Source organism: Streptomyces sp. JK94, assembly GCF_053613315.1.
In genome coordinates this window covers 1-56,542 of the sequence record NZ_JBSICH010000011.1, presented here as the reverse complement: position 1 = coordinate 56,542, position 56,542 = coordinate 1, and the positions used below count along the sequence as shown (strand labels likewise).

Sequence of the window (56,542 nt, the reverse complement as noted above, 5' to 3'; positions counted from 1 at the left end):
TGCGGCCAGTGGGCCCGCAGCGTCCGCACCGTCTCCGCGATCGCCGGACGACGGGCCGCGCCCTCGCGCCACAGCGCGTACAGCCGCCGTACGGGCATCGGGTCGAGCGGCACCTCCACCACACCCGCGGGCAGCGGACCGCGCCCCAGCCGGGGGATCAGGGCGATGCCCAGCCCGGCCGCGACCAGGGCCACCAGCGTCGGGTTCTCGTCGGCCTGGTGGACGATGTCCGGCTCGTGACCGGCGCCGCGCAGGGTCCGCAGCAGCCAGGTGTGGCAGACCCGCCCGGGCGGCTGGCAGATCCACCGCTCCCCGCCCAGTTCCGCACGCCGTACGCCCGCCCGCCCCGCGAAGCGGTGCCCCTCCGGCACGAGCAGGTCGCACAGGTCCTCCCCGACGGCCGCCTGCTCCACCCCGGCCGGGGCGGGCAGCGGGGCGATGTCCCAGTCGTGCGCCACGACCAGGTCGACGGCGCCCTTCGCCACCAGGTCCACGGACAGATGCGGGTCCACCTCCGTCAGCCGTGTGTCCAGCGCCGGATGCCGTTTCGCCAGGTCCGCCAGTACGGCCGGCATCAGGCCGCGCGCCGCCGACGGGAACGCGGCCACGGTCAGCCGCCCCGACGGGACTCCGCGACGCTCCTCCAGCCGGGTCTCCGCCCGCTCGACGAGCGCCAGCAACTCACGTGCCGCGGCGGCCAGCTGCCACGCCTCGTCGGTGAGGCGCACCCCGCGCCCCTCCCGCTCCAGCAGCACGGTCCGGGTCTCCCGCTCCAGCTTGGCGATCTGCTGGGACACGGCGGACGGCGTGAAGCCGAGCGCGGCGGCGGCCGCGCCGACGGTGCCGTGCACGGAGACGGCGTGCAGGGCACGCAGTCGCTGGAGATCGAGCATGAGGCGGCTCCCGGCTCCCGGCTCGCAAGAACGCTTAGCAGTGCTTCACCCCATGATGCAGTAATCATCGCTGGTGCTACACGGTCCGCCCCACGATCCTCGACACATGCGACCTTCCCACCTCCTCCTCGCCGTGCTCGTCGCCGCCGTCTGGGGCGTCAACTTCACGGTCATCGAGACAGGCCTCGGCCACTTCCCGCCGCTGCTCTTCTCGGCGCTGCGCTTCCTGGCGGCGGCGCTGCCCGCGGTCTTCTTCGTCGGCCGCCCGAAGGTGGCGTGGAAGTGGATCGTGGCGGTGGGACTGGTGCTGGGGGTCGCGAAGTTCGGCCTGGTCTTCCAGGGCATGGACGCGGGCATGCCGGCCGGTCTGTCGTCCCTCGTCCTGCAGGTCCAGGCGGTGTTCACGGCGGTGCTCGCGGCGGCGGTCCTGGGCGAACGGCCCGCCGGCGTGCGGGCGCTGGGCATGGCGCTGGCCGTCGCCGGTATCGGCGTGGCGGCGGTCGACGAGGGTGCCTCCGGCCCGCTGGGCGCCTTCATGATGGTCGTCGGCGCCGCTGCGGCCTGGGGCGTGTCCAACGTCCTGACCCGCAAGGCCTCGCCGCCCGACGCGCTGAACTTCATGGTGTGGGTGTCCACCGTCCCGGTGCTCCCGCTGCTGGCCCTCTCCCTCCTGGCGGAGGGCCCGTCGCAGGACCTCGCGGCCCTGCGCGGTCTGGACTGGCAGGGCACCGGCACGATCCTCTTCGTCGCATGGGTCTCGACCGTCTTCGGCTTCGGCGCCTGGGGCTGGCTGCTGCACCGTCACCCCGCCTCGTCGGTCGCCCCGTTCTCCCTCCTGGTCCCCGTCTTCGGCATGTCCTCGGCGGCCGTCTTCCTCGGCGAGTCGGTGACCCCGCTGCGCTGGTGCGCGGCGGCGCTGCTGGTGGGCGGGGTGGCCCTGGCGACGCTCACCCCGCCCGCCTCCCGGCGCTCCCGCGTCCTCGTGCCGGACACGGAGGCGGTGGCCCGGCCGGGAGCGGCGGCCGGTCCGGGAGCGGCGGCCGGTCCGGGAGCGGCGGCCGGTCCGGAAACGGCGGCCGGCCCCGAAACGGCGGCCGGTCCGGAAACGGCTGGACGGTCCTGCGCCCCGGCGGAGGAATCCGTCCGATGACGTTCACACTGGTGGGTCCGGCCTTCGAAGGAACCCTGGTCCGGCTGGAACCCCTCGGCCCGCACCACGCGGCCGACCTCGCGGCGGCGGCCGAGGAGGGCCGGCTGCGGGACTCCGCGATCTACTCGGTGACGGCGGCGGAGTGGCCCGCGTGCCGGGAGCGGCTGGAACGCAGGGTGCGGTCCGCGGCGCCCGTCCTCACGCCGCGTCGCTGAGCAGCCGGGCGAGGTGCTCGCGGCCCCCGTCCAGCAGGTCGGGCAACGGGGCGGCCGATTCGTACCACCGCTTCTCGTACTCCCAGCACAGCCAGCCGTCCCAGCCGTGGCGGGAGAGGACGTCCACGACCTCGGTGAGCGGCAGCACGCCGGTGCCCAGCGGGAGCGGGGTGGTGTCGTCGGCGGAGGCGATGTCCTTGACCTGGACGTACCCGAGGTGCGGGGCGAGGGCCAGGTAGCTCTCCGAGGGCTGCTCGCCGCCGAGCCAGGTGTGCATCACGTCCCACAGCACGCCGACCTGGCGGTGCCCGACCAGCCCCAAAACGCGCATCGCGTCGGCGCCGGTGCGGTGCGAGTCGTGGGTCTCCAGCAGGATGCGTACGCCCAGGTCGGTCGCGTACTCGGCGGCCGTGCCCAGCCGCCGCGCGGCCGTCGCGTCGGCGTCGTCGGGGCTCTGCTCGGTGCCGCCGCCGGGGAAGACCCGGACGTACGGGGCGCCCAGGTCGCGGGCGAGTTCGAGCAGCCCGCGGATCTCGGCGAGGACGGCGTCGTCGGCACCGGGCGCGGCGACGCGCGCGTAGCCCGCCAGGCCCAGCAGTTCGACACCGGCCGTCTTGAACCGGGCGGCCACCGCGGCCCGTTCGTCGGGGGTCAGACCCGGATGCACCGGTTCTTCCGGGTGGGCGCGCAATTCGACACCGTGGTAGCCGTGCGCGGTGGCGAGCCCCAGTACGTCGCTCAGGGGCAGGCCGGGGACACCGAGGGTGGAGAACGCCAGCTTCATGAACCCGGAGCGTACCCGGCACCGCCGCGCCCACTCCTCGTCACCGCCCGGTGTCGCCTCCCCCCTTCCCACAGGCCACCGCCCCGGCCCGCCGCCCGTCCGAGCCCGCCGGCCGCCCACCCGCCCACCCGCGCACCCGGCCCGTCCGGCGTTCGGGCCCGAGACCCGTCGGGCCGGAGCGGGGCGCGGGAGCGACGACCCCCGGTGGCCCCGCCCCTCCGGACGGGTCACGCGGGGAACCGACGGCTCTCACCCCCGGGGAATCCCGGAGGACCCCCGCACCATCAACTCCCCCCGCACCGTAGCGATCCCCCCGGCCGGCGGCTCCTCCCGCCCCATCGCGATGCGCCCCGCCCGGGCCCCCGCCTCCGCGAGCGGCAGCCGGACCGTCGTCAGCGCGGGCACCGCGTCGATGCTGAACGGCAGGTCGTCGAACCCGGCCACCGACACGTCCTGCGGAATCCGCAGCCCGGAGTCCCGCAGCGCCGCGCACGCCCCCAGCGCGACGGAGTCGTTCGCCGCGACGACCGCCGTCAGGGACGGGTCCCTCCGCAGGAGTTCGAGCGTCGCCTCGTAGCCGGACTGCCGGTCGTAGCGGCCGTGGACCGTCCATCGGGGGTCCTCCCCGATGCCGTGCGCGGCGAGCGCGGCGCGGTGCCCCTCCAGCCGGTGCCGGGTCGTGGTCCGCTCCTCGGGGCCCGCGATGTAGCCGAGCCGCCGGTGCCCGATCCCGATCAGGTGCTCGGTCAGCTCCCGCCCGCCCCCGCGGTTGTCGAAGGTCAGCGCGATCGCCCCGGTCCGCGGTGCCGGCGGACGCCCGCACAGCACCACCCGCGTCCCCGCCTCCGTCAGCCTGCCCAGCTTCGCCGCCACGGCCGTCTGGTGCGCCGCGTCCTCCATCGCCCCGCCGGTCAGCACGACGGCCGCCGCCCGCTGCCGTTGCAGCAGCGTGAGATAGGTCAGTTCGCGCTCCGGGGTGCCGCCGGTGTTGCAGACCACGGCGAGTCTCTCGCCGCCCGCCCGGCCGCCCGGTCCCCCGATCTCGGACTGGATCGCACCGGCCATGATGCCGAAGAAGGGGTCCGCGATGTCGTTGACCAGGATGCCCACCAGATCGGACGTGGCCGCCGCCAGCGCGCTCGCGGGCCCGTTGAGCACGTAGTCCAGCTCGTCGACCGCCTTCAGCACCCGTTCCCGGGTGGAGGCGGCCACGGGGTAGTTCCCGTTCAGCACGCGCGACACCGTCGCGGGGGAGACCTGGGCGCGGGCCGCCACGTCCGCCAGGGTCACCGTCATGTCCTCGTCCTCCGCCTCACCCGTGTGCCGTACGCCGGCTCCGCCGTCCCGGGTGACCTTACGACCACCCCCCGCCGTTGTTCGCCCCCTCGAACAACTCTCCCGGACCCCGGTCTTGTCCGGACCGCCGCCCACAGGCTAGCTTCGTCGGGCATAGAAAGCGCTTGCTGTACTTTCACATCGCTCACTCGAAGGGAATGACGTGACACGCAAGACGGTGCGTATCGCCATGAACGGTGTGACCGGGCGGATGGGCTATCGCCAGCATCTCGTCCGCTCGATCCTCGCCCTCCGCGAACAGGGCGGCCTCGACCTCGGTGACGGCACCGTGCTGTGGCCGGAGCCGATCCTGGTCGGCCGCCGTGAGCACGCGCTCAGGGCGCTGGCCGAGCGGCACGGCCTGGAGCACGTGTCGACGGACGTGGACGCGGTCCTCGCCGACCCGTCCGTGGACGTCTACTTCGACGCCCAGGTCACCTCGGCCCGCGAGGAGGCGATCAGGAAGGCGATCGCCGCGGGCAAGCACGTCTACACGGAGAAGCCGACGGCCACCGGCCTCGACGGTGCCCTGGAACTCGCCCGCCTGGCGAACGCCGCCGGCGTCAAGCACGGCGTCGTGCAGGACAAGCTCTTCCTGCCGGGCCTGCTGAAGCTCAAGCGCCTCATCGACGGCGGTTTCTTCGGCCGCATCCTGTCCGTGCGCGGCGAGTTCGGCTACTGGGTCTTCGAGGGCGACTGGCAGGACGCCCAGCGCCCCTCGTGGAACTACCGTGCCGAGGACGGCGGCGGCATCGTCGTCGACATGTTCCCGCACTGGGAGTACGTGCTCCACGAGCTGTTCGGCCGTGTGAAGTCCGTCCAGGCCCTGACCGCCACCCACGTCCCGCAGCGCTGGGACGAGAACGGCAAGCCCTACGACGCCACCGCCGACGACGCCGCGTACGGCGTCTTCGAGCTCGACGGCGGCGCGATCGCCCAGATCAACTCCTCCTGGACGGTCCGCGTCAACCGCGACGAACTCGTCGAGTTCCAGGTCGACGGCACGGAGGGCTCCGCCGTGGCGGGCCTGCGCAACTGCCGCGTCCAGCACCGCTCCGCCACCCCGAAGCCGGTCTGGAACCCGGACATCCCCGCCACCGAGGCCTTCCGCGACCAGTGGCAGGAGGTGCCGGACAACGGCGACTTCGACAACGGCTTCAAGGCCCAGTGGGAGCTGTTCCTCAAGCACGTCTACGCCGGCGCCCCCTACCACTGGGACCTGCTGGCCGGCGCCCGCGGCGTGCAGCTCGCCGAGCTGGGCCTGCGCTCCTCGGCCGAGGGCCGCCGCCTCGACGTACCGGAGATCGCGCTGTGACCCTGCACCTGCCCGACGCGAACGGCACCCTGCGCGCCTACGAGCCCCGCACGGAGCCCCTGACCGTCTCGGGGGGAAGCGCTTTCACCTCCCGTACGGTCTTCTCCGCGGCGCACGTCGTCGCCGACCCGTACGCGGACACCACACCCGACGGACCGGCGGCCGTCGACTGGGACGCCACCCTCGCCTTCCGCCGTCACCTGTGGTCCCACGGGCTGGGCGTGGCCGAGGCGATGGACACCGCCCAGCGCGGCATGGGCCTGGAGTGGGCCGGCGCGGCGGAGCTGATCCGCCGGTCCGCCGCCGAGGCGAGGGCGACCGGCGGGCGGATCGCCTGCGGCGTCGGCACCGACCAGATCTCCGGGGGCACCCTCGCCGAGGTCCGGGCCGCCTACGAGGAACAGCTCGCGGTCGTCGAGGAGTCGGGCGCCCAGGCCATCCTGATGGCCTCCCGCGCGCTGGCCGCGACGGCGCGGGGACCCGAGGACTACCTGGAGGTCTACGGCCATCTCCTGCGCCAGGCCGCCGAGCCGGTGATCCTGCACTGGCTCGGCCCGATGTTCGACCCGGCCCTGGAGGGCTACTGGGGCTCACCCGACCTCGACGCGGCGACGGACACCTTCCTGGAGGTCATCGCCGCCCACCCCGACAAGGTCGACGGCGTCAAGGTGTCCCTGCTCGACGCCGGGCGCGAGGTCGGACTGCGCCGCAGGCTCCCGCAGGGCGTGCGCTGCTACACCGGGGACGACTTCCACTACCCCGAGCTGATCGCCGGCGACGAGCAGGGCTTCAGCCACGCCCTGCTCGGCATCTTCGACCCGCTGGGCCCGCTGGCCGCCGAGGCGGTCCGCGTGCTGGACACCGGGGACACGGAGGGCTTCCGCGCCGTCCTCGACCCCACCGTCGAACTCTCCCGCCACCTCTTCCAGACCCCCACCCGCTACTACAAGACGGGCGTGGTCCTCCTCGCCTGGCTCGCGGGCCACCAGAGCCACTTCACGATGGTCGGCGGCCTCCAGTCGGCCCGCTCCCTGCCGCACCTGGCCCGCGCCTACGAACTCGCCGACGGCCTGGGCCTGTTCCCGGACCCGGAACTGGCGGAGGAACGCATGAGGAACCTGCTCGCGCTGTACGGGGTGAACCGGTGACCAAGCCCGACCTGACGCGTTTCAGCATCAACCAGATGACGGTCAGACAGCTCTCCCTGCCCGAGCTGACCGCGACCTGCCGCGACCTGGGCGTCGGCAACGTCGGCCTGTGGCGCGAGCCCGTCCAGGCGTACGGCGTCGAGGCGGCGGCGAAACTGGTCCGCGACGCGGGACTGACCGTCACCACCCTGTGCCGGGGCGGCTTCCTCACCGCCATCGACCCGGACGAGCGCGCCCGTGCCCTGGCCGACAACCGGCGCGCGGTCGACGAGGCGGCCACCCTCGGCACCGGCACACTGGTCCTGGTCTCGGGCGGCCTCCCGGCCGGCAGCAAGGACCTGGGCGCGGCCCGCGAACGCATCGCGGACGCGCTGGCGGAACTGGCCCCGTACGCCGAGCGGCACGGCGTCCGTCTCGCCATCGAACCGCTGCACCCCATGTTCGCCTCGGACCGCTGCGTGGTCTCCACCCTCACCCAGGCCCTGGACATCGCCGAACGCTTCCCCGCCCACCAGGTCGGCGTCACGGTCGACACGTACCACATCTGGTGGGACGACCGGGCGCCCGCCCAGATCGCCCGGGCCGGCGCGGCGGGCCGCATCCACACCTTCCAGCTCGCCGACTGGACGACCCCTCTGCCCGAGGGCGTCCTCAACGGCCGCGGCCAGATCGGCGACGGCGCGATCGACATGCGCGAGTGGAAGGCCCACGTGGAGGCGGCCGGCTACACGGGCCCCATCGAGGTCGAACTGTTCAACGAGACCCTGTGGGCCCGCGACGGCCGCGAGGTCCTGGCGGAAACAGCGACGCGCTTCACGGAGCACACGGCGTAGTCCCCCCACGAGGGGCCCCTCGGAAGACGCACCCGCACCCGGCCTCCGGGACCAGCCTCCCGCCGGCACCGCACGGCGCCGGCGGGGCGCCGGCGGGCGACGACGGGACGGTCGGCGTGGTCGGCGTGGTCGGCGCGGTCGGTGTCGGTCGGTGTCGGTGGGAAAGATCTTGGGGTGGGGGTGCAACCATTCCGTCGCCCGGCGGGTCGTAGTGGGCATCAGGACGCCTGCGGGGGGAGATCCGGGGGGATCGCGGGAGGCCTGAGGGGGAGGGAAGCCGAGAGGGCCCGGTGGGTGACCGGGCCCTCGAAGCATGTGCGGGGCGGGGCGGGGCGTCCTAGAAGAAGACCCCGCATCGCAGCAGCACGTTCGCGTACGGCCGGGCCTCGCCGGTGCGGACCACCAGACGGGCCCGCGCCGACCGTTCCTTCAGGCGTTCGTGCGGGACCAGTGCCAGAGCGGGGCAGCGGTCGTCCAGCAGTGCCGCGGCCCGCGGGTTGGCCTCCCGTACCTCCGTCGCCGCGGTCGCGCCCTCGATCACCAGCTCGGCCAGCAGGCCGTCCACCACCTCCGCGAAGGACGGCACCCCGGCGCGGAAGGCCAGGTCCACGACGTGCGGGCCGTCCGGGATCGGCATGCCCGCGTCGCACACCAGGACCTCGTCCCCGTGGCCGAGCCCGGCCAGGGCACCGGACAGGTGGCGGTTGAGTATCCCGGCCTTCTTCACAGCGCCTCGACCTCCGCCGCCGTCGGGTACGACGCCTGCGCCCCCGCCTTCGTGACGGCCGCCGCGCCCACCCGGGCCGCGTACGCCGCCGCCCCGGCGAGCGACTCACCCGTGCCGAGCCGCCAGGCCAGTGCCGCGGTGAACGCGTCGCCCGCGCCCGTGGTGTCCACGGCGTCGACCTCCACGGACGGGACGCGGCAGACGCCCTCGGCCGTCGACGCCACCAGCGCCCCCCGCGCGCCCAGGGTCACGACCACCGAACGCGGGCCCTTGGCCAGCAGGATCCGCGCCCAGTCCTCGGGGCGTTCGCCGACGCACGCGTCGCCGAGGATCACCCTCGCCTCGTGCTCGTTGACGATCAGCGGGTCGCAGGCGGCCAGCACCTCCGGCGGCAGCGGGCGCGGCGGTGACGGGTTCAGCACGAACCGGCCGCCCGGCGCGAGGCACCGGACCACCTCCACCACCGTCTCCAGCGGGATTTCCAACTGCGCGGAGACCACACGGGAGGCGTGGAAGAGGCTGGCGGCGGCGCGGACGTCCCCCGGTGCCAGCCGGCCGTTCGCACCCGGCGAGACCACGATGCTGTTGTCGCCCGACGGGTCGACGGTGATCAGCGCGACGCCGGTCGGCGCCCCGCCCACCAGCATGCCGACCGTGTCGACACCGGCCGTCCGCTGGGAGTCCAGCAGCAGCCGGCCGTGGGAGTCGTCACCGACCCGGGCCAGCAGTGCCGTGCGGGCGCCCAGCCGGGCGGCGGCGACCGCCTGGTTGGCGCCCTTGCCGCCCGGGTGGACGGCCAGGTCGGAGCCGAGCACCGTCTCGCCGGCACCCGGCCGCCGCTCGACGCCGATCACGAGGTCGGCGTTGGCCGACCCCACGACCAGGAGGTCGTAGTCGTACATGAATCGCTCCCCGATCCGAGTGAATCCCCGTACCCGTGCGTCCCGGGTGAGGAGGGCGGGCGGTCGCCGGGACCGCCCGTCCGCGCACACTCCCGTGCGCCTGTCCGCCCGTGTCAGCCCTCGAAGCCGGCCACGTTCTCCTTGGTGACCACCTTCACCGGCACCTTCACCATCTTCTCCACCTTCTCGTCGTCGGCGGCGCGCAACGCGTTCTCCACGGCGATCCTGCCCAGTTCCCTGGGCTGCTGCGCCACGGACGCGTACAGCGAGCCGTCCCGCACGGCCTGCAGCCCGTCCGGAGTGCCGTCGAACCCGACGACCTGCACCGACTTCCCGGCCCTGGAACCCAGCGCCTTGATCGCGCCGAGCGCCATCTCGTCGTTCTCCGCGAAGACGCCGTCGATGCCGGGGTGCGCCTGGAGCAGGTTGGTCATCACGTCCAGGCCCTTGGTGCGGTCGAAGTCCGCGGGCTGCTTGGCGACCACCTCGATGCCCGGGTACTCCTTCAGTCCGGCCGCGAAGCCCGCCCCGCGCTCCCGGCTGGCGGAGGTGCCGGCCTGGCCCTGGAGGATGACGACGGTGCCCTTGCCGCCGAGCTTCTCGGCGAGGGCCCTGGCGCCCAGTTCACCGCCCTCGACGTTGTCGGAGGCGACCAGTGCGGACGTCGTCGCGTCGTTGACGCCGCGGTCCACGGCGATGACGGGGATGCCGTCCTTGTTCGCCGAACGCACCGAGGGGCCCGCGGCGTCGGAGTCCACCGGGTTGACGATGATCGAGGACAGGCCCTCGCTGGTGAAGTTCTGCAACTGGTTGGCCTGCTGAGAGGCGTCGTTCTGCGCGTCCGTGACCGTCAGGTCCACGCCCAGCTTCTCCGCCCGCTCCTCGGCGCCCGCCCGGATCTGCACGAAGAACGGGTTGTTGAGCGTCGACAGGGAAAGGCCGACCTTCCGCGTCCTCCCGTCCGACGAGCCGCCGTGCAGCAGCGAGGTCGCGCCGACCACGGCCACCGCGACGACGGCGGCGATCACGTACGTCAGTGCCTGCCGGCCCCTGCCGCCCCCGCCGGCCCCGGCCGCCGGTGCGGTCGCCCCCGCCTTGCGGCGCAGGGTGTCCAGCAGCACCGCCAGCGCGATGACGACGCCGATGACGACCTGCTGCCAGAACGCGGAGACGGACAGCAGGTTGAGGCCGTTGCGCAGCACCGCGAGGATCAGCGCGCCGATCAGCGTGCCCGACGCCTTGCCGGTGCCTCCCGCGAGCGAGGCCCCGCCGATGACGACGGCGGCGATGGCGTCCAGTTCGTAGCCCTGCGCGGCCTGCGGCTGCGCGGAGGAGAGCCGGGAGGCGAGCACGATGCCCGCGGCGGCGGCGAACAGCCCGGAGAAGGCGTAGATGGCGAGCTTCTGCCGCTTCACCCGCAGCCCGGACAGCCGCGCGGCCTCCTCGTTGCCGCCGATGGCGTACATGGAGCGGCCGATGTAGGTGCGCCCGAGGACGAACGCCGTGACCAGCCCCATCAGGACCATCACGAGCACCGGCACCGGCAGCCAGCCGCCGAGCGTGTCGCCCAGGTGGGAGACCGAGTCCGGGAAGGCGATCGGCGAACCCTGCGAGACGACCAGCGACAGACCGCGCCCGACCGACAGCATGGCGAGCGTCGCGATGAACGGCGGCAGCTTCCCGTACGAGATGAGGAAACCGTTCACCAGGCCGCAGGCGATGCCCGTCGCGACGGCCAGCACCACCGCGAGCGCGACCGGCATCCCGGCCTCGGTGGCGCTCCAGGCCAGCACGGTGGCCGACAGCGCGGCGACCGAGCCGACCGACAGGTCGATGCCCGCGGAGACGATGACGAAGGTGACGCCGAAGGCGAGGATCGCGGTGACGGCCGCCTGGACCCCGACGTTCAGCAGGTTGTCGGCGGTCAGGAAGTCCCCGGACAGCACCGACATGGCGATGACGAGGACGATCAGCGCGGTCAGCGCGCCGTTCTCCAGCAGCAGGCGGCGCCCACCGCCCGTGGCGCCCTGCGCGCCCGGCTTGCTCTTGAGCGTGTCAGTGGCCACCGGAGGCCTCCGTTCCGTTCTGGTGGGGGGTGTTGCCCGGGGTGCCGCCGTGGGGGGTGCTGACGGCGAGCGCCATCACGGCGTCCTGGGTGGCGTGCTCGGCGGTGAGTTCGCCCGCCACGCGGCCCTGCGCCATGACCACCACCCGGTCGCTCATGCCGAGCACCTCGGGCAGGTCGCTGGAGATCATGAGCACGGCGGCACCGGCCGCCGTCAGTTCGTTGATCAGCTGGTAGATCTCGACCTTGGCGCCGACGTCGATGCCGCGCGTCGGTTCGTCGAGGATCAGCACCTTGGTGTTGGCCAGCAGCCACTTGCCGATGACGACCTTCTGCTGGTTGCCGCCGGACAGGGTGCGCACGTGCTGGCCGAGCCCGGCCATCCGCACCCCGAGCTGCCCGGCGACGCGTTCCGCCGCAGCGTGCTGCCCCTTGAGGTCGACGAGCCCCGCGCGGGAGGCGGACCGGAGGGTGACCAGCCCGAGGTTCTCCTCGACGGAGGCGTCCAGCACCAGCCCCTGGCCCTTGCGGTCCTCGGGCACGAGCCCGATGCCGGCCGCCATGGCGGCGTTCACGTCGTGCCGCCGCAGGGGGGTGCCCGAGACGTGCACGGTCCCGGCGTCGTACGGGTCGGCGCCGAACACGGCCCGCACGACCTCCGTCCGCCCGGCGCCGACGAGGCCGGCGATGCCGACGACCTCGCCGGCGCGCACCTCGAAGCCGACGTCGTGGAAGACGCCGTCCCGGGTCAGCCCCTCGACCTTGAGCAACGCCTCGCCCGCGGCGGCGCGTTCGCGCGGGTACTGCTGCTCGATCGACCGCCCGACCATGAGCCGGACCAGCTCGTCCTCGGGTGTGGAGGCGGGCACCCGGCCGACGCTGCGGCCGTCCCGGATCACGGTGACCCGGTCGCCGAGGGCGGCGATCTCCTCCAGGTGATGGGTGATGAAGACGATGCCGACACCGTCCTCCCGCAGCCGCCGCACGATCGCGAACAGCTTCTCGACCTCCTCGGAGGTCAGTACGGCGGTCGGCTCGTCCATGATGAGCACGCGCGCGTCGAGGCTGAGCGCCTTGGCGATCTCGACCATCTGGAGCCGGGCGATCCCGAGTTCACGCACCCGCGTGCGCGGCGACACGTTCAGGCCGACCCGCTTCAGCAGCACCTCGGCGTCCGCGTCCATCTTCCTGCGGTCGATCATCCCGAGGCGGCGGGGCTGCCGCCCGAGGAAGATGTTCTCGGCGACCGACAGATCGGGAACCAGGTTGAACTCCTGGTGGATGGTGGCGATCCCGAGCCGCTCGGAGTCCTGCGCCCCGTGGACGCGGACCTCCTCGCCGTCGGCCAGGATGCGCCCGGCGTCGGGTGTGCAGGCGCCGGAGAGCATCTTGATGAGGGTGCTCTTGCCGGCGCCGTTCTCACCGAGCAGTACGTGGACCTCGCCCCGGCGCAGGTCGAAGTCGACGCTGTCGAGCGCGACCACGCCGGGGAAGGTCTTGCGGATGCCCTCGACGCGCAGCACCTCGTCCGGACTGCGGCTGCTCACGGCGTACTCCTTCGTACGGGGGACGGGGACGGGGTGTGCCGGGGGGCCGGCTCACCGCAGGAGCGGCGCACGACCAGCCGGGCCGGGAGGGTGACGGACTCGCCGGGGCGGCCCTCGATGCGGTCGACCAGCGCGCGGACGGCGGCCCGCCCGAGGTCGCCCGTGGGCTGGGCGATCGCGGTGACGGGCGGATCGGTGTGCACGAACCAGCGGATGTCGTCGAACGCGGCGAGCGCGATGTCCTCGGGAACCCGCAGGCCGCGCGCGCGTACGGCGTCCAGCGCGCCGAGCGCCATCAGGTTGTCGGCGGCGAAGACGACCTCGGGCGGCTCGGGCAGGTCGAGGAAGCTTTCGGTGACCCGGCGTCCGCTGTCGGCCTGGAAGTCGCCCTGCCCGATGTGGTCGTCGGGGAGGGGCAGCCCGTACGCGCCGAGTGCCTCGCGGAAGGCGTCGACGCGCTCGCGTCCGGTCGTGGTGGCGGCGGGCCCGGCGATGATGGCGAGCCGCCGGTGCCCGAGGGCGTGCAGGTGCGCCACGAGGTCCCGTACGGCCGCGCGCCCGTCCGACCTGACGACGGGCACGTCCACGCCCGGGATCCACCGGTCGACGAAGACCATGGGCGTCCCGGCCCGCGCGGCGTCCAGCATCCGCGGCGAGCCGCCGTCGGTGGGGGAGACGAGGAGCCCGTCGATACGGCGGTCCAGCAGTGTCGTGACGTGGTGGTCCTGCAGGTCGGGCCGCTCGTCGGCGTTGCCGATGATGACGCTGTAGCCGAGCGCGCGGGCCTCCTCCTCGACGGAGCGGGCCAGTTCGGTGAAGTACGGGTTCAGCACGTCGCTGATGACCAGCCCGAGGGTGCGGGTCTGGTGGGTGCGCAGCGACCGGGCGACGGCGTTCGGCCGGTAGCCGAGCCTCTCCACGGCGGCCAGCACCCGCGTGCGCGCGTCCGCGCTGACGGACGGGTGGCCGTTGAGCGCGCGCGAGACCGTCGCGACGGACACGCCCGCCTCGGCGGCGACGTCCTTGATGCCCAGTGTCGCCATCGCCTTTCCACCTCCTTGTGGAATCGATTACACGGAGGATTGGAATCGATTCCACGGGGAGATGGCAAGAGGGGGAGCGGGGGCCGCAACCCAATCGTGACCGGGGGTGCGCGCCCGTCCCGGCCGGCCGGGACGGGCGTACGGCCGGCCGGTCCCGGGTCGCCGTACCCGGGGCCGGGCCGGAGGTGACTGAGGGCCGGGCGGAAGCGGCTGCCGGCCGGCTCAGTGGTCGAGCGTGGCCTTGAGCGTTCCCGCCTGGTGGGAGCCGCCCGGCTGGTGTGTGATCACGGCGAGCCGGTTGGCCGCGTTGATCATGGCGACCAGGCAGACCATCGCGGCGATCTGGTCGTCGTCGTAGTGCTCGCGCACTTGGGCCCAGGTCTCGTCGGACACGCCCCGGTGGGCGTCGGCGAGCCGGGTGCCCTCCTCGGTGAGGGCCAGCGCCGCCTGCTCGGCCTCGGTGAAAACGGTGGACTCGCGCCAGGCGGCGACCAGGTGGAGCCGCAGCGCGCTCTCGCCGGCGGCCTCGGCCTCCTTGGTATGCATGTCGATGCAGTGGCCGCAACCGTTGATCTGGCTGGCGCGCAGCGACATCAGCTCCTGCGTGGCGTGCGGCAGCGACGACTGCTGGAGCACCTGGGCGGTGCCCGCGAACCGCTTGACGAACCTGCCGCCGATCGCGTTCTCGAACAGGTCGAATCGGGAGTCCATGATCTCGTCCTCACTCGTGAAGTCGTACTGCCGGATGACCGGACTGCCGGATGGCCGTACTGCCGGACATGAGATGCCGGCGGCCCGGCCCCTGTGTCGGGGTGCCGGTGTGACGAGAGCCACCGTGGACGGGTGTCACGGAACGGCGGTGGCCGGTGTCCTGTGCGCGTGACACGGTGGGAAGCGGACGAGCGGGAGCAGCCGGTGATGAGCGAGCACGGCGGGTACGAGGGAGCCGACACGACCGGGCGGCTCGACGAAGGCGGCGGCGGGCGCCCGGGAGCCGGACACGGGAGGGTCGTGGACGCCGACGCCGACGCCGACGCCGACGGTGGCGGTGGCGCCGACGCCGACGGTGGCGGTGGCGGTGGCGGACGCACGGACCCCGCCACGGAGGCCTTCGTCGCGCACCGCAACCTGCTCTTCACGGTCGCGTACGAGATGCTCGGTTCGGCCGCCGACGCGGAGGACGTCCTCCAGGAGACCTGGCTGCGATGGTCGGGCGTCGACCTCGAAACGGTGCGCGACCGGCGCGCGTACCTGGTGCGGGTCACCACGCGGCAGGCGCTGGGCCGGCTGCGCACGCTCGGCCGCCGCAAGGAGTCCTACGTCGGTGCCTGGTTGCCCGAGCCGCTGCTCACCACTCCCGACGTGGCCGAGGACGTCGAGCTGGCCGACAGCGTCTCGATGGCGATGATGCTGGTCCTGGAGACGCTCGCGCCGACCGAGCGGGCGGTGTTCGTGCTGCGCGAGGTCTTCGGCCTCGGGTACGACGAGATTGCCGACGCCGTCGGCAAGAGCCAGGCCGCGGTCCGTCAGACCGCACACCGGGCACGTGGGCACGTCGCGGCGCGCCGACCGCGCGGGGTCGTCTCCCCTGCCGAGACCCGGGACGCGCTCACCGCGTTCCGGCGGGCCGCCGTGACGGGCGATCTGCAGGGCCTGCTCGACGTCCTCGCGCCGGACGTGGTTCTCGTGGGCGACGGCGGCGGCATCAAGCGGGCCGCGCTGCGGCCCGTCACGGGGGCCGGGAAGGTGGCCCGCCTCGTGGTCACCGGACTGGGCCGGCAGACGGCGGCGGCCTCGGTGGAACCGGTCCAGGTCAACGGCTACCCGGCGCTGATCCTCCGGCTCGACGGCCGGCTCGACACCGTGCTGGCGGTGCGCTTCGACGACGGCCTCATCACCGGGCTCTACGCCGTGCGCAACCCCGAGAAGCTGTCGCACATGGGGCGGGTGACCACCCTGCGCCGGTGAGGTCCCGGCCTGGCCTGGCCCGGTTCGGCCCGCCACGGCCCGCCACGGCCCGGTTCGGCCCGCCACGGCCCGGCTCGGCCCGGTTCGGCCCGGTCCGGCCCCCCACGGCCTGGCCCGGTTCGGCCCGGCTCGGCCCGGCTCGGCCTGGCCCGGCCTGGCCCAGCTCGGCCCGGCTGGACTGGCCCGCCACGGCCTTGCCCGGCCCGCCACGGCCTTGCCCGGCCCGCCACGGCCTTGCCCGGCCCGCCACGGCCTGGCCCGGCCCCCCACGGCCTGGCCCGGCTCGGCCCGGCTCGGCCCGGCTCGGCCTGGCCCGGCTCGGCCCGGCTCGGCCTGGCCCGGCCTGGCCCAGCTCGGCCCGGCTGGACTGGCCCGCCACGGCCTTGCCCGGCCCGCCACGGCCTGGCCCGGCTTGGCTCGGCTCCGCTCGGCCCGGCTCGGCCTGACCAGGCCTGGCCCGGCCGGGGTCCGGGAGCGGGGCGCCGTTTGCTCGGTGGCGTCGTGAGGACGGAGACGAGCGCGGACGTGCTGGACCAGCCCGCGGGCGGTACTGGCGGGCTCGGAGCCGGCGTCGATGGTGGTGGGGGCGGTCAGGGCGTGCCGGGGTTGTTTTGGTGAGGTGCGGGGGTGGTGGGGGTGGGGTCGGCTCCCATCGATTCGCTACCGTCGTGGCCCTCCAGGGCGGAGACTCGTTCCATGGCGGACATGGGGGCGTTCCGGGATGCGGTCACCGCGTGGGCGGCGGGTGGCCCCGGCCGTCCCGCGCGCGAGCTGGTGACGCGACTGCCGGTCCGTACCGCCGTCCTCCTGGAGGGGCCGAGCGACTCGGCGGCGGTGGACGCGCTGGCCGCGCGGCATGGCCGGGACCTCGCGGCGGAGGGGATCTGCGTCCTTCCGATGGGCGGCGCGATGAGCGTCGGGCGCTTCGCCTCCCTCCTCGGACCGTCCGGCCTGGACCTCCGCCTCACCGGACTCTGCGACGAGCGGGAGCAGGGCTACTACGTCCGCGCGTGGGAACGGGCGAATGCGGCACCGGACGGCCTCTTCGTCTGCGCGGCCGACCTGGAGGACGAACTCATCCGCGCGCTGGGGGTGGACCGGGTGAAGGAACTCGTCGAAGCGGAGGGAGATCTGCGCCCCCTCCGTTCCTTCCTGTGCCAACCCGCCCAGCAGGGCCGCCCCACTCAGCAGCAGTTGCGCCGGTTCTTCGGCACCAAGAAGGGCCGGAAGATCCACTACGGCCGCGTCCTCGTCGAAGCCCTGGACCCCGCTCGCATCCCACCCCCTCTCACAGGCCTGTTCGCGAGGCTCTGACCGCGCGGTGTCCTGTATGTCCAACCGTGAGCGGATGGGCTTGGGTTGTACTTGGTCCGCTCATATGGGCGGGTGGTTAACAGGTGGTCGGTGGGTGTCCTCGTGTTGTCGGGGTGTGTGGTGTCTGGGGTGTGGTCATGCGGCGGTCGGTTCGCACCACACGTACGTGCCCCGGTCGCCGTGTCCGGCCAGCGGGTGCCATCCCCACGTGTCGGCGCAGGCCCGTACCAGTGCCGGTCCCTGCCCCGTCGGGCCCGCCGCGCTCCGCGTCCGCTGGTCGCCGCCGGACACGTTGCGGATCGGGGCGTGGGACGCCGACCCCGAACCGCCGGAGCCGCCGACCGTGTCCGGGAGGGGGAAGGAGCCGGAGCGGAAGCGCACCGCCCCGTCCTGCCATGGCGGCTGCGGCAAGACGCCGGACCCGCGTTCAACTCTCCCCCACTCTGAAACGGAGTCCCGCATGCCTGAAACCGATCCGTGGGAGTACTCCCTGCACATCCTCAACGAACGTGCCGGGCCTGCTTCAGACAGAGGCATACTCGCGTGCCGTCTTCTCCTCCAGGCTGCCGGAACTGACGGCCGAGGAAACGGAGTTACGCATCCGTCACCGCAAGGGGCGCCAGAGGTTCACCATCCCCTACGAAGCGGTGATCCACGAGGCGGCCCTCCGGATCAGGGTCGGCGATCGTGCCACCTCAAGGGCCCAGCTCGTGCGGCTTCTGGAGCTTTCGGAGGCGGATCACGTCACCGTGCGCGTCATCCCCTTCGACCTGGACGGCTTCGCCAGGGCCTCCAGCACGATGACGTACGTGGGCGGCCCCTGCCCAAGCTGGACACCGTGGTGCGCGACGCGCTGCACGGCTCGGCCTTCATCGACTCCGAGGCTCAGCTCAACACCTATCGAACGAGCTTTCTTAAGGTGGAGGCCGCGTCACTCGACCCCGATCGGTCGCGTGACTTCATCCACAGCCTGGCGAAGGAGTTGTAGGTCCCCATGGGCAACTGGCGGAAGTCGTCCTATGCGGGCCCGGGCGACGGCAACGAGTGCGTGGAGATCGCGACCACGACCACGCGTGTCGCCGTCCGCGACAGCAAGGCCCCCACCCGAGCCGTCCTCACCTTCCCGCCGGAGGCCTTCGCCCCCTTCCTCGAAGCACTCAAGGCACACCGGTAACCCCGTACGGGCTGTCACACCCCACCGGTACCGTCGGACCATGCCCAACCAGCCCGAGGCCGCTCCCGGTGAACGGCGACTCGCCACCCTCGAAGGCGTCCTGGAGCGCATCACGTACGCCAACGAGGAGAACGGCTACACGGTCGCCCGTGTCGACACCGGCAGAGGCGCCGGCGACCTGCTGACGGTCGTCGGCGCGCTGCTCGGTGCCCAGGTGGGGGAGTCCCTGCGGATGGAGGGGCGCTGGGGATCCCACCCGCAGTACGGCAAGCAGTTCCACGTCGAGAACTACACGACCGTGCTCCCGGCCACCGTCCAGGGCATCCGGCGTTACCTCGGCTCCGGTCTCGTCAAGGGCATCGGGCCGGTCTTCGCCGACCGCATCACCCAGCACTTCGGGGCCGACACCCTCACCGTCATCGAGGAGGAGCCCAAGCGGCTCATCGAGGTCCCCGGTCTCGGCCCCAAGCGGACCAGGAAGATCGCCGACGCGTGGGAGGAGCAGAAGGCGATCAAGGAGGTCATGCTCTTCCTCCAGACCGTCGAGGTGTCCACGTCGATCGCGGTCAGGATTTACAAGAAGTACGGCGACGCGTCGATCTCCGTCGTGAAGAACCAGCCCTACCGCCTCGCCGCCGACGTCTGGGGCATCGGGTTCCTCACCGCCGACAGGATCGCCCAGTCCGTCGGCATCCCGCACGACAGCCCGGACCGGGTGAAGGCCGGACTGCAGTACGCCCTGTCGCAGGCCACCGACCAGGGCCACTGCTACCTCCCGGAGGAGAAGCTGATCGCCGACGCGGTCAAGCTGCTCCAGGTGGACACCGGGCTGGTCATCGAGTGCCTCGGTGAGCTGGCCACCGAGCCGCAGGGGGACGGCGAGGACCCCGGCGTCGTCCGCGAGAAGGTCCCCGGCCCGGACGGCGGTGAACCCGTCACCGCCGTCTACCTCGTCCCCTTCCACCGTGCCGAGCTGGCCCTCTCCGCCCAGCTGCTGCGCCTCCTGCGTACCGGGGAGGACCGGATGTCCGGCTTCCGGGACGTCGCCTGGGACAAGGCGCTCGGATGGCTCAAGCACCGCACCGGCGCTGATCTGGCCCCCGAGCAGGAGGCCGCCGTGAAGCTGGCGCTCACCGAGAAGGTCGCCGTGCTCACCGGCGGGCCGGGCTGCGGCAAGTCGTTCACCGTCCGGTCCATCGTCGAGCTGGCCCGCGCCAAGAAGGCGAAGGTCGTCCTCGCCGCCCCGACCGGGCGGGCCGCCAAGCGCCTGGCCGAGCTGACCGGCGCCGAGGCCTCCACGGTCCACCGCCTGCTGGAGCTCAAGCCGGGCGGCGACGCGGCCTATGACCGGGACCGCCCGCTCGACGCCGACCTCGTCGTGGTCGACGAGGCATCCATGCTGGACCTCCTCCTCGCCAACAAGCTGGTCAAGGCCGTGCCCCCGGGCGCCCACCTGCTCTTCGTCGGGGATGTCGACCAGCTCCCCAGTGTCGGCGCGGGGGAGGTGCTCAGGGACCTGCTGGCCGACGGCGGTCCGGTCCCGGCCGTCCGCCTCACCCGGGTCTTCCGGCAGGCCCAGCAGTCCGGTGTGGTGACCAACGCGCACCGGATCAACGCGGGGCAGCATCCCGTCACCGACGGCATGAAGGACTTCTTCCTCTTCGTCGAGGACGACACGGAGGAGGTCGGGCGGCTCACGGTGGACGTCGCCGCCCGTCGCATCCCCGCGAAGTTCGGCCTGGACCCGCGTCGTGACGTGCAGGTTCTCGCGCCCATGCACCGGGGGCCCGCCGGCGCGGGCACGCTGAACGGGCTGCTCCAGCAGGCCGTCACCCCGGGGCGCCCGGACGTGGCCGAGAAACGGTTCGGCGGTCGTGTCTTCCGGGTCGGCGACAAGGTGACCCAGATTCGCAACAATTACGAGAAGGGCGAGAACGGTGTCTTCAACGGCACCGTGGGCGTGGTCACCTCGCTCGACCCGGTGGACCAGCGCCTCACCGTACTGACGGACGAGGACGAGGAGGTTCCGTACGACTTCGACGAACTGGACGAACTGGCCCACGCCTACGCGGTGACCATCCACCGCTCCCAGGGCAGCGAGTACCCGGCGGTGGTGATCCCCGTGACGACCGGCGCCTGGATGATGCTCCAGCGGAACCTGCTGTACACGGCGGTCACCCGGGCCAAGAAGCTGGTCGTCCTCGTCGGTTCCCGCAAGGCGATCGGACAGGCGGTGCGCACGGTGTCGGCCGGCCGGCGCTGCACGGCGCTCGACTTCCGGCTGGCGGGCTCCTGATCCACAGGCCTTCCGGCGAACCTTTCGTCTCTGTGAAAAAAATGATCGATCAAACGAGTCGCAAAGGTCACAGAGCACTTCCGGAAGGGGAGGAGAGGGGGCAGGATGAACAAGTTGGCGGCACTGAGTGCCGCCAATAGGCCCGATGGTCGACCCCGAGTGCACTCTCCTGAGCCAAGTGGGGGATGGTAGAGACAGTCAGGGCACCTCGAAGATGAGGCACTACGTCGGTGAGGGAAGACGTGAGCGACAACTCTGTAGTACTGCGGTACGGCGATGGCGAGTACACCTACCCGGTGATCGACAGCACCGTCGGCGACAAGGGCTTCGACATCGGGAAGCTCCGCGCCCAGACCGGTCTGGTGACGCTGGACAGCGGGTACGGCAACACCGCCGCCTACAAATCCGCCATTACCTATCTGGACGGCGAAGCCGGCATCCTCCGGTACCGCGGCTACCCGATCGAGCAGCTGGCCGAGCGCTCCTCCTTCGTGGAGGTCGCCTACCTGCTGATCAACGGCGAGCTGCCGACCGTCGACGAGCTCACCGCGTTCAAGAACGAGATCACGCAGCACACCCTGCTGCACGAGGACGTCAAGAACTTCTACAAGGGCTTCCCGCGCGACGCCCACCCGATGGCGATGCTGTCGTCGGTCGTCTCGGCGCTGTCGACGTTCTACCAGGACAGCCACAACCCGTTCGACGAGCGTCAGCGCAACCTGTCCACGATCCGGCTGCTCGCGAAGCTTCCGACGATCGCGGCCTACGCGTACAAGAAGTCGATCGGCCACCCGTTCGTCTACCCGCGCAACGACCTCGGCTACGTCGAGAACTTCCTGCGCATGACGTTCTCGGTGCCGGCGCAGGAGTACGAGCTCGACCCGACGGTCGTCTCCGCCCTGGACAAGCTGCTGATCCTGCACGCGGACCACGAGCAGAACTGCTCGACCTCCACGGTCCGCCTGGTCGGCTCCTCGCAGGCGAACATGTTCGCCTCGATCTCCGCGGGCATCAACGCCCTGTGGGGGCCGCTGCACGGCGGCGCCAACCAGTCGGTGCTGGAGATGCTCGAGGGCATCCGCGACAACGGTGGCGACGTCGACACCTTCATCCGCAAGGTGAAGAACAAGGAGGACGGCGTCCGCCTGATGGGCTTCGGCCACCGGGTCTACAAGAACTTCGACCCGCGCGCCAAGATCATCAAGGCCGCCGCGCACGACGTCCTCTCCGCCCTCGGCAAGTCCGACGAGCTGCTGGACATCGCCCTGAAGCTGGAGGAGCACGCGCTCTCCGACGACTACTTCGTCTCGCGCAGCCTCTACCCCAACGTCGACTTCTACACCGGCCTGATCTACCGGGCCATGGGCTTCCCGACCGAGATGTTCACGGTCCTGTTCGCCCTCGGCCGGCTGCCGGGCTGGATCGCCCAGTGGCACGAGATGATCAAGGAGCCGGGCTCCCGCATCGGCCGCCCGCGCCAGATCTACACGGGCGTCGTCGAGCGCGACTTCGTGCCGGTCGAGGAGCGCTGAGCTTCCTCTCCGACGCCTGTGGACCCCGTACCCGACGCGTGATCGGGCACGGGGTCTCCTCGTCTCCGGCTGCGGATCGTCCCCGAGTTCGATCGGTCGCGAGTCCGGATCGTCCCCGAGTCCGATCGATCACGGGCCCGGACAGCAGAAGGCGCCCTGGCGCCGGTCCCCCCACGGGCCGGCGAACCAGGGCGCCTTCCCATGTCCCGGTGCGGATTCCCCCCACGGGATCCGGCCGGGCGTCTGTGAGGACAGCGCCTGAATCGCTGTGCTGGGCACGACGGGCGGGGCCCGCCGTGCGTGTCGTTCTGCCGTGCTGTTCTGTTCTGTGCCTGTTGTGGTGCGGTCTGCCGGGACAACGCACGACCGGGAGGGCCGCTCAAAGCTTCCCGGTGTACGTGTCCCGGCAACGCAGCTCTGGGAAAGTCCCCCAAGACGTCCCCAGATGCCAGGTGGCGCCCCCCAAGACGCTGCCTGACATCGCCAACTTAGACCTTCGAACCCCTTAGATGGTTACGTTCACGTCACTGTGATCTGCGTCTCTTGCATATGTCCGTTAAGTGCGCAAGGGCCCCGGCGTGTTGCCCGGGGCTCAAGCGTAAGGAAGATGCGCGAGCCTTGTGAAGAGCTTATGTGAGGGACGTGCCGGACTCCAGAGGGCTCAGGTCATCGAGACCTCAGCGAAACGCGCGCAGCCGCAGGCTGTTGGTCACCACGAAGACCGAGGAGAAGGCCATCGCCGCCCCCGCGATCATCGGGTTCAGCAGCCCGGCGGCGGCCAGGGGCAGCGCGGCCACGTTGTAGCCGAAGGCCCACACCAGATTGCCCTTGATCGTCGACAGGGTCCGCCGGGACAGCCGGATCGCGTCCGCGGCCACCCGCAGGTCCCCGCGCACCAGCGTCAGGTCGCCCGCCTCGATCGCCGCGTCCGTCCCCGTGCCCATCGCCAGCCCCAGGTCGGCGGTGGCGAGCGCGGCAGCGTCGTTGACGCCGTCCCCGACCATCGCGACCGTACGGCCCTCGGCGCGCAGCCGCTCCACCACGGCGACCTTCTCCTCGGGCAGCACCTCGGCGATCACCTCGTCGATGCCGACGGCCCGGGCGACCGCCTCGGCGACGCTCCGGTTGTCGCCGGTCAGCAGCACCGGGGTGAGTCCCAGCCGGCGCAGCTCGGCCACCGCCTCGGCACTGGTCTCCCGGACCGCGTCCGCCACGGCGACGACCCCGCGCGCCGCGCCGTCCCACCCGACCACGACGGCCGTACGACCGCCCCTCTCGGCTGCGTCCCTGGCCCGGGCGACCTCGGGCGGGAGGACGTCGTACAGGCGCCCCACGGTCACCTCAAGGCCCTCCACGCGCCCGCGTACGCCCCGGCCGGGAACGCTGCGGAAGTCCTCGACGCCCGGCAGCGCCCCGCACCGCTCCTCGGCGCCGGCCGCGACCGCGCGGGCCACCGGGTGCTCGGAGGCGTGCTCGACGGCGCCCGCGAGCCGCAGCACCTGCTCCTCGTCGGTGCCCTCGGCGGCGTACACCTCCTGCAGGGTCATACGGCCGGTGGTGACGGTGCCGGTCTTGTCCAGTACGACCGTGTCCACGCGCCGCGTGGACTCCAGCACCTCGGGGCCCTTGATGAGGATGCCCAACTGGGCGCCGCGGCCCGTGCCGACCATCAGCGCGGTCGGCGTGGCCAGGCCCAGCGCGCACGGGCAGGCGATGATCAGCACGGCGACGCCGGCGGTGAACGCGGCGACCGCGTCCCCGGTGGCGCCGAGCCATCCGCCGAAGGTGGCGACCGCGATCAGCAGCACGACGGGCACGAAGACCCCGGAGACCCGGTCGGCCAGCCGCTGCACCTCGGCCTTGCCGTTCTGCGCGTCCTCGACCAGCTTCGCCATCCGCGCCAGCCGTGTGTCGGCGCCCACCCGGGTCGCCTCGACGACCAGCCGGCCCCCGGCGTTGACCGTCGCCCCGGTGACGGCGTCGCCGGCCGCCACGTCCACCGGTACCGACTCGCCGGTCAGCATCGAGGCGTCCACGGCCGAGGCGCCCTCGACCACCGTCCCGTCGGTGGCGATCTTCTCCCCGGGCCGTACGACGAACCGGTCGCCGACCGCCAGCCGGGCCACCGGGACACGCACCTCGCGACCGTCCCGCAGGACCGCGACGTCCTTCGCGCCCAGTTCCATCAACGCCCGCAGCGCGGCGCCGGCGCGACGCTTGGAGCGGGCCTCCAGCCAGCGGCCGAGGAGGAGGAAGGCGGTGACCCCGGCGGCGGCCTCCAGGTAGATCGTGGAGGCGCCGTCCGTGCGGGAGACCGTCAGATCGAAGCCGTGCCGCATGCCCGGCATGCCCGCGTCGCCGAAGAACAGCGCCCACAGGGACCAGCCGAACGCGGCGAGCGTGCCGAGCGAGACGAGGGTGTCCATGGTGGCCGCGCCGTGCCGGACGTTCGTCCAGGCGGCGCGGTGGAAGGGCAGCCCGCCCCAGACGACGACGGGCGCGGCCAGGGTGAGCGAGAGCCACTGCCAGTTGTCGAACTGGAGCGCCGGGACCATCGCGAGCAGCACGACGGGCGCGGCGAGGAGGACGGAGACGACGAGGCGCCCGCGCAGGGCGGACAGCTCGGGGTCGGCGCCGTCGCCGTCGTCCGGGGGCGCCGCGTCGTCGGCCGGCTCCGGCGGCGGCGCGGGTTCCTCCGCGGTGTACCCGGTCCTGACGACGGTGGCGATCAGATCGGCCACCCCGGTGGACGCCGGGTGGGTGATCCGCGCCTTCTCCGTCGCGTAGTTCACCGTGGCGGTGACGCCGTCCATGCGGTTGAGCTTCTTCTCGACGCGGGCCGCGCAGGAGGCGCAGGTCATCCCGCCGATGAGCAGCTCGACCTCGGCGAGGTCCGGCCCGGCGGCCGTGCCGGCCGTGGACCCTTGCGCGGCGGGGCCGGCCGCGGTGCTGTCGTTGGCGGTGGTGTCGTTGGCGGTGGTGCTGGACGCGGTGGTGCTGGTCATGGTCCGGACTCCAGACGGCCGACCGGACCGCGCGCGGCCCGGTCGGAGGGGCTGTGGGTGCTGCCGGGGTGCGGTGCTGCGGCTCAGGCCCTGCCGACGAGTTCGAAGCCGGCCTCGTCCACGGCGGCGCGTACCGCCTCGTCGTCGAGGGCTGCCTCGGAGACGACGGTGACCTCGCCGGTCGAGGCGACGGCCTGCACCGAGCCGACGCCCGCGATCTCGGAGATCTCGCCGGAGACGGCGCCCTCGCAGTGTCCGCAGCTCATTCCGCTCACCTTGTAGACGGTGGTGACGGAGCCCTGGGTGTCGGTCTGGGCGGTCATGTCGTTGCTCCTCGTCGGGGTGTCCTGGGCGGGTACCCGTGATCCGGTGCGGACCACGCACTGTCCACTGTACCCCTAGGGGGTATGGGGGTCCCCCAGTCCGCCGTGTGAGGGGGGAGCGGAGGCGGGAACGACGGGACGGAAGTGAGGTCGGCGGGCCCCGCCGCGGGGGCGCCTTCGCCGGGTACGTCGCGCTCGTCGACGCAGACAGACGCAGACGCACTCGCAGACGCAGGCCTCGTGGCCGTGCCCGAGGACGGCTCGGACCACGGCGTTCCGGGCCGTGGTCCGGCGGCGGCGCCCGCCTCTCGTCGGGCACCCTCGGCTCACCGGCCGCCGTCGGCTCACCGGCCGCCCGCGCCGCGACCGTGAACGGCTGCGCCGCCGCGGCCGGCACGTCCGGGCCGGCCTGCCGCCCTCGCCCGCCGGCACCGCACCGGTTCCCACGGGTACCCGGCCCGGAACGGCGCCCCTACGGAGTCCGTACGGAACGGCGCCCCTACGGAGTCCGTACGGAACGACGCCCGTACGGGGTGGCGGCCGTCACCGTCAGTCGGACCGGCGGTCCCGGTTGCGCGGCCGGGACGCCACCCAGGCCCGGACCGTGTCCGCGTACCAGAACGGCTTCCCGCCCTCCACGTGGTCGGGCGGGGGCAGCAGCCCGTGCTTGCGGTACGACCGTACGGTGTCCGGCCGGACCCGGATGTGGGCCGCGATGTCCTTGTAGGACCAGAGCCTTCGGTCGGTCACTAGCCACACCTCCCTGCGCGCGCCGCGGCGGCGACCGGGACGGCCGCCGGGGGGAGCCGGGCGCTGCGCCGGCGATCACCAAGCCTGCGCCGGATGAACGACGGTGGGTGAGGGGCGGTCGGGGCCCGTTCCCGGGTGTGACGGAAGAAGCGCGGGCACGTGACATCCGTGACCTCGGAGGCGCGTTCGTGACACGAGTGCCGCACAGGAGTGCGCCGGGGCACGGGCGCGGCGCGTTGACTTCGGTGGCCGCGGGAGCCCGCGGCGCGTGGGTGGTCGGCCACCCGGGCCATGTCGTCCGTTCTGTCGTCCGAATGTCCGGACAAAACATTGACAGGCCGCACGCGCGGGGCTAGAAACCGGGGGAGACGCAACGGCGGGCAGGCGGCGACGGGCAGGAACGGGAACGACCGCCGCGTCGTGCCCGACGATCCGCGTCGTGGCATGCACGTCATGCACGACGGGCACGTCATGCGCGACGGGCACGACGGGCACGCAAGGCACGAAGGGGAACGCGATGGTGCGCACGGCCTGTTCGCCGAGGGCCGGGGCTCACTCAACGCCCACCGGTTCCCCCACCCAACGCCTCCGGCGCGGGAAGGCCGCTTCGCCCTGGCAGGAGCGAAGTACGAGCGCCGACTCCCCGCTCGCACCGGCCCCGCGCCGGAGGTTCCCGCGTCCCGCCGGGGCGCCGGCCGCCGGCACCGCCCCACGTGTCTACGCGGACACCCGAACCGCATACACAGTGTCGGGCGCGCCCGACGCGCCCGGCTGCTGGGATGGACGCATGGCCGTGACCGCGACCCGACCGTCGCCGCTCACGGCCCGTGAGCTGGACCGACGGCACGTCTCGACCCGTCGCCGCCATCTGTGAAGGAGTTCTCGGTCATGACGAACATCGTCAACCACTGGATCGGCGGCAAGACCGCCGAAGGCGCCTCGGGCACGTACGGGCCGGTGACGAACCCGGCGACCGGCGCGGTCACCACGAAGGTGGCCTTCGCCTCGGTCGACGAGGTGGACGCCGCGGTCGCCGCGGCCAAGGACGCGTACCTGACCTGGGGGCAGTCCTCGCTGGCGCAGCGCACCTCGATCCTCTTCGCGTTCCGGGCGCTGCTGGACGCCCACCGGGACGAGATCGCCGAACTGATCACCGCCGAGCACGGCAAGGTGCACTCCGACGCGCTCGGCGAGGTCGCGCGCGGCCTGGAGATCGTCGACCTGGCCTGCGGCATCACCGTGCAGCTCAAGGGCGAGCTGTCCACACAGGTCGCCACCCGCGTCGACGTGGCCTCGATCCGCCAGCCGCTCGGCGTGGTCGCCGGCATCACGCCGTTCAACTTCCCGGCGATGGTGCCGATGTGGATGTTCCCCCTCGCCATCGCCTGCGGCAACACCTTCGTGCTCAAGCCGAGCGAGAAGGACCCGTCGGCCGCGATGAAGATCGCCGAGCTGCTCTCGCAGGCCGGTCTGCCGGACGGCGTCTTCAACGTCGTGCACGGCGACAAGGTGGCCGTGGACCGCCTCCTGGAGCACCCGGACGTCAAGGCGGTCTCCTTCGTCGGCTCGACGCCCATCGCCCGGTACATCCACACCACCGCCTCCGCGAACGGCAAGCGCGTCCAGGCCCTCGGCGGCGCCAAGAACCACATGCTGGTACTGCCGGACGCCGACCTCGACGCGGCGGCGGACGCGGCGGTCTCGGCGGCCTACGGCTCGGCCGGTGAGCGCTGCATGGCCGTCTCCGCGGTCGTGGCGGTCGGCGCCGTCGGCGACGAACTGGTCGAGAAGATCCGCGAGCGCGCCGAGAAGATCAGGATCGGCCCCGGCGACGACCCGGCGTCGGAGATGGGCCCCCTCATCACCGCGGCGCACCGCGACAAGGTGGCGTCCTACGTCGCGGGCGCGGCGGCCGAGGGCTGCGAGGTCGTCCTGGACGGCACCGGGTACACGGTCGAGGGCCACGAGGACGGCCACTGGATCGGCATCTCCCTGCTGGACCGGGTGCCGACCACGGCGAAGGCCTACCAGGACGAGATCTTCGGCCCCGTCCTGTGCGTGCTGCGCGCCGAGACGTACGAGGAGGGGCTGGCCCTCATCAACGCCTCGCCCTTCGGCAACGGCACCGCGGTCTTCACCCGGGACGGCGGCGCGGCCCGCCGCTTCCAGCTGGAGGTCGAGGCCGGCATGGTCGGCGTGAACGTGCCGATCCCGGTCCCCGTGGGCTACCACTCCTTCGGCGGCTGGAAGGACTCGCTCTTCGGCGACCACCACATCTACGGCAACGACGGCACGCACTTCTACACCCGCGGCAAGGTCGTCACCACCCGCTGGCCGGACCCGGCCGACGCCCCGGCGGGCGTGGACCTGGGCTTCCCGCGCAACCACTGAGACACCACGGTGCCTGCGCCCCCGGCCGGGGGCGCAGACACCGCCCCGCGTCCCCGGCCCCGGAGCGCCCCGGCGCCGCGCGCCCCCCGGCCCCCTGCCGTCCCGACGCCCCTCGCGTCAGCCCTCCCCGCCCGGGCGGCCCTCCCCGCCCCCGGAGCCGCACGCCGTCACCACGGCCGTCCTCGCGCGCTCCACGCCGCACGCCCTCGTGTCCGCCGCCGCGCCGCCGCCGTGTCTGTCACCACATCGCCGCCGTGTCCGCCGCCGCGCCGCCCTCGTCCTCACCGCCGCCGTCGGCCGTCCGGGCGGCGTCCTATGTCTGTTTCGCGAAGTCCCGTCCGTCGCCGGGTTCCTGTGGCTCACCTGTGCCGGGAGTGCCCACCGGGCCCGTCGGCCACGTCCGGGGACCGGACGGCGGCACGTTTTTTTCCTCCGGTCCCAACGGTTCCCGTACGCCGCAAAGAGCTTCTGCCGGAAGGGGAATGGTGCGGTTTCCCGGTGTCCAGGCGGCTTAGTTCAACGGTTTCCGTAGGTGAACACCCATTGACGCAGCGGTTTTCGTCGGGATTCCATCTGGCGTCGGGAGCGGACGAGAAGCACGTACGACCAAGCCGCCGGAGGCGATAGCGCTCCCGCCCGAACCACCCCGCACGAGTCGATCGGAACCGCTCCATGACCGACACGCTCCGCCCCGCCGAGACCACAGCCGCAGCGCCCCCGGACCTTCCGGACCTCCCGGAGCCCCGGACGCTCAAGCGTTCCATCGGGGTCGTCGGCGGAACCCTCCTGACGCTCTCGTGCGTGACCCCCGCCTCCACGCTGTTCGTGGTCGTCCCCGACCTGTTCGGCTCGCTCGGCACCGCCACCGCCCTGACCATCGCCATCGGCTCCCTCCTGTGCGTCGCCGTGGCGTTCTGCTACTCGGAGCTGGGCACCCTCATCCCCAGCGCGGGCGGCGAGTACGCGATGGTGTCGACCCTGGCCGGGCGGCTGGCGGGCTGGCTGGTCTTCGTACTGTCGCTGCTGGTCGTCATGATCGTGCCGCCGGTGATCGCGATGGGCACGGCCGACTACCTCGAACCGATCGTGCGTCTCGACCCCTCCGTGGCGGGCGCCGGCGTCATGGTGCTCGCCACCCTCGCCGGCCTCCTCGACCTGCGCGCCAACGCCTGGATCACCGGTGTCTTCCTGGTCCTGGAGGTCATCGCCGCCGCCGTCGTCGCGGTGCTGGGCTTCGCCCACGGCGAGCGCGGCCCCGGCAGCCTCGTCTCCATGGAGGTGGCGGGCGCGGACGGAGCGGCGGACCCCGTGACGGCCGTGCTGGTCGTCTCCGGGCTGGCCATCGCCCTCTTCGTCACCCAGGGCTTCTCCACCGCCGTCTACCTCTCCGAGGAGCTGGAGAACCCGCGCCGCAACGTCGCCCGCACGGTGCTCGCCACCCTCGGCATCTCCACCGTGATCATCCTGGTACCGGTCGTCGCCATCACCCTGGGCGCCTCCGACCTCGCGGAGCTGACCGGCGGCGACATCGGCACCATGGTCACCGTCTGGTCCAACTCGGCCGTCGGCACCTTCGTCAGCCTCTGCGTCGCCCTCGCCATCATCAACGCCGGCATCGTCATGGTCATCCAGAACTCGCGCGTCCTGTTCGCCTCGGCCCGCGACAGGGCCTGGCCCGGGCCGGTGAACACCCTCTTCGCCCAGCTCGGCCGGTTCGGGTCCCCATGGGTCGCCACCCTCGCCGTCGGCGTGCCCGGTGCCGTGCTGTGCTTCGTCGACCTGGACACCCTGTACGGCGTCACGGGCGTCTCCGTCACCGGCATGTACCTGCTCGTCGCGGTCGCCGCCCTGCTCTGCCGGCGCGGTTCCCACCGGCACGCGCACGCGTGGCGCATGCCCCTGTGGCCCGTGGTGCCCGTCCTGCTGATCGCGGTCCTCGCCTACATCCTGGCCCAGCAGGAGACGAGCCACCTGCTGTGGACCGGCGGCATCACCGCCGCGGCCACCCTGTACTGGGCCCTGTACCTGCGCCCGCGCCGCGACACGCGCTGGCTGGTGACCCTCCCGGAAGACGTCCGGGAACCCACCCGGCCGTGACACGGCCCGCCCTGCCGCGCCCACCGTCCGTCCTGCCGTGCCTGCCCTGCCGCGCCCACCGTCCGCCCTGCCGCGCCCGCCCTGCCGCACCCGCGGCCCCGCCTACCGCACCCGCGGTACGCGGCGCCGGCCGCGTACGTCCGTAGGAGGGGCGGAGGTTCGGCCCGGGGGCTGCCCCGGTCGCCGGCGGCGGCCCGTACCGTTGTGCCATGGATCTTCGACTGCCCCGCGCGCGAGGGCTGCTACGGGGGCCGCGGCGGGTACTCGGCGCCGCGGCCGCCGTCGTCGTACTCGCCGGCGCCGGGACCTGGACGGCCGTCGCCGGTGACGACCCGCCCCCGGTGCACCGCGCCGACCGGACCGTGGCCGTGGGCGACGGGGTGCGCCTGGACACCTCGTACTTCACGGCGGGCTCCGGCGGCCGGCGCCCGGCCGTCCTGCTCGCGCACGGCTTCGGCGGCAGCAAGGCCGACGCACGCGAGCAGGCGGAGAGCCTCGCCCGGGACGGGTACGCGGTCCTGACCTGGTCGGCGCGCGGCTTCGGCGAGTCCACCGGGAAGATCGGGCTGAACGCCCCGGACGGCGAGGTCGCCGACGTGTCCCGGCTGATCGACTGGCTGGCGAAGCGGCCCGAGGTCCGGCTGGACGGAGAGGGCGACCCGCGCGTCGGCGTGGCCGGCGGCTCCTACGGCGGCGCCGTCGCCCTGCTGGCCGCCGGGCACGACGACCGCGTCGACGCCGTCGCCCCCGCCATCACGTACTGGAACCTCGCGGACGCCCTCTTCCCGAACGGCGTCTTCAAGAAGCTGTGGGCCGGTATCTTCGTCAACCTGGGCGGCGGCTGCGAGCAGCTGGAGGCCGACCTCTGCCGGATGTACCAGCGGGTCGCCGAGCGCGGGGCACCGGATACGGAGGCGGTGAAGCTCCTGGAGGAGCGCAGCCCGCAGGCCGTCGGCGACCGCATCGACGTGCCCACGCTGCTGATGCAGGGCCAGACCGACTCCCTCTTCCCGCTCGGCCAGGCCGACGCCGCCGCGAAGGCGATCCGGGCCAACGGGGCACCCGTCGACGTCGACTGGGTCTCGGGCGGGCACGACGGCGGCGACCTGGAGACGGACCGCGTCCAGGACCGCGTCGGGGCGTGGTTCGACCGCTACCTGAAGGACGACGAGTCGGCCGGCACCGGCCCCGCCTTCCGCGTCAGCCGCACCCTCGGCACCGGCAGCGGCGACGGCGAACCCCGCCTGGAGGGCGTGAGCGCCGACTCCTACCCCGGACTGCGGAGCGAACCGCGCGCGATCGCACTGCGCGGACGCGAGCAGCGCTTCGACAACCCGGCCGGCGCCAGCCCGCCCGCCGTCTCCGCCCTGCCCGGCATCGGCGGCTCCGGCGGCCTCTCCCAGCTCTCCTCGCTGGGCCTCGGCGTCTCCCTGGACTTCCCCGGCCAGCACGCCGCCTTCGAGTCGGCGCCCCTGGAGGAGGACCTCCAGATCACCGGCTCGCCGACCGCGACCGTCCACGTGAAGTCCACCGGCGACGACGCCGTGCTCTTCGCCAAGGTCTACGACGTCGGCCCCGACGGCACCCGGCAGGTCCTGCCCGCCCAGCTCGTCACACCCCTCAGGGTGGAGGACGCCAAGGCGGGCAAGGACGTGACGATCACCCTGCCGGCCGTGGACCACGAGGTCGAGGACGGCCACCGGCTGCGCCTGGTCCTGTCCTCCACCGACCTCGGCTACGCCTCCCCGGCCGCCCCCGCCACGTACACCGTCTCCCTCAAGGGCGACCTGCAGGTGCCCACGGCGCTCGGCGGCACCGGCCGGGTGGCCGGGCTGCCCGCCTGGGTCTGGTGGGCGCCCCTGGCGGGAGCGGTGGTGGCCGCGGCCCTGCTGCTGACCGCCCGCCGCCGCACCACGGCCCCGCCGCCCGACCCGGCGCTGGCCGGCGTACCGCTGCAGATCACCGACCTGACCAAGCGGTACGCCAGGTCCACCGACCGGTACGCGGTCCGGGACCTGTCCTTCCGGGTGGAGAAGGGCCAGGTGCTCGGCCTGCTCGGGCCGAACGGCGCGGGCAAGACGACGACCCTGCGCATGCTGATGGGCCTGATCACCCCCGACGGCGGCGGGATCCGCGTCTTCGGCCACGCCATCGCGCCCGGCGCCCCGGTGCTCTCCCGCGTCGGCGCCTTCGTCGAGGGCGCGGGCTTCCTGCCGCACCTGTCCGGCCGCGAGAACCTGGAGCTGTACTGGCGGGCCACCGGCCGCCCGCCCGAGGACGCCCACCTCGACGAGGCCCTGGAGATCGCCGGCCTCGGCGAGGCACTCGCCCGCGCGGTGCGCACCTACTCCCAGGGCATGCGCCAGCGCCTCGCCATCGCCCAGGCCATGCTCGGCCTGCCCGACCTGCTGATCCTGGACGAGCCGACCAACGGCCTGGACCCGCCGCAGATCCGCGAGATGCGCGAGGTGATGATCCGCTACGCGGTGGCCGGCCGCACGGTGATCGTCTCCAGCCACCTGCTGGCCGAGGTCGAGCAGACCTGCACCCACCTGGTGGTCATGGACCACGGCCGGCTGGTGCAGGCCGGCCCGGTCGGCGAGATCGTCGGCTCCGGCGACACGCTGCTGGTCGGCACCGCCGCGCCCGTGGACGCGCCCCTCGCCGAGAAGGTCGCCGCCCTGCCGGGCGTGGCCTCGGCCGTCCGCACCGACGACGGCCTCCTGGTCCGCCTCGAAACCGGCACCACGGCCCGGGAGCTGATCGCCGAACTCGTACGCCTGGACGTGCCCGTGGAGTCGGTGGGCCCCCACCGGCGCCTCGAGGACGCCTTCCTGACCCTGATCGGAGACCCGGCATGAGCACGCTGGCCGAACGCGCCGAGCCCGTCGGCCCCCGAGAGGTCGCCGAAGGCTACCGCGCGGGCCGTACGCTGCCCGTGCGGGTGGAGCTGGTCCGGCAGCTGAAGCGGCGGCGCACGCTCGTGATGGGCGGCATCCTGTTCGCCCTCCCGTTCGTGCTGCTCGTCGCCTTCCGGCTCGGCGGCGGGCCGGACGGGGCGAACAACCAGGTCAACCTGATGGACTCGGCCACCGCGTCGGGGGCGAACTTCGCCGCGGTGAACCTCTTCGCCTCCGCGGGCTTCCTCCTCGTCGTGCCCGTCGCCCTGTTCTTCGGGGACACGGTCGCCTCGGAGGCGAGCTGGTCCTCGCTGCGCTACCTGCTCGCGGCGCCGGTGCCCCGGGCCCGCCTGCTGTGGTCCAAGCTGGTCGTCGCGCTCACCCTCAGCCTGGCCGCGATCGTCCTGCTGCCGCTGGTCGCCCTCGCCGTCGGCACGGTCGCCTACGGCTGGGGACCGCTGGAGCTGCCCACCGGCGGCAGCCTGCCCACCGGCACCGCGGTCGAGCGCCTGGCCGTCACGGTGGCGTACGTCTTCGTCTCGCAACTGGTCACCGGGGCCCTGGCGTTCTGGCTGTCCACCAGGACGGACGCGCCGCTCGGCGCGGTCGGCGGCGCGGTCGGCCTGACCATCATCGGCAACGTCCTGGACGAGGTGACCGCCCTCGGCGGCTGGCGGGACTTCCTGCCCGCGCACTGGCAGTACGCCTGGCTCGACACCGTCCGGCCGCAGCTGGACTGGACCCGCCTCATCCAGGGCACGTCGCTGTCGGTGACGTACGCCCTCGTGCTGTTCGCGCTGGCCTTCCGGGGGTTCGCCCGCAAGGACGTCGTGTCGTAGGGCGCCCCGGGCCGCGCCCGCAAGGCCGTCGGTCGCCGGGCGCCCCGGGCTGCGCCCAGGTCACCGGGGCGCCGAAGGCCTCCACGGCCCCTGCCGGTGCGCCCGCCCGCCTGAGGCGCCGTATCCCGGCCGGACCCGTTGACCTATCCTTACGCGCGAGTAAGTTTACTCTCAAGTAAGTAAGCGTGAGCGCACGACAGAACGTCAGTCCGATCCGCGACCGGGAGCCGTCATGGGCGTACGCAAGGACCTGAAACGGGCGAGAGGGCGCGGTGACCTGACGTCCCGCACGAGGACCGAGACCGTCACGGACGAACACGGCACCGTCCGCGAGGCCCGCACCGCGCCCCTCGCCTCCCGCCCCACCACCGGCAGCACCGCCGACATCCCGTTCACCAACGCGGCCGAGGCACCCGAAGCGGTGGCCCTGCGCCGTGAGGTGGACGGCGTCTGGCAGCCCGTCACCGCGGCACGGTTCGCGGCCGAGGTGACCGCCGTCGCCAAGGGCCTGATCGCGGCCGGCCTGGAACCCGGCGGCCGGGTCGCCGTCATGTCCCGCACCCGCTACGAGTGGACGGTCCTGGACTTCGCGGTGTGGGCGGCGGGCGGCCAGACCGTCCCCGTCTACGCCACCTCCTCCGCCGACCAGGTCGAGTGGATCGTCCGCGACTCCGGTGCCCGCCACGTCGTCACCGAGACCGCCGCCCACACCGCCACCGTCGTGGCCAGCACGGCCGCTCACCCCGAACACCCGCGGACCTGGGAACTCGACGCCGGAGCCCTCGCCGACCTGACCGACCTCGGCCGGGGCGTGAGTGACGAGGAGGTCACCAAGCGCCGCACCGCCCTGACGCCGGACACGGTGGCGACCGTCTGCTACACCTCCGGCACCACCGGCCGTCCCAAGGGCTGCGTCCTCACCCACGCCAACCTGCACGCCGAGGCCGCCAACACGGTCGAACTGCTGCACCCGATCTTCAAGGAGGTCACCGGCCAGACCGCCTCGACCCTCCTCTTCCTGCCCCTCGCCCACGTCCTCGGCCGCACGATCCAGATCGCCTGCCTGCTCGCCCGCATCGAGATCGGCCACTTCCCGAGCATCAGGCCCGACGAACTCCGGCCGGCTCTGAAGACCTTCCGCCCGACCTTCCTGGTCGGCGTCCCGTACCTCTTCGAGAAGATCCACGACACGGGCCGCGCGACAGCCGAGAAGCTCGGCCGCGGCGCCTCCTTCGAGCGCGCCCACCGCCTCGCCGTCCGCTTCGGCGCGGCGCACCTGGAGCGCTTCCTCGGCCGCGGCAGGGGCCCCGGGCCCGCCCTGTGGGCCGGCTGGGCCCTGTACGACCTGCTGGTCTACCGCCGGGTCCGGGGCGAGCTGGGCGGCCGGATGCGCTACGCCATCAGCGGCGGCTCCCCGCTCGAACGCGACCTCAACCTGTTCTTCTACGCCGCCGGAATCATGGTCTACGAGGGCTACGGCCTGACCGAGACCACCGCCGCCGCCACCATCGTCCCGCCGCTCGGACCCCGCCCCGGCACCGTCGGCCCGCCGGTCCCCGGCACCGCCGTGCGCATCGCCGACGACGGCGAGGTGCTCGTCAAGGGCGGCATCGTCTTCGGCGCCTACCGGAACAACCCGGCGGCCACCGACGCCGCCCTCACCGACGGCTGGTTCGCCACCGGCGACCTCGGCTCCCTCGACGCCGACGGCTACCTCACCATCACCGGCCGCAAGAAGGACCTCCTGGTCACCTCCGGCGGCAAGAACGTCTCCCCGGCCGTCCTGGAGGACCGCCTGCGCAGCCGCCCGCCCGTCGCCCAGTGCCTCGTCGTCGGCGACAACCGCCCCTTCGTCGCCGCCCTGGTCACCCTCGAACCCGACGCCGTCGCCCACTGGCTGTCGGTCCGGGGGCTGCCCGCCGACACCCCGATGTCCGAGGTCGTACGGGACGAGCGGATGCGCGCCGACGTGCAGCGGGCCGTCGACCACGCCAACGCGGCCGTGTCCCGCGCCGAGTCGATCCGGGCCTTCCGGATCATCGAGGGCGAGTTCACCGAGGAGAACGGGCTGCTGACCCCGTCCCTGAAGGTGAAGCGGCACGCGGCGGTGGCGGCGTACGCCGACGAGATCGAGGCGCTGTACGCGGCGGGGCGCTGACACAGGACGAGGTTCCTTCCCGCAGCGTCACCCCTCAGCGGCACAGGACACACGTGGCAATGCGCTCCGTTTCCGGCGCGCGAGGAGTCCGGCCGTGCTGCGCCATGGGGCATCCGAGTGAATTCCTCATGGTCATCCATTTCTCAGTTTCCCCGGCGGTCATTTCCTCGTTTGCAGGCTGCGGTCATGGTGCGAGCCGTCGGACGGTGCTCGCCCGGCTTCCGCCGGCACCCCGCATGACCGCGGAGAAGGGACATCACATGAAGAAGAGCGCTGCTCTCCTGACGGGCGCGGTCATGGCCCTGGGCATCGGCACCCCGGCCTTCGCCGACGCGGAAACCTCTGCCGTGGCCATGGATTCCGAAGGCGACTTCTCCGGCAACGTCGTCCAGGCGCCGGTCAGCGTACCGGTGAACGTCTGCGGCAACACCGTGGACATCGTCGCCCTGCTGAACCCGGCGCTCGGCAACAAGTGCGAGAGCGACTGACACGGCCAGGCACCAGTCGCCCGGCCACGTCATCGCCGGCCTTGGCCAACCCGGTTGGCGCCGAGGCCGGCTTTCCACATCTACCAGTAGGAAGATCACGGAATTGCGACAGACCTTGAGCAGGGGAATGGTCGCGGCAGCCGCCGCGACGAGCGTCCTGTCCTTGTGCGGCAGCCCCGCCCTGGCCGACGCACAGGCGGACGGGGTCGCCAAGAAGTCCTCGGGAGCCTTCTCCGGCAACGTCGTGCAGGTGCCGGTCAACGCACCGGTGAACGCGTGCGGCAACACCGTCGACGCGGCAGCGGCGCTCAACCCGTCCTTCGGCAACAAGTGCGGACCCGACGCCGACGAGCGCGAGGACGACGACTCCGGATACGGCGAGGACGACGACTCCGGATACGGCGAGGACGACGACTCCGGATACGGCGAGGACGACGACTCCGGATACGGCGCGGACGACGACTCCGGATACGGCGCGGACGACGGCTCCGACTCGGCCGCGGAGAGCCTGACCGATGGCTCGTCCGGTATTGGTTCCGGCAACGTCGTCGAGGTGCCGGTCAGCGCGCCGGTGAACGCCTGCGGCAACACCGTCAATGTCGTGGGAGCGCTCAACCCGGTGGCTGGCAACGGCTGCGCACAGGGTGGGTACGGCGACGACGAGGCAACCACCACGACACCACCGCCGACCGAGGACACCCCGCCGCCGGCGAACGAGGAGGAGCCTGCGCCGGCCGATGAGCAGGAGACCCCGCCGTCGGGCGGGGAGGACGCCCCGCAGCCCGCGGGTGAAGAGAGTGTGTCGCCCGCGGATGCCGGCCATGAGGCCGCGTCCCTGCCGGAAACCGGCAGCGGAGGACTGCTCGGCGCCGCTACCGCGAGCGCCGGGCTGATCGCCGGCGGCGCCCTCCTGTACCGCCGCAACCGCGTCGCCTCCGGCCGATAGCGTCACCGCGGCCGCTTCCCAGCTCCGCCCCCGCACGGCGCCGACAGGCCCGGCCGGGGGCGGAGCCGTGTCCGGCGCCCCGCTCAGCGGCTGCCCGCCCGTTCGCCCTCGCCGACGCCGACCGCATCCATCGGGCAGGCTTGGTGCGGCAGCCGGGTGACCGCTGCCTGCCGCACCGGGCGGGTGCCCGCCGTGCCGTTTCGCGCCGCGCCCTGCCGGCGCAGCCGCTGAACCAGCCGTCCGGCCACACGGCGGCCCCACAGTCCCCACAGCGCCCGACCGGGTCCCCGGTCGTCCGAGGCGTGCCAGGCCGCCTCCCGCCCGCCGGGCGCCGGGCGCAGCGCGGTCAGCGGCGCGTAGTTCTCCACCACGAACACCCGCCCCGGCACGGCCGCCCCCGCCGGCAGTGGACGGTGCGTCAGGTCCAGGTGCAGAGCCCGTACGACGTCCAGGCCGGCGGTGTCGGTGAACAGCCGGAACTGGGCGCCGGGGCGTGGGTTGAAGTCGAGCAGGTGATAGCGCCCCGTGCTGCCGCAGCGGCGGAAGTCGAGGTCGAGGACACCGCGGTAGCCCAGCTCGCCGACGAGCCGCTCGGCGAGCGCCCGCACCCCCGGGTCGGGTGCCCAGCGGCCGACCGCGGTCAGACCGGCGCCGCGCGGCCGGGCGTGCGTCTTTCGGCCGGTGCCGCCCGCACGTAGGGCGCCACCGCGGTCGGCGTACCCGTGGACGAACCAGTCGCGGCCGGGGCCCGGCGGTAGGAACGCCTGCAACAGCAGTCGGCTGCCCGCCTCCTCGACTCGCGCGTACAGCTCACGCGCCTGCTGCGCGGAGCGTACGAGCCGTGTGCTGCGCAGCCCGCTGCCGGCGGGCAGCAGCCAGGGCCGGCTCCACTTTCCGACCACCGGTGATCCCAGCATTTCCACGGCGCGGACGGCCTCGGCCGCGCTGTCCGGAAACACCGTCATCGGATGCGGAACGTCGAGGGCAGCGCACACGGCGGCCAGCTCGGCCTTGTCGGCCACGCGCTCGGGCAGCGTGCCGGGGAGGTCCGGCAGCAGATAGCGGGAGGCCAGCTCCGTGCGCGTGCGGCTCACCGCGATCGCGCTCGCGTCGTCCATCGGCACCAGGACCGCGGGCCGCGCGATCCCGGCCGCGACGCGATGCAGCACCTTCGCGATGTCCGCCGGCGACGCGCCGGGCGGTGGCGGGGTGTGCAGCCGGTGGAGGTAACGGGAGGCACCGACCGGGCTGTGCGCGCAGTCGGCGACCAGATGCACCTCCACGCCCGCCCGGCCGAGGGACCGAACGGCACCCAGGGTGCCGTGGTGGAAGGGGTTGGGGTCGATGCGCAGAACGACTGCGGGAACGCGGGTGTCGAAGGTCGACACTGACTTTCTTCCTTCGGTGAGGGAGTACTCGGAAGCCGTAGCGCCGGTGGCGCGATGGCTTAGGGCGTGACTGACTGTCAACAGTCTGGAGAAAAAACAGCGGGAGAAGAAGAAGGGCCGCAAGTGAGTCAGGAGAGGGCCGGAATGTTCCCACACCAGCCGCGGAAAAGGGCAAGTGCGCGGTGGCCGGCGTTCGTGGCGGCGGTGATCGCCATGTCCTCCGTGCTGGTCGCGGCCCCGGTGCGGGCCGCCGGCCCGACCGACCCGGTACCGTCGGTATCGACCGCGCCGCCCCTCTTCGCGGCTCCTCACGCTCCCGACGCACCGCGGGAGCCACCGGGCGGTGAGCCCGCCTTCGGCGCCTACCTGCACTACGGCCCCCGCGGCGTGTCCCGGATGGCCGAGCTGAGCCGCTGGCTGGGCGGCGCCGAGCTGCGTGTCGGCCACACCTATCTGCCCGGCGACCGGTGGAGCAACATCGTGGGCGCCCCCGGCTTCCTCGACGCGTGGGCCGACTGGCGGAACCGCGAGACCGACCGGCTGTTCGTCCTCAACGTGCCCATGCTGGAGCGCAACGAGGAGGGCGTCGCCGACCACGAGGTGCGCGAACTGCTGCGCGCGGGCGCGGCCGGTCGGTTCGACCACCACTTCAGGGCCCTGGCCGAGCGGCTGGTCGAGCTGGAGGTGCCGGACACGGTCCTGGTGCTGGGCTGGGAGATGAACGGCATCACGTACACCCACCGCTGCGGTCCGGACCCGCGGGCCTGGAAGGCGTACTGGAACCGGATCGTCACCACCATGCGCGCCGTTCCGGGCCAGAGGTTCCGCTTCGACTTCACGCCGAGCCGCGGCCGGGACGCCGTTCCCTGGACGGAGTGCTACCCGGGAGACGACACGGTCGACATCATCGGCATGGACTCCTACGACCAGCCGCGCGGCATGACCTTCGACGAGCAGGTGACCGAACCCTACGGCCTCCAGGCGCACGTCGACTTCGCCCGGGCGCACGGCAAACCCGTCTCCTATCCCGAGTGGGGGCTGTTCCGCAACGGCGACAACGCCGAGTACATGCGGCGCATGCTCGCCTGGATGGACGAGCACCGGCCGCTGTACAACACGCTGACCGACTACTGCCCCCACGGTGTGTGGCAGTGCGGGTCCAACCCCCGCTCGGCCCGGGTCTACCGGTCCGCGCTGTTCGGCCGTAGCGACGAACCCGGCACCCCGTCGGCGCCGGCGCCGACGCCGGTGCCCACCGCGCCCGAGTCGCCGGTCGGCTGCTCGCCGCTGCACCTCGGTGACTGGTTCGACCGCTGGGTCGAGCAGTGGCTCGGCAGCCGGCTGTGCGAGCGCCTGGACCGGCTGCCGGGAAACAGCTAGCGGCGTACGACCCCGGCCGCCCCGGTCAGGACCCCCTGCCACCGTCGCGCTCCTTCCGGCGGAGCAGCAGCTCCTTGGCCCGACGGCGCGCGGCGACGTCGCCGGCGGCCACCGTCAGCAGCGGGGCGGTACGCCGTCGGGCCAGCAGCAGCCGCTGGTTGACCACCTTGCGGGGCCGCCAGTGGTGCTTGTACGGCTCGTCACCGCGCAGCAGACTCAGCGTGCCGCGCTCCTGCGCCAGGCTGTGCCCGGCGCAGGATTCGAGCAGCATCGCCGCCACGTCCGCCTTGCGGTCGCGCAGCCGGGGATGAGCGCCGTACAGGTAGCCGCCCGCCAGCCGCGGCGACAGCAGCGTCAGGTCAACGGCCACCACCTCGTCGTCCAGCCGGAACTCGGTGACGACCGCGTCCCCGGAGGCCACCATCGACTCCGCCGACCGCACCAGATGCTCACGGAACCGGGCACTCAGATGCTCACCGGTCACCGGCCGTCCCTGCCACTGCAACCGGTGCAGATCCAGCAGCCGTCCCACCGCCGCCCGAGCCTCGCCGGGCAGGACGGCGTGGCTCTTGATGCCGAGCGCGTGCAGCCTGCGCAGCTTGGCGCGGGCCCGCTGCTGGGACTTGGCCGAGGGCAGACGGGTGATCAGGTCGGCCATGGGGACGGCGGGCAGCTCCAGGCACGGGGAATCGTCCACTCGATGCCGAGGGCCGGGCCAGCGGGCGTACACGCGCTCGGCGGCGGCGCCGGGCCGTACCTCACGGAGGTCGACCAGGGCGGTGCGGGCGGCGGCCGACAGCGCGTCGGTGAGCGCGGCCACCACCGCCTCGCCATGCTCGTCGTCCACCAGTACGTCGCCGTAGTCGGAGATCGTTCCGCCGAGCGGCACCAGGGCCGGCACCGGTCGCCGTACGCGCATCAGCGGGGCTGCGGCGACCAGTGTCGGCCCGTCGCGGAGCACGAGCAGCCGCAGCCGGCCGGGCCTGCCGTACGACAGCCACCACGAGTGCAGCCAGGCGTGGCTCTGGAACGGGGTCGCCGCCCCGCACCGCCGGTGCAGCCACCCCCACTCGGTACCCAGCCCGCCGAACACCTCCTCTTCGGTGACCAGTTCGGCCCGGTACCTCACAGGTGCCCTCGGAAGTCGGCGGCGGGCACGGGGGCGGGGGCGGGACCGGGCACGGCGGCCGGGCGGCCGGGGTGGTCCGAGGCCCGGCGCGGCCGGACCAGCAGGCCGAGCGCGCCGAGCAGCCCGCCCGCGCTCGCGCCGATGAGGCCGGTCAGCGCGACGGACGCGGACGACGGCTCGGCGGGCTCGGTGGCGCGGGCGAACTGCCGCAGGCCGACGCGGGTGGCGTCCGCCGCGGTGCTTGCGTGCCGGGTCAGCGCGCGGGCGACGGCGTTGGCCATGTCGGCGGCGAGGTCCGGGCGGGTCGAGGTGGCAGTGATCGCGACCATCGGCGCGTCCGGTGAGGTCGCCGTCCGCACGCTTTCCTTCAGCGTGGCGGCCGGCACTCCCGCCCACACCTGCGCGTCGCCGAGCACCGCGAGCTGTGTGGCGACCCGGCCGTAGGCCTGCGCGAAGCCCAGCGCGGACGCCGGGTCGCTGCCCTCGGCCGGTACGGCGACGACGTAGTTGGTGGCCGTGTACTGCGGCGTCCGGGCCAGGCCGTAGGCACCGCCGGCCAGGGCGCCCGCCAGGACACCCGCGACCAGCAGGGACCAGGACGGCAGCGACCCGGCCCAGGACCTGACGCGGGTTGTCGCGCGGCTCAGGGAGGCGGCCGGGCGGCGGTGGCCGGGCGCCTGCCCGTCGGCCCGGTCGCCTGTCCGGCCGCCGGGCCTGTTCTCTGTCTTCGTCTTCTCCGTCATACGGAACTGACTCCCTGGAGTGCGGATGCCGGGGGCAACGAGTGACCGACGGCGGTGGTGTACACGTGCATGAGCTGCGCGGCGCTGTGGGTGATGCAGTAGTGCCGGGCGGCCTCCGGCGGATGCCGAGGTGCGGGGCCCGCCGCCCGGAGTTCGGCCAGGACGCGCACGAACTCCTCCTCGCCGCCGCTCACGTACCGGGCGGCCGGCGCGGCCTGCCGGGGGAGGTCCTCGATCGCCGGGCAGGAGGCGTAGAGCACCGGCAGCCCGGCCGCGAGCCCCTCCACGACCGCCAGTCCGAACGCCTCCTCCGGGGACGGTGAGGCCAGCACGTCCATCGCGGACGCCAACGACGGCAGATCGGGGCCCGGAGAGCCGTCGTGCAGGGAGGGGCGTTCGCCGGTGAGCAGTACCCGATCGGCGACCCCGGCCTCGCGCGAGGTGCGGCGCAGGAGACGCTCCTCGGGGCCGCCGCCGACCAGCAGCAACCAGCAGTCCCGGGGAAGGCGGGACAGCGCGCGGACCAGGACGTCGAACCGCTTGCCGGGCACGAGTCGGCCGATGCCGCCCACGACGTAAGCGTCGTCGGGCACGCCCAGTCGGTGCCGGGTGCGCAGCCGTCGTACCGGGTCGAAAGCGAAGCGATCCAGGTCGACGCCGTTGGGGACGACCTCGATGCGCGGCGCGGGTACACCCCAGCGCCGCAGGCGACCGGCGACGGTGGGGGAGACGGCGACGGTGGTGCTGCCCAGGCGCTCCCCGGCCAGGTACAAGGCGCGTACGCCCGCGGTCAGGGGGCGCCCCTCCATCTGGGTGTCGCCGAGGGAGTGCTCGGTGGCGACGACCGCGCGCACGCCGGCGAGCCGTGCGGCGAGCCGGCCGTAGACGCAGGCCCGGTACAGGTGGGTGTGGACCAGGTCGTAGCCGCCGTCGCGGATCAGGCGGACCAGGCGGGGCAGGGCGGACAGGTCGCGGTTGCCGGTCATGCCGAGGTGGACCACCCGCACCCCGTCGGCCACCAGCCCGGTGGCTACAGTCCCCGGCCCGGTGAGTGTGACGACGTCGCAGTCGACGGGCAGATGCCGCAGCAGCAACCGCAGTTGCAGCTCGGCGCCGCCGACACCGAGGCCGGTGATGACGTGCAGAACCCGCATCTCACACCCCCTGGGACGCCCGCCGGCGCCAGCGGTGCAGTCCTGTTTTCATTAGCAGCCGTGCCGCCGTGTCGCTCTCCCCGACATGGACCCGGGGCAGGGCGTACGGACCGGTCAGCGCACCGGGGTTGATGGCGCAGCCGTAGCCGTATCCGGCCTGCCGCACTGCGTCGGCGACGCGCCGGTCGACCGTGCCGTACGGGTAGCAGAACCCGGCCACGGGAGCGCCCGTCAGCTCCGTGAGGCGGGCTCTGCTCCCGGAGACCTCCGCCCGCAGTGCGGCATCGTCGGCTTCGGTCAGGTCGACGTGGGTCAGCCCGTGGGAGCCGATCTCCACGCCTTCCGCGGCGGCGTGCCGGATACCGTCCGCGGTGAGCAGCGGCTTGCGCGGACCCAGCCGGTCCCAGGCGTTGTCGGCCCCGAGCCGGCCCGGCAACACGAACAGGGTCGCCCCGCAGTTCCACTTGCGCAGCAGCGGCAGGGCGTGCGTGACGAAGTCGGCGTATCCGTCGTCGAAGGTCACCCCGACCAGGCGCCGGCCCTCGCCACGCGCCCGCGCGGCCAGCAGCTCGGCCACGGACACTCCGCGCAGCCCGCGTCGCCGGAGCCAGCCGAGCTGCGTGTCCAGTCGGCCGGGTGTGACCGTGACGCGGTAAGGGTCGTCGAAGCGGTCCCCGACGGAGTGGTACATCGCGATCCACGGGACGCGGGGCGGGCGGGCACCGGCGTGGGGGCGGGCGCCCGCCCGGACGTCAACGGGGCGGGCGAAGCCGGAGGAATCTGCGGTAGCTGCGGAAGCGGCCATGAGGGATCCTTCGTGAGACGGAGCGGAGGAGACCCGGGGCCGCGTCGGCCCACGGGACGCCAAGGACGAAGACGACGGCGACCGTCGCGGCACCGGCGGCCAGGCCGGTGGCGGGGGCGGCGCACCGACCGGCGACCACCGCGCCCGCCACTGCCGCCACCGCCGCCGCGGCCAGGGCCCGGCCGAGCCCGGCCAGGACGCGGCCGGTGCGCACCGGGACACTGCGCGGGCCCGTTCCGGCGAGCAGTAGCGCCGCCGTGAGGGTGATGCCGGCGGCATTGGCGGCGGCGATGCCCCGCACGCCCCAGGGGCCCACGGCACAGGCGCCGATGACGGCGGTCGCGGTGACACCGGCGGCCATCGCGGCCAGGGGGTACCAACTGGCGCGGCCCGCCGAGAAATACATGCGGGCCAGCGCGCCCACGACGGTCTGGGCGAGCAGTCCCAGGGCGTAGACGCGCATCACCCCCGCGGTGGCCGCCGTGTCCGCCGCCGTGAACGCGCCGCGCTGGAAGAGGAGCCCTACGAGCTGCGGCGCGCAGGCGACGACCGTGGCCGCGCCCAGCAGCACCAGGAACGCGGCGAGAGCCAGGTCCCGCTCCACCCGGGAGCGGGCCCGCTCGATGTCGCCGTCGGCCAGAGCCCGTGCCACCACCGGGAAGGTAACTGTGCACAGCATCAGCGACAGCGTCATCGGGATCTGGGCGATCTTCTGTGCGTAGTTCAGGTGTGAGATGGCGCCGGCGGGCAGGGCGGAGGCGAGGAACCGTTCGATGAGGACCTGTGCCTGCCGGCACAGCGCGAACAGCAGGACGGTGGTGAGCAGGGCGAGAGCCAGCGGACGCACCTCGTCGGCCACTGTCCTCGCCCGATGCGCCCGTCCCCGCCGCATCTGCCCCAGCAGTGAGGGAAGCTGGGCCGCCACCATCAGAGCACCGCCCACCGCGACCCCGGCTGCCGCCGAGCGCACTCCCCAGTCGTCACCGAGCAGGAACACCGTGGTGATGATGCCGGTGTTGTAAGCCACGTAGATCGCCGCCGGCGCCAGGTAGCGGCCATGGGCGCGCAGGGCCGCGCTGGCGTACCCGGCGAGCCCGAAGCTCAGGACACAGGTGGCCGTGAGCCGCGTGCAGTCCACGGCGAGCGCCCGGTCGGCCAGCCCGGGCGCCAGCACCCGGACCAAGTACGGGGCGGTCAGCGCGGTCAGCGCGGCGACCGCGGCGAATCCGAGCGCCAGCCTGGGCAGGGTGGCGGCGACCAGGGCGCGGACCGGGTCGCCTGCGGTGCCCCGCGCGCGGCGGGCCAGGGCCAGGCTGAACATCGGAACCAACGCGAACGCCAGTCCGTCCTCGATGAGCAGTGTCGCCGCGAACTCCGGCACCGTCCACGCCACCAGGAACGCGTCCGTCCTGCTGCCCGCCCCGAACAGCCCGGCCAGCGCCTGATCCCGCACCAGCCCCAGCACCGACGCGGCCACGGACAACGCGGCGGTGATCAGCGCTGCCCGGGCCAGCCCTCGCGACACTCCGGCATGTCCGCCGGATTCACCGACGGTTTCGTCCACCGGTTCGGTGGGTCTGCCGGGCTTGGCGACGGTTTCGGCCACCGGCCCGGCAGGCCCGCCAGGCTCGGCAACGGCCTCGGTGTCCCGCCCGCCCCGTCCAACCGCCGGCCCGGCGTGTCCGACAGCCCTGGGCCCGCCGTCCCCCACCGCGGGGGCCGCCGCCGGGCCGGCCGGGGAAGGTGCGGCCGTCACCGGGTCGCGACCTCCTCGTCACCGGTGCCGACCGCCCAGCGGGCGGCGAGCCCGAAGCACACCGCCGTCAGCACGGTCGAGGGCCCGCCGATGTCGGCGTACGCGAAGTCAGTCAGCTGCCACACCAGCAACCCGCACGCGATCAGTCCGCTCTCGGGGCGGGCCGGGAGCGGCCGCAGCCGCCGCATCCCGCACACCAGCAGCGCCAGCCAGCTCCCCACGAGGGCGAGCAGCCCGAGCAGCCCTTGTTCAGCGAGGACGAGCAGGTACATGTTGTGCGGCGACAGCAGCGGCTGTCGGCGGAACGCCGCGCCCGCTCCCTCCGTGTCGCTGCCCGAGGACAGCGCCAGCGACGCGTGTGCGTCCCGATGTCCAGGAAAACCCTTCAGACCAACGCCGGTCAGCGGCTTCTCGCGCCACATGCCGGCCGCCGCCGCCCACATCGTGTAGCGGTCGGTCACGGACTGATCGGGGGTGTCGGCGACCCGTGTGATGCTGTCGACACGTTCCTGGAGCATCGTCGTGCCCAGCCCCAGCCCGCCCATCAGGACCACGCCCACTGTGACCACGGCCGACCCCACTGCCAGCGCCCGCCGCACCCCGGCGAGCGACAGCAGAGCCACGCACGCGACCGCCGTGGCGATCCACGCCCCCCGGCTGAAGGACAGTGCCAGCGGCACCACCAGAGCCACCGCGCACCCGGCCGAGACGGCCCGCTGCCGGGGGGACACCGACCCCAGGGCGAGTCCGGTGGCGCACACCAGTCCCAGGGAGACGACGGTCGCCATTCCCATCACGTCCTGCGGGCCGAACGTGCCCACCGCCCGCACCGGTTCACCCCGGTAGGACGCCCCCGTCCCGGTGGCGTACTGGTGAACACCGACCGCTCCCTGCCACAGCGCCAGTCCGATCAGCGACCAGGCCAGCAGCCGTACGTCCCGCCGGTCGCGCACCAGCAGCAGTACGGCGGCCGGGAGGAGGACGAAGACCTGGAGGTAGCGGGCGAAGCCGGTGAGCCCTACTCCCGCCGACGATGCCCCCATGGCGGCGACCGCCAGCCCCAGCACCGGCAGCCCCAGCAGCAGCGCCGCCCGCCGGGAGAGCGGGCGCCGCCGCTCCCGCACCAGACGCACCGCGCACCACAGCACCAGGACCCCCGACACCGCGTCCGCCGGGTGCACGCCGCCGTCGCCGCCCGGGGGACGCGGCACGGCGAGCAGGGCGACCACACCGACCACCGGCAGCACGGGGGGCAACGTCCGGACGCACGGCGGGGACAGGCGCAGAGCGTGGCTCACCACGGTCAGCTCCCCGTGGGACGTACGAGCGTAGCGGCGGTCCGCAGCAGGATGCACACGTCCTGCCACAGCGACCAGGTGTCGATGTAGACGTTGTCGAAGCGGGCCCGGTCCTCGATGGAGGTGTCCCCGCGCAGCCCATGGATCTGCGCCAGCCCGGTGACCCCGGCCGGCACCCGGTGACGGGCGGCGTAACCGGGATGGACCTGGGTGAACTTCGCCACGAAGTAGGGTCGTTCGGGGCGCGGCCCCACCAGGCTCATGTCCCCTCGGAAGACATTCCACAGCTGGGGCAGCTCGTCCAGCGAGGTGCGGCGCAGCAAGCGGCAGAGCCAGGTCATCCGACGCTCGTCCGCCACGCTCCACCGGGTCGCCGACTCGTGGGCATCGGCCGGGCGGTGGGTGCGGAACTTCAGCATCGTGAACGGCCTCCCGCCCTCCCCGATGCGCTCCTGGCGGAAGACGATTCCCGGCCCGTCGCTGACCCGTAGCGCCACCCCGCAGGCCAGCAGCAGTGGACTGAACAGCAGTAGCAACATTCCCGACACCACCACGTCCAGCACTCGCTTGCCCGCGCCGGGCCGGCTCGCGCCCGGCGCCAGCCGCCGGCCGTAGAACCCGGCGAACCGATCCCGATCCGGATGCCTTCCCGGCCACGAAGGGGAGTCGACGTCCATCTCCCAGACCGCGCAGCCCGACTCGGCCAAAGCCCGCAGCAACGGCGCGTGCCGCTCGCGTACGGAAGGGTGCACGGCCAGCACGTCCCGGACGCCGTTCTGAACGACGGCCCGCCGTACCTCCACGTCCGTGGTCAGTACCGGCAGTGGCTCCGTACCGTCCGTGTCGTCGGCCACGATCCCCACCGGCCGCAGCCCACAACGAGGGTGGCGCAGCACGGCGGCGGCCACGCGCCGCGCGGTCGAGGACGGCCCGACAACGAGGGCGGAGTGCGGGCGGCTCACCAGCGCCGCACGGCGCCGCCAGTGCACGGTGCCGCGGCCTGCGCAGCCCACCGCCGCCTGCAGCGCGAAGCCCGCGAGCAGGGTCGACGCCGGCAGCACGTACCGTGGGTCACAGGCCGCCGCCAGTGCCGCCAGCGCCAGCCAGGCCACGGCGATCCGGCTGCACACGGCGGGCAGCTCTTCCAGCACGGTCGGCATCCACCGCACATGGCGCGGGGCCAGCAGCAGCGAGACGGCCATCAGCAGGGCAGCGAAGAGCGGCCGGTGCGGCACGGCGGGCAGCGCCAGAGCGGCCGGCAGGGCGGCGGCACCGTCCGCCACGAGCAGCGGCAGCGCGGAGTCGGACCGCACGGCCGCGGGCCCGGTGGGGAACGGCGGTCCTGCCGCGGCGCGCGGCGGCAGGACCGAGACCGGGGGGCGCCCGAGGGAGTGGGGCTGCCTGGCGGGGTTGGGTACGGTGCTTTCCGCAGTCATGAGTGGATGGACTCCCTGTACTCGGTGAACGCGGCGGACCGCCCCGTGGCGTCCGGTCCGCCGCCAAGGAGATGGCGGTACAACGCCGAGACGGCCTCGGCCGTCAGCCGTACGTCTCGCACGGTCCGGACGTACGCCAGCGCCTGGCGCGCCAGCGACGCCCGCAGCGGCGGGTCGAGTAGCAGGCCGGCGACGGCTTCGGCCAGCGCCCCCGGATCCCCCGCCGGCACCAGGCAGCGCGGCACGAGTGCCGGTGGCAGGGCCTCACGAGCGCCGTCCACATCCGTCACCACCACCGGGCGGCCGCAGGCCATCGCCTCCAGTGGCGCGAGCGCCATGCCTTCCCAGCGCGACGGCAGGACGACCAGATCGGCGGCCCGATACCAGGGGACGGGGTCCGCGACCAACCCCGTCAACCGTACGGATTGAGGCGCGAGTGCCCGCAGTCGCTCCCGGTCCGGCCCGTCACCGACCAGGACCAGCCGAGCCCCCGGCACCCGCTCGAGGACCCGCCCCCAGGCCGCCAGCAGAACGTCCTGCCCCTTCTGCCGGCACAGCCGCCCGACGCAGACCACGAGCGGTGACCGTGTACCTGCCGCGGTCGCAGGACGCGCGGCGGGACGGAACCGGTCCGGGTCGACGCCGTTCGGAATCACCGCCCACCGGCCGCGGATACCGGCCCGCACCCCGGTGCGGCGCTCGGCTTCACTCACGCACACCACCCGCGCCGCCCACCGCGCTCCCCGCCGTTCCCAGGCCCGCGCGAGGGCCGCGGTCGTGCCCCCGACGGCTTCGAACGACCAGGCGTGCGGCTGGAACACGGTGGGAACACGCCCTCGGACGGCCAGCCGCCCGGCGAGCCCGGCCTTGGCGCTGTGCATGTGCACCAGATCAGGCCGTACATCAGCCACGACGCGTCCGAGCCGCCGCACCTCCGCGCCGAGCGACGGCCCGGGCGAGCGCGTGGCTCGCCACAGCCGTACGTCGGCACCCAGCGAACGGAGCGCGGTGGCCAGTGCGCTGTCCGGGCAGGCGACCGCGACGTGCAGCCCGGCGGCGAGCTGTGCCCGCGTCAGGTCGGACACCACCTGGGCGACTCCACCGTCCCCCGGCTGGGTGACATGGAGGACCCGAAGCTGAGGGTCTGTGGTTGACGAGCGCATGCGCGGCTTCCTCGCTCACGGATAGTGCTCAGAACGGGCGGGAACGCGCCGCACTGCGGTGGCACGAAATGTGTGTTGACTGACCGGAACCCTAACCGCAAAAGTGACTAATGTCGGGAAAGGGATTAGTGTGTCGGATGGGTCAAAACAAGTGATTTTGGGGTTCGCTCCGTCGGCGCAGAACCCGCGCACGCGGCTCGCGTTCACAGTGCACGGGCACCCGTCCGGATGTTCGTGTCAACCCTGAGGAGCACCTCCCCATGCCGCGTGCCGCGAAGAGCCTGGTCATGACCTCCGTCGTCGCCGTCACGGTGACGGGTGCCACCGGCATCGCCACCGCCCGCGACGCCGGCACCCGGGCGGTCGCCGCCGACTCCGGTGGCGGGCTGTCGGGCAACACGCTGCAGGCCCCGGTCCACGTTCCGGCCAACGTCTGCGGCAACACCATCAACGTCATCGGCCTGCTGAACCCGGCGTTCGGCAACGAGTGTGGAAACGGCTGATGCTGGCTCATTCCTCGCACGAGGCGGCCGTCCTCGCGGAGTGGGACGGTCGGGCGCGGTACGGCGCTGCTCTGAACGGGGGTGTGGGCGACGAGTGGGCCGGTAGCGCTTGACGACCGTTTCACCAGCGATGACACCGTCGGTACAGGGAAGCCTTCCTCACTGTCCGGCACGGTTCGGTTGCGGAGCGCGAGTGCGGATCCCACGGTGGGCACAAGACCCCATGCACCACCGAAAGGACCCTCATGCGTCTGCCCGCACGGCGAACCGCCACCTCCGTACTCTGTGCCACCCTCCTGCTCGGGATCACCGGGCCGACGGCGATGGCGGCCGACGGCGACGCGGCCCGGGAGCGCACCCACACGGCAGCTCACGCGCCCGTCCCGGACGCCGACGAACTGACCGCCCAAGTTGACATCCTGAGCACCATGGGCGGCTATCTCCTGCCGATCACCGAACTGCTCGGCACCGTGATCCAGAAGGAAGACGGCAGACTCGCACCCCAGGAGGCGGACCAGCTCACCGCCGCCATCGAAGAAGCTCTTGCGAAGGCCGGGTTGACCGGCATCCCTGCCACGACCGATCCGGACGCCGACGCCGACGCCGACGCCGACGATGAGGACGACGTCGATGACGAGGACGACATCGACGAGGACGTCGACGACGAGGACTTGGTGAACGAGTCGGCCGGCACCACGCCGGACACCACCGTCCCGGAGGTGACGGCGCCGAACGGCACCGTGCCCGCGACCACCTTGCCCGCGGGAGTCACTCCCGTGTCGGACGACCCGGCGGCCGCCGATGTCACCGCCACCATGGTGGCCGAGATCCAGGTGGCGATCGATGCTCTGGTCAAGGCCAGCATCTCCGGCATGGTCGAGCAGACCGGCTCGGCCGTCTCCGCCGTGGTGCAGAGCCTCGTCAACGCCGTCACCGCCACGCTTGCCGATGGCAAGCTGCCCGCTTCGTCGGTGGCGGACCCTGCCTGACGCCGACACGCCACCTTCCGGTTGTCGCGTCGGCATCGAGCAGGCGCGACGGCCCTTGCACGACCTCCCGGCGCACGTCTCATGTGCGCAGGATGGTCAAGCCGGGGGCCGAGGACCTTCTCTCCGGCGGGGAATGGATCTGCTCCGGCAGACCCGCAGTCGGTCTTCTAGGTGTGTTGATCACGAGCGTTGTTGACACTCGCGGGTCTTGACCGTTACGAACGCGACCGCCCCGGCGAACTCGTGCACGTGGACGTGAAGAAGCTCGGTCGGATCCCCGACGGCGGCGGCCACAAGACCTTGAGCCGTCAGGCCGGCCGGGCCACCCGCAGCGGCATGGGCTTCGACTACGTCCACTCCGCCGTCGACGACTACTCCCGCCGCGCCTACAGCGAAATCCACTCGGACGAGAAGGCCGCGACCTGCCCGGGCTTCGTCGCCCGCGCGGCCGTGTTCTTCCACTCCCAGGGCATCACCCGCATCGAACGCGTCCTGTCCGACAACGCCTGGGCCTACCGCAAGGGCCTGGCCTGGAGAAACGTTCTGGTCGACCTGTCTCCCAGCCTTACCACTCGTGCTTTTGCGGCACTCGGGTGAGTTCTGTACCTCCGACCGCTCCCGGACGGTTACCGCTATGGACACAACCGCACCGGACAAGGAGTCGGACATGGTCGTCAGCGCAGGTGGCACACCGGTACAAACGGACCGGGACGGGACGGGTCCGGCTCGGGGCGGATCCGTGTCCGTCGCCCGGCGGGACGTGGTGCGAGGGCTGCTCGCCCCCTCCCTCGCCCTGCCGCTCACCTCAGTGACCGTCGCTTCCTCGCCGCGAGGAGGCGTCTTCGACGGGCACTACCGCGGGCGCCGAGTCCAGGGCGCGGCGGCCCCGGACGGCGGCTGGCACGTCACCGTCGACGGTCGGCCGCTGCACCTGATGCGCCGCGCCGACGGCACCTGGCTGAGCACGGTCGACCACTACCGGTCGTACCCTTCCCCGCTCGAGGCGGCCCGCGCGGCCATCGACGAACTGGGGGCCGGACAGCACTTGCGTGCGACCACGGCCCACGGCAGCCACACACATCCAGGTGGACGCCATGGCGTACACGCGTAAGGACGTCAGCGCCCTCACCCACGCCGAGCGGCGAAGGTTCGTCAAGGCGCTGCTGGAACTGAAACGCCGGGGCGAGTACGACGAGTTCGTTCGCACTCACATCGAGTACTACATCCCGGACGGCGAGGAGGGGCTGCGTACGGCCCACATGGCGCCGTCCTTCCTGCCCTGGCACCGGCAGTTCGTGCTGGAACTGGAGCGGGCGCTGCGTCGGGTGGACCCGTCGGTGTCCGTGCCGTACTGGGACTGGACGAAGGACCGCTCCACCACCTCCGCGCCCTGGACCGCAGACCTGCTCGGCGGCAGCGGTCGACGCTCCGACCTGCGGGTGACAACCGGCCCGTTCGCCCACGCGGAGGGTAACTGGACCCTCATGGAGAACGTGACCGATACCGATTTCCTCACCAGGGATCTCGGCCGTCCCCGTGACCCGATCCGGTTGCCGACCCGGCAGGATCTGGACAGCGCCCTGGAGGATCCCGTCTACGACGCCTCACCCTGGGACTCGACGGCGGAGAGAGGATTCCGCAACAAGCTGGAGGGATGGGGGCCCGGACGCGGCAGTGCCTCCTGGCGCAACCACAACCGGGTGCACCGCTGGGTCGGCGGCGCCATGACAGGAGGCGCCTCCGTCAACGACCCGGTCTTCTGGCTGGTGCACGCCTTCCTCGATCTGCAATGGTCGCGCTGGCAGCGTCGGCACCCAAACGCCCGTTACCTGCCCGCCGAGCCGCCCGGCCGGGACAGCGCCCAGTACGGGAGAGTCGTCGCCCGGTACGAGAGGTTGCCACCGTGGGACGTGACACCGGACGAACTGGAGGACCACAGCCGGATCTACCGATACGCGTGACATACGCGGAACCGAACCGAGGAAAGCCCCAGCGGAGGGTGTGCGGCACCCGCTGACACCCCGCTTCCAGGGAGCGGACCACTGTGCGTCCCCGGTCATGCCGGTCGGCCTGGCCTCACCACCCGGGGACGTGACCGACAGGTCGACCGGTCGCGTGTGACACGGAAAGGTGAACGCGGAGCATGCCCGAGGGCCGAATGGGTGGAACAACGCAGCCAGGACCACCAACCGCCACTAGTGTCCCGCACCATGACTTCTCCGACCACCGCACCAGCGAAGCCAGAAGGCTCCCTTCTGGGGACTCTCACCGTCGTACCCTGGTCCAGCGTTCCTTCCACCAACACCCCGCGGCTGCCGTTTCTCACGGTGTACTCGCTCGGTGACGGCGCCGAGGGACCCGAGGCCGGCGAAAAGGTGATGCGCGCCCACCTGGAAAAGATCGGCCTGCCGGTGACCGGGCAGCCGGTCGAACTGCCTCCTGGAGGCAAAGCCGCCATTACCTTGCTGGTGGAGGCCGAACAGGCTGTGCTCACCATGCCGTTTCTCCGAGTGCAGTGTCCTGTGCCACCGCATTGGCAGGACGCCGCTCACAAGAACGGCAAGGTACATCTCATCTGTTTGACCGGCCCGTGGCCGCACGCCGCTCCCGGGCAATCTCTGAGCCCTGAGCAACTGCGCGGCTTTCTCACCGAGGACGAGCTCCGGTCGACCAGTACCCACTGCCTGGTCCCGGTCACCCGTCTGCGTCGCTGAGACCGCTGTTTCGCCGAGGGCGAATGGCTGAGTGACCGAACCTGGATTTTCTCGTTGCCGGATGAGACAGGAAATGGGCACCGAGCCCAGGCCCGTCCGTCCTGGTGCGGGCCGAGAAGATAGTACTTCGAGGAACCTCATGCGACGATCCCTTACCGCAGGTCTTATGTCAGTGGCTGCTCTGGTGTCGGGGGGTGCAGGCGCCGCCCAAGCTGTGGACGTCGCCGACGCCTCCACCCTGGAAAGTATTTCGGCTGTTTCCCCCGTCGGCCTGACCGACAGGGTCGAGGGGGCGGCGCAGAAGCCGGCGAGCCTGGTGGCGGATGTCGGCGGAAAAAGCGCCCAGACAGTACTCCCGGAAGTGGGAAGGGTGGCACATCTGGCGTGACCGGCCGTGCTCGGCCGTGCACATTGTAGTTCTTTCGAGCGGGCCGTTCCTGACCGCGCGCAGTAGAGCGTCGGCGGGGGCGGTCCGCCCGCTCGTTGGGCCACCTTGATCGATAAGTCGCATAATTCCGGTGTTCGGGTGATTGCCGGGCGTCGAGGGAAACGTCCGCATGGGGAATCAGTTAGTGAGAGTGCTGCAGTCTTCATCGGAAGATGCCGCCATACGCGAGGAAGGTAAACACCATGGATGTGAAGAAGGTCGTTGCGGGGTCCATGCTGACCTTGACCGTCACCGGGGTCGGCGTCACGCCGGCCATGGCCGACGAGGAAGTGCGCGGTCACTACTCGCAGAGTGTCGAGATCATCCGTGACATCTGCCCCACTATCCAGGACATCGACGTCCTCACCATCGAGGTTCTGGACGATTCCCGTGCGTTCCAGTGCAACGAGATCCGCGAGAACTCCAAGGTGACCGACGACTCCTCTGCTCCCTCCCTGCCTCTTCTGGGGCGTGTCGTCGACTAGCTCTCGGGTGCCGCTCACCGACTTCCTGCGCACCTCCTCCCGCAGCGGGAAGACAGGCCCCGGTACCGTGCGAACAGCCGCACGGTACCGGGGCCTCGCTGCTGTGGCCGGTTCAACCGGAAATGCCTATGCTCATCCGATCGGATAACCGCGCTCGCCGGATCGCCCGTTGCTGCAAGCGGATGAATCAGAGCAGAGATACGGAACTTCGGGAGTGTGCAGTCGGTTAGTGGGCTGTCGGCACTCACCACGAGGTGTCGCGGTATCAAGCACAAGGAAGGCAACACGAATGAACGCCAAGAAGGTCCTCGCCGGTTCGATGCTGACGCTGGCTGCTACCGGCGCGGCGGTCTCGCCGGCCGTGGCCGACGAAGAGGTGCACGGTCACTACTCGCAGAACATCGAGATCATCCGCGACATCTGCCCCACCATCCAGGACATCGACGTCCTCACCATCGAGGTTCTGGACGAAGCCCGTACGTTCCAGTGCAACGAGATCCGCGAGAACTCGAAGGTGACCGACAGCTCGTCCGCCCCCGCCCTGCCGATCCTCGGCCAGGTCCTCAACTAAAACGTGGACACCGCGCCTTAGGTGTCCGGCGAATTATCTTTCGTCGTGCGGTGTTCCGAGAGTGCCGTGCTCGACGAGGGGGAACAAGCCCCGGACTGTGCGACCAACCGCACGGTCCGGGGCTTTTCTTCTGGGTTGCCTCCCGTGCTCTCCGGTCAACCGTTGCTGCAAGTGGATGAATCAGGGTCCGGGCGCGGAACCTCAGGGGTATGAAGTCGGTTAGTAGGCTGTCGGCACTCACCACTACGTGCCGCGGCTATCACGCACAAGGAAGGCAACACGAATGAACGCCAAGAAGGTCCTCGCCGGTTCGATGCTGACGCTGGCTGCTACCGGCGCGGCGGTCTCGCCGGCCGTGGCCGACGAAGAGGTGCACGGTCACTACTCGCAGAACATCGAGATCATCCGCGACATCTGCCCCACCATCCAGGACATCGACGTCCTCACCATCGAGGTTCTGGAC

The 56,542-nt window shown here is 72.6% G+C and carries 49 protein-coding genes and 2 pseudogenes (1 of these 51 cut by a window edge); 29 read left to right on the top strand and 22 right to left on the bottom strand.

Annotation, left to right across the window (positions count from 1 at the left end; translation table 11 throughout):
• Window positions 1–893, bottom strand: the 5' portion of a protein-coding gene (locus tag ACVV2G_RS10795; RefSeq protein ID WP_453842419.1) for a LysR family transcriptional regulator. It extends 46 nt beyond the left edge of the window; 893 of the gene's 939 nt are visible here — the first part of the coding sequence; the start codon lies at window positions 891–893; the stop codon falls past the left edge of the window.
• A 106-nt stretch (window positions 894–999) separates the two neighbouring features.
• Here ACVV2G_RS10795 and ACVV2G_RS10790 point away from each other — a divergent pair, with 106 nt between their 5' ends.
• Window positions 1,000–2,043, top strand: a complete 1,044-nt coding sequence (locus ACVV2G_RS10790) for an EamA family transporter (protein ID WP_453842418.1) — start codon at window positions 1,000–1,002, stop codon at window positions 2,041–2,043.
• Window positions 2,040–2,258 (top strand): hypothetical protein, encoded by a 219-nt coding sequence (locus tag ACVV2G_RS10785; protein ID WP_453842417.1) that lies wholly within the window; start codon window positions 2,040–2,042, stop codon window positions 2,256–2,258. Before ACVV2G_RS10790 ends, ACVV2G_RS10785 begins: the two co-directional genes overlap by 4 nt.
• Here ACVV2G_RS10785 and ACVV2G_RS10780 read toward each other — a convergent pair.
• Window positions 2,242–3,042 (bottom strand): sugar phosphate isomerase/epimerase family protein, encoded by an 801-nt coding sequence (locus tag ACVV2G_RS10780; RefSeq protein ID WP_453842416.1) that lies wholly within the window; start codon window positions 3,040–3,042, stop codon window positions 2,242–2,244. The two genes, ACVV2G_RS10785 and ACVV2G_RS10780, sit on opposite strands and share 17 nt — an antisense overlap.
• 249 nt (window positions 3,043–3,291) lie before the next feature.
• A complete protein-coding gene (locus ACVV2G_RS10775) occupies window positions 3,292–4,338 on the bottom strand; it encodes a LacI family DNA-binding transcriptional regulator (RefSeq protein ID WP_453842415.1) in 1,047 nt (348 codons plus the stop codon).
• Window positions 4,339–4,540: 202 nt separating this feature from the next.
• On the opposite strand from ACVV2G_RS10775, the gene ACVV2G_RS10770 reads away from it, so the two are divergent.
• From ACVV2G_RS10770 to ACVV2G_RS10760, 3 genes are read left to right on the top strand one after another with little or no spacing between them, the layout of a single operon-like run.
• Window positions 4,541–5,692: a Gfo/Idh/MocA family protein gene (locus ACVV2G_RS10770; protein WP_453842414.1), complete on the top strand. Its 1,152-nt coding sequence runs from the start codon at window positions 4,541–4,543 to the stop codon at window positions 5,690–5,692.
• Entirely contained in the window at window positions 5,689–6,840 is a 1,152-nt protein-coding gene (locus ACVV2G_RS10765) for a dihydrodipicolinate synthase family protein (protein WP_453842413.1), read from the top strand. Before ACVV2G_RS10770 ends, ACVV2G_RS10765 begins: the two co-directional genes overlap by 4 nt.
• A gap of 35 nt (window positions 6,841–6,875) precedes the next feature.
• The gene (locus ACVV2G_RS10760) at window positions 6,876–7,673 is read left to right on the top strand and encodes a sugar phosphate isomerase/epimerase family protein (RefSeq protein ID WP_453842620.1); all 798 of its coding nucleotides are present in this window, start codon (window positions 6,876–6,878) and stop codon (window positions 7,671–7,673) included.
• A gap of 337 nt (window positions 7,674–8,010) precedes the next feature.
• On the opposite strand, the gene rbsD is transcribed toward ACVV2G_RS10760, so the two are convergent.
• From rbsD to ACVV2G_RS10730, 6 genes are all read right to left on the bottom strand, one after another.
• Window positions 8,011–8,400 (bottom strand): D-ribose pyranase, encoded by a 390-nt coding sequence (rbsD, locus tag ACVV2G_RS10755; protein WP_453842412.1) that lies wholly within the window; start codon window positions 8,398–8,400, stop codon window positions 8,011–8,013.
• Complete coding sequence (locus ACVV2G_RS10750) at window positions 8,397–9,302, bottom strand: ribokinase (protein WP_453842411.1); 906 nt, start codon at window positions 9,300–9,302, stop codon at window positions 8,397–8,399. Before ACVV2G_RS10750 ends, rbsD begins: the two co-directional genes overlap by 4 nt.
• A 113-nt stretch (window positions 9,303–9,415) precedes the next feature.
• Window positions 9,416–11,368: an ABC transporter permease/substrate-binding protein gene (locus tag ACVV2G_RS10745; protein WP_453842410.1), complete on the bottom strand. Its 1,953-nt coding sequence runs from the start codon at window positions 11,366–11,368 to the stop codon at window positions 9,416–9,418.
• Window positions 11,358–12,914 (bottom strand): sugar ABC transporter ATP-binding protein, encoded by a 1,557-nt coding sequence (locus ACVV2G_RS10740; protein ID WP_453842409.1) that lies wholly within the window; start codon window positions 12,912–12,914, stop codon window positions 11,358–11,360. The genes ACVV2G_RS10745 and ACVV2G_RS10740 overlap by 11 nt, the downstream gene beginning before the upstream one ends.
• Window positions 12,911–13,957: a LacI family DNA-binding transcriptional regulator gene (locus ACVV2G_RS10735; protein WP_453842408.1), complete on the bottom strand. Its 1,047-nt coding sequence runs from the start codon at window positions 13,955–13,957 to the stop codon at window positions 12,911–12,913. The genes ACVV2G_RS10740 and ACVV2G_RS10735 overlap by 4 nt, the downstream gene beginning before the upstream one ends.
• A gap of 222 nt (window positions 13,958–14,179) precedes the next feature.
• Window positions 14,180–14,668 (bottom strand): carboxymuconolactone decarboxylase family protein, encoded by a 489-nt coding sequence (locus tag ACVV2G_RS10730; RefSeq protein ID WP_453842407.1) that lies wholly within the window; start codon window positions 14,666–14,668, stop codon window positions 14,180–14,182.
• A gap of 207 nt (window positions 14,669–14,875) precedes the next feature.
• Here ACVV2G_RS10730 and ACVV2G_RS10725 point away from each other — a divergent pair, with 207 nt between their 5' ends.
• Window positions 14,876–15,925 carry an RNA polymerase sigma-70 factor gene (locus tag ACVV2G_RS10725; RefSeq protein WP_453842619.1) on the top strand — a complete coding sequence of 350 codons (1,050 nt, stop codon included), beginning with the start codon at window positions 14,876–14,878 and terminating at the stop codon, window positions 15,923–15,925.
• Between the two features lie 696 nt (window positions 15,926–16,621).
• Complete coding sequence (locus ACVV2G_RS10720) at window positions 16,622–17,239, top strand: TOPRIM nucleotidyl transferase/hydrolase domain-containing protein (RefSeq protein WP_453842406.1); 618 nt, start codon at window positions 16,622–16,624, stop codon at window positions 17,237–17,239.
• Between the two features lie 135 nt (window positions 17,240–17,374).
• On the opposite strand, the gene ACVV2G_RS10715 is transcribed toward ACVV2G_RS10720, so the two are convergent.
• Window positions 17,375–17,620: a hypothetical protein gene (locus tag ACVV2G_RS10715; RefSeq protein ID WP_453842405.1), complete on the bottom strand. Its 246-nt coding sequence runs from the start codon at window positions 17,618–17,620 to the stop codon at window positions 17,375–17,377.
• Between the two features lie 128 nt (window positions 17,621–17,748).
• Here ACVV2G_RS10715 and ACVV2G_RS10710 point away from each other — a divergent pair.
• From ACVV2G_RS10710 to ACVV2G_RS10695, 4 genes and pseudogenes are all read left to right on the top strand, one after another.
• A pseudogene (locus ACVV2G_RS10710) lies at window positions 17,749–18,227 on the top strand (DUF5753 domain-containing protein); the annotation flags it as partial.
• A gap of 6 nt (window positions 18,228–18,233) precedes the next feature.
• On the top strand, window positions 18,234–18,413 hold the full coding sequence (locus tag ACVV2G_RS10705) for a DUF397 domain-containing protein (protein WP_453842404.1): 180 nt from the start codon (window positions 18,234–18,236) through the stop codon (window positions 18,411–18,413).
• A gap of 40 nt (window positions 18,414–18,453) precedes the next feature.
• Complete coding sequence (recD2, locus tag ACVV2G_RS10700) at window positions 18,454–20,709, top strand: SF1B family DNA helicase RecD2 (RefSeq protein ID WP_453842403.1); 2,256 nt, start codon at window positions 18,454–18,456, stop codon at window positions 20,707–20,709.
• 242 nt (window positions 20,710–20,951) lie between these two features.
• On the top strand, window positions 20,952–22,241 hold the full coding sequence (locus tag ACVV2G_RS10695; protein WP_053131172.1) for a citrate synthase: 1,290 nt from the start codon (window positions 20,952–20,954) through the stop codon (window positions 22,239–22,241).
• Between the two features lie 677 nt (window positions 22,242–22,918).
• Here ACVV2G_RS10695 and ACVV2G_RS10690 read toward each other — a convergent pair.
• From ACVV2G_RS10690 to ACVV2G_RS10680, 3 genes are all read right to left on the bottom strand, one after another.
• The gene (locus ACVV2G_RS10690) at window positions 22,919–25,246 is read right to left on the bottom strand and encodes a heavy metal translocating P-type ATPase (protein ID WP_453842402.1); all 2,328 of its coding nucleotides are present in this window, start codon (window positions 25,244–25,246) and stop codon (window positions 22,919–22,921) included.
• 83 nt (window positions 25,247–25,329) lie between these two features.
• A complete protein-coding gene (locus ACVV2G_RS10685) occupies window positions 25,330–25,569 on the bottom strand; it encodes a heavy-metal-associated domain-containing protein (protein ID WP_453842401.1) in 240 nt (79 codons plus the stop codon).
• A gap of 549 nt (window positions 25,570–26,118) precedes the next feature.
• Window positions 26,119–26,319, bottom strand: coding sequence for a helix-turn-helix transcriptional regulator (locus ACVV2G_RS10680; RefSeq protein ID WP_453842400.1), 201 nt, complete (start codon window positions 26,317–26,319; stop codon window positions 26,119–26,121).
• An 888-nt stretch (window positions 26,320–27,207) separates the two neighbouring features.
• Here ACVV2G_RS10680 and mmsA point away from each other — a divergent pair.
• The 7 genes from mmsA (at window position 27,208) to ACVV2G_RS10645 (ending at window position 38,138) form a co-directional block, all read left to right on the top strand.
• Entirely contained in the window at window positions 27,208–28,710 is a 1,503-nt protein-coding gene (mmsA, locus tag ACVV2G_RS10675; protein ID WP_453842399.1) for a CoA-acylating methylmalonate-semialdehyde dehydrogenase, read from the top strand.
• A 672-nt stretch (window positions 28,711–29,382) separates the two neighbouring features.
• Window positions 29,383–30,807, top strand: a complete 1,425-nt coding sequence (locus ACVV2G_RS10670) for an APC family permease (RefSeq protein WP_453842398.1) — start codon at window positions 29,383–29,385, stop codon at window positions 30,805–30,807.
• A gap of 209 nt (window positions 30,808–31,016) precedes the next feature.
• Window positions 31,017–33,668 carry an alpha/beta fold hydrolase gene (locus ACVV2G_RS10665; protein ID WP_453842397.1) on the top strand — a complete coding sequence of 884 codons (2,652 nt, stop codon included), beginning with the start codon at window positions 31,017–31,019 and terminating at the stop codon, window positions 33,666–33,668.
• Window positions 33,665–34,546 carry an ABC transporter permease gene (locus ACVV2G_RS10660; protein WP_453842396.1) on the top strand — a complete coding sequence of 294 codons (882 nt, stop codon included), beginning with the start codon at window positions 33,665–33,667 and terminating at the stop codon, window positions 34,544–34,546. Before ACVV2G_RS10665 ends, ACVV2G_RS10660 begins: the two co-directional genes overlap by 4 nt.
• 232 nt (window positions 34,547–34,778) lie before the next feature.
• Window positions 34,779–36,704, top strand: a complete 1,926-nt coding sequence (locus tag ACVV2G_RS10655; RefSeq protein ID WP_453842395.1) for an AMP-dependent synthetase/ligase — start codon at window positions 34,779–34,781, stop codon at window positions 36,702–36,704.
• 260 nt (window positions 36,705–36,964) lie between these two features.
• Entirely contained in the window at window positions 36,965–37,192 is a 228-nt protein-coding gene (locus ACVV2G_RS10650; protein WP_453842394.1) for a chaplin, read from the top strand.
• A 115-nt stretch (window positions 37,193–37,307) separates the two neighbouring features.
• Complete coding sequence (locus tag ACVV2G_RS10645; RefSeq protein WP_453842393.1) at window positions 37,308–38,138, top strand: chaplin; 831 nt, start codon at window positions 37,308–37,310, stop codon at window positions 38,136–38,138.
• Window positions 38,139–38,221: 83 nt separating this feature from the next.
• Here ACVV2G_RS10645 and ACVV2G_RS10640 read toward each other — a convergent pair whose 3' ends face one another.
• Complete coding sequence (locus ACVV2G_RS10640) at window positions 38,222–39,526, bottom strand: carboxylate--amine ligase (RefSeq protein ID WP_453842392.1); 1,305 nt, start codon at window positions 39,524–39,526, stop codon at window positions 38,222–38,224.
• A 144-nt stretch (window positions 39,527–39,670) separates the two neighbouring features.
• On the opposite strand from ACVV2G_RS10640, the gene ACVV2G_RS10635 reads away from it, so the two are divergent.
• Window positions 39,671–40,906 carry a glycoside hydrolase family 26 protein gene (locus tag ACVV2G_RS10635; RefSeq protein ID WP_453842391.1) on the top strand — a complete coding sequence of 412 codons (1,236 nt, stop codon included), beginning with the start codon at window positions 39,671–39,673 and terminating at the stop codon, window positions 40,904–40,906.
• A gap of 25 nt (window positions 40,907–40,931) precedes the next feature.
• Here ACVV2G_RS10635 and ACVV2G_RS10630 read toward each other — a convergent pair whose 3' ends face one another.
• Genes ACVV2G_RS10630 through ACVV2G_RS10595 form a run of 8 tightly spaced genes read right to left on the bottom strand, consistent with a single transcriptional unit; the run spans window position 40,932 to window position 50,390 of the window.
• Window positions 40,932–42,035, bottom strand: a complete 1,104-nt coding sequence (locus ACVV2G_RS10630) for a GNAT family N-acetyltransferase (RefSeq protein WP_453842390.1) — start codon at window positions 42,033–42,035, stop codon at window positions 40,932–40,934.
• Complete coding sequence (locus ACVV2G_RS10625) at window positions 42,032–42,778, bottom strand: YveK family protein (RefSeq protein WP_453842389.1); 747 nt, start codon at window positions 42,776–42,778, stop codon at window positions 42,032–42,034. Before ACVV2G_RS10625 ends, ACVV2G_RS10630 begins: the two co-directional genes overlap by 4 nt.
• Window positions 42,775–43,932, bottom strand: a complete 1,158-nt coding sequence (locus ACVV2G_RS10620) for a glycosyltransferase (RefSeq protein WP_453842388.1) — start codon at window positions 43,930–43,932, stop codon at window positions 42,775–42,777. The genes ACVV2G_RS10625 and ACVV2G_RS10620 overlap by 4 nt, the downstream gene beginning before the upstream one ends.
• Window position 43,933: 1 nt before the next feature.
• Complete coding sequence (locus ACVV2G_RS10615; RefSeq protein ID WP_453842387.1) at window positions 43,934–44,737, bottom strand: polysaccharide deacetylase family protein; 804 nt, start codon at window positions 44,735–44,737, stop codon at window positions 43,934–43,936.
• On the bottom strand, window positions 44,685–46,448 hold the full coding sequence (locus ACVV2G_RS10610; RefSeq protein WP_453842618.1) for a lipid II flippase MurJ: 1,764 nt from the start codon (window positions 46,446–46,448) through the stop codon (window positions 44,685–44,687). The genes ACVV2G_RS10615 and ACVV2G_RS10610 overlap by 53 nt, the downstream gene beginning before the upstream one ends.
• 41 nt (window positions 46,449–46,489) lie before the next feature.
• Window positions 46,490–47,791, bottom strand: coding sequence for an O-antigen ligase family protein (locus tag ACVV2G_RS10605; protein WP_453842617.1), 1,302 nt, complete (start codon window positions 47,789–47,791; stop codon window positions 46,490–46,492).
• A gap of 5 nt (window positions 47,792–47,796) precedes the next feature.
• The gene (locus ACVV2G_RS10600) at window positions 47,797–49,227 is read right to left on the bottom strand and encodes an exopolysaccharide biosynthesis polyprenyl glycosylphosphotransferase (protein ID WP_453842386.1); all 1,431 of its coding nucleotides are present in this window, start codon (window positions 49,225–49,227) and stop codon (window positions 47,797–47,799) included.
• Entirely contained in the window at window positions 49,224–50,390 is a 1,167-nt protein-coding gene (locus ACVV2G_RS10595) for a glycosyltransferase (protein ID WP_453842385.1), read from the bottom strand. The genes ACVV2G_RS10600 and ACVV2G_RS10595 overlap by 4 nt, the downstream gene beginning before the upstream one ends.
• Window positions 50,391–50,650: 260 nt before the next feature.
• On the opposite strand from ACVV2G_RS10595, the gene ACVV2G_RS10590 reads away from it, so the two are divergent.
• The 10 genes and pseudogenes from ACVV2G_RS10590 to ACVV2G_RS10545 all read left to right on the top strand — a co-directional run.
• Complete coding sequence (locus tag ACVV2G_RS10590) at window positions 50,651–50,893, top strand: chaplin (RefSeq protein WP_453842384.1); 243 nt, start codon at window positions 50,651–50,653, stop codon at window positions 50,891–50,893.
• A gap of 323 nt (window positions 50,894–51,216) precedes the next feature.
• Complete coding sequence (locus ACVV2G_RS10585; protein WP_453842383.1) at window positions 51,217–51,882, top strand: hypothetical protein; 666 nt, start codon at window positions 51,217–51,219, stop codon at window positions 51,880–51,882.
• 213 nt (window positions 51,883–52,095) lie between these two features.
• Window positions 52,096–52,428 (top strand): annotated as a pseudogene (locus ACVV2G_RS10580) (DDE-type integrase/transposase/recombinase); the annotation flags it as partial.
• Window positions 52,429–52,549: 121 nt separating this feature from the next.
• Window positions 52,550–52,993: a tyrosinase family oxidase copper chaperone gene (locus tag ACVV2G_RS10575; protein ID WP_453842616.1), complete on the top strand. Its 444-nt coding sequence runs from the start codon at window positions 52,550–52,552 to the stop codon at window positions 52,991–52,993.
• On the top strand, window positions 52,977–53,843 hold the full coding sequence (locus ACVV2G_RS10570; RefSeq protein WP_453842382.1) for a tyrosinase family protein: 867 nt from the start codon (window positions 52,977–52,979) through the stop codon (window positions 53,841–53,843). Before ACVV2G_RS10575 ends, ACVV2G_RS10570 begins: the two co-directional genes overlap by 17 nt.
• A 249-nt stretch (window positions 53,844–54,092) precedes the next feature.
• Window positions 54,093–54,596: a DUF5949 family protein gene (locus ACVV2G_RS10565; RefSeq protein WP_453842381.1), complete on the top strand. Its 504-nt coding sequence runs from the start codon at window positions 54,093–54,095 to the stop codon at window positions 54,594–54,596.
• A gap of 214 nt (window positions 54,597–54,810) precedes the next feature.
• Window positions 54,811–54,984, top strand: a complete 174-nt coding sequence (locus ACVV2G_RS10560; protein ID WP_453842380.1) for a hypothetical protein — start codon at window positions 54,811–54,813, stop codon at window positions 54,982–54,984.
• 272 nt (window positions 54,985–55,256) lie between these two features.
• Complete coding sequence (locus ACVV2G_RS10555; protein WP_453842379.1) at window positions 55,257–55,508, top strand: hypothetical protein; 252 nt, start codon at window positions 55,257–55,259, stop codon at window positions 55,506–55,508.
• A gap of 289 nt (window positions 55,509–55,797) precedes the next feature.
• Window positions 55,798–56,079 (top strand): hypothetical protein, encoded by a 282-nt coding sequence (locus ACVV2G_RS10550; RefSeq protein ID WP_453842378.1) that lies wholly within the window; start codon window positions 55,798–55,800, stop codon window positions 56,077–56,079.
• Window positions 56,080–56,362: 283 nt separating this feature from the next.
• A partial coding sequence (locus ACVV2G_RS10545; protein WP_453842377.1) for a hypothetical protein occupies window positions 56,363–56,542 on the top strand: 180 nt, incomplete at its 3' end.

What these genes read in the sequence shown, in the direction of transcription:
- ACVV2G_RS10790 (WP_453842418.1), top strand. Translation starts at nt 1,000, where the DNA reads ATGCGACCTTCCCACCTCCTCCTCGCCGTGCTCGTCGCCGCCGTCTGG.
- ACVV2G_RS10785 (WP_453842417.1), top strand. Translation starts at nt 2,040, where the DNA reads ATGACGTTCACACTGGTGGGTCCGGCCTTCGAAGGAACCCTGGTCCGG.
- ACVV2G_RS10780 (WP_453842416.1), bottom strand. Translation starts at nt 3,042, where the DNA reads ATGAAGCTGGCGTTCTCCACCCTCGGTGTCCCCGGCCTGCCCCTGAGC.
- ACVV2G_RS10775 (WP_453842415.1), bottom strand. Translation starts at nt 4,338, where the DNA reads ATGACGGTGACCCTGGCGGACGTGGCGGCCCGCGCCCAGGTCTCCCCC.
- ACVV2G_RS10760 (WP_453842620.1), top strand. Translation starts at nt 6,876, where the DNA reads ATGACGGTCAGACAGCTCTCCCTGCCCGAGCTGACCGCGACCTGCCGC.
- ACVV2G_RS10750 (WP_453842411.1), bottom strand. Translation starts at nt 9,302, where the DNA reads ATGTACGACTACGACCTCCTGGTCGTGGGGTCGGCCAACGCCGACCTC.
- ACVV2G_RS10735 (WP_453842408.1), bottom strand. Translation starts at nt 13,957, where the DNA reads ATGGCGACACTGGGCATCAAGGACGTCGCCGCCGAGGCGGGCGTGTCC.
- ACVV2G_RS10730 (WP_453842407.1), bottom strand. Translation starts at nt 14,668, where the DNA reads ATGGACTCCCGATTCGACCTGTTCGAGAACGCGATCGGCGGCAGGTTC.
- ACVV2G_RS10725 (WP_453842619.1), top strand. Translation starts at nt 14,876, where the DNA reads ATGAGCGAGCACGGCGGGTACGAGGGAGCCGACACGACCGGGCGGCTC.
- ACVV2G_RS10720 (WP_453842406.1), top strand. Translation starts at nt 16,622, where the DNA reads ATGGCGGACATGGGGGCGTTCCGGGATGCGGTCACCGCGTGGGCGGCG.
- ACVV2G_RS10705 (WP_453842404.1), top strand. Translation starts at nt 18,234, where the DNA reads ATGGGCAACTGGCGGAAGTCGTCCTATGCGGGCCCGGGCGACGGCAAC.
- recD2 (WP_453842403.1), top strand. Translation starts at nt 18,454, where the DNA reads ATGCCCAACCAGCCCGAGGCCGCTCCCGGTGAACGGCGACTCGCCACC.
- ACVV2G_RS10690 (WP_453842402.1), bottom strand. Translation starts at nt 25,246, where the DNA reads ATGACCAGCACCACCGCGTCCAGCACCACCGCCAACGACACCACCGCC.
- ACVV2G_RS10685 (WP_453842401.1), bottom strand. Translation starts at nt 25,569, where the DNA reads ATGACCGCCCAGACCGACACCCAGGGCTCCGTCACCACCGTCTACAAG.
- mmsA (WP_453842399.1), top strand. Translation starts at nt 27,208, where the DNA reads ATGACGAACATCGTCAACCACTGGATCGGCGGCAAGACCGCCGAAGGC.
- ACVV2G_RS10670 (WP_453842398.1), top strand. Translation starts at nt 29,383, where the DNA reads ATGACCGACACGCTCCGCCCCGCCGAGACCACAGCCGCAGCGCCCCCG.
- ACVV2G_RS10665 (WP_453842397.1), top strand. Translation starts at nt 31,017, where the DNA reads ATGGATCTTCGACTGCCCCGCGCGCGAGGGCTGCTACGGGGGCCGCGG.
- ACVV2G_RS10660 (WP_453842396.1), top strand. Translation starts at nt 33,665, where the DNA reads ATGAGCACGCTGGCCGAACGCGCCGAGCCCGTCGGCCCCCGAGAGGTC.
- ACVV2G_RS10655 (WP_453842395.1), top strand. Translation starts at nt 34,779, where the DNA reads ATGGGCGTACGCAAGGACCTGAAACGGGCGAGAGGGCGCGGTGACCTG.
- ACVV2G_RS10650 (WP_453842394.1), top strand. Translation starts at nt 36,965, where the DNA reads ATGAAGAAGAGCGCTGCTCTCCTGACGGGCGCGGTCATGGCCCTGGGC.
- ACVV2G_RS10635 (WP_453842391.1), top strand. Translation starts at nt 39,671, where the DNA reads ATGTTCCCACACCAGCCGCGGAAAAGGGCAAGTGCGCGGTGGCCGGCG.
- ACVV2G_RS10625 (WP_453842389.1), bottom strand. Translation starts at nt 42,778, where the DNA reads ATGACGGAGAAGACGAAGACAGAGAACAGGCCCGGCGGCCGGACAGGC.
- ACVV2G_RS10620 (WP_453842388.1), bottom strand. Translation starts at nt 43,932, where the DNA reads ATGCGGGTTCTGCACGTCATCACCGGCCTCGGTGTCGGCGGCGCCGAG.
- ACVV2G_RS10615 (WP_453842387.1), bottom strand. Translation starts at nt 44,737, where the DNA reads ATGGCCGCTTCCGCAGCTACCGCAGATTCCTCCGGCTTCGCCCGCCCC.
- ACVV2G_RS10600 (WP_453842386.1), bottom strand. Translation starts at nt 49,227, where the DNA reads ATGACTGCGGAAAGCACCGTACCCAACCCCGCCAGGCAGCCCCACTCC.
- ACVV2G_RS10595 (WP_453842385.1), bottom strand. Translation starts at nt 50,390, where the DNA reads ATGCGCTCGTCAACCACAGACCCTCAGCTTCGGGTCCTCCATGTCACC.
- ACVV2G_RS10590 (WP_453842384.1), top strand. Translation starts at nt 50,651, where the DNA reads ATGCCGCGTGCCGCGAAGAGCCTGGTCATGACCTCCGTCGTCGCCGTC.
- ACVV2G_RS10585 (WP_453842383.1), top strand. Translation starts at nt 51,217, where the DNA reads ATGGCGGCCGACGGCGACGCGGCCCGGGAGCGCACCCACACGGCAGCT.
- ACVV2G_RS10575 (WP_453842616.1), top strand. Translation starts at nt 52,550, where the DNA reads ATGGTCGTCAGCGCAGGTGGCACACCGGTACAAACGGACCGGGACGGG.
- ACVV2G_RS10570 (WP_453842382.1), top strand. Translation starts at nt 52,977, where the DNA reads ATGGCGTACACGCGTAAGGACGTCAGCGCCCTCACCCACGCCGAGCGG.
- ACVV2G_RS10565 (WP_453842381.1), top strand. Translation starts at nt 54,093, where the DNA reads ATGACTTCTCCGACCACCGCACCAGCGAAGCCAGAAGGCTCCCTTCTG.
- ACVV2G_RS10555 (WP_453842379.1), top strand. Translation starts at nt 55,257, where the DNA reads ATGCTGACCTTGACCGTCACCGGGGTCGGCGTCACGCCGGCCATGGCC.
- ACVV2G_RS10550 (WP_453842378.1), top strand. Translation starts at nt 55,798, where the DNA reads ATGAACGCCAAGAAGGTCCTCGCCGGTTCGATGCTGACGCTGGCTGCT.